Below are 55,492 nucleotides of genomic sequence, written 5' to 3'. Positions count from 1 at the left end.
AGGTTTTCGGCGGCGCCAAGTCCGGCCTGGCCTTGAAAGCCAAAGGCCCCGTGGACATCTTTCTGCCGATAGCCAACCGCGACAAGCTGACCGCCAGGATCGTCTACCAGGGTCCGGTGTCGGCACCGGTCGAGGAGGGGCAACCGGTCGGGGAATTGCGCGTTTGGATAGGCGAGACGCTGAGCCAGCAGACGCCGCTCTATGCCGCAGAATCGGTGAAGGTGGGCACGCTGCCGCAGCGTGCGCTCGATGCGGCAAAGGAACTCGCTGTCGGCTGGCTGCGGCAGAAACATTTGTGATCGGGCAAGTTCGTGGACCTTTTGTCGGACGGGAGCTATGACAGCGGCCAGCGCGAGCAGAGGCAATCTCGATTGGCGAGTGGATTTTTCATCACCTTCGAGGGCGGCGAAGGAGCAGGCAAGTCGACGCAGATCGAGCGGCTGGCGCGGCGCGTGCGCGCCAAGAAATACGAGGTCCTGGTCAGCCGCGAACCGGGTGGATCGCCCGGCGCCGAGGCCGTAAGGCATGTGCTTCTGTCCGGGGCGGCCGAGCCGTTCGGTCCGAAGATGGAGGCGATCCTGTTCGCCGCCGCGCGCTCCGACCATGTCGAGCAGGTCATCCGGCCGGCGGTCGAGCGCGGCTCGATCGTGCTGTGCGACCGTTTCATCGATTCCTCGCGCGTCTACCAGGGCGTCACCGGCGGGCTCGATGCCGATTTCATGAAGGCGCTGGAGGCGGTGGCCATCAACGGCATGATGCCTGACATGACGCTGATCTTCGACATCGATCCCGCTGAAGGCCTGAAGCGGGCCGCCGCGCGGCGCGGCGCCGGTGACGCCGCCGACCGCTTCGAGAAGGAGACCCTGGCCATCCACCGGCGGCGGCGCGAGGCTTTCCTGGCCATCGCCGCGGCGGAGCCGGAGCGCTGCATCGTCATCGACGCTTCCGCCGATCCCGATACGGTGGAGAACGTGGTCACCGCCGCCGTCTTCGCGGCGCTGGAAGAGCGGATGCCGGCGCAAAGGATTGAGACGGCGCCGGCATGATCTTCGAACGCATCGCCCCTGAACAGCACGACACGCTGGACGGCGTGCCCGAGCCTGCCGAAACGCCGCGGCTGATCGGCCACGCGTCGGCGGCAGGGATGCTTGCCAGCGCCTACCGCGCCGGCAAGCTGCCGCATGCGCTGATTTTCGCCGGGCCGCAGGGTATCGGCAAGGCGACGCTGGCGTTCCACATGGCGCACCATCTTCTGAGATATCCGGATTTCAAGACGGCGCCCGACACGCTTGCCGTCTCTGATCCCGTCTCATCGCTGTTTCGCCAGATCGCCACCGGCGCGCATCCTTCGGTGCTGCATCTCACCCGTCCGGCCAACGAAAAGACCAAGAGCTTCAAGACGGTGCTGACCGTCGAGGAGATCCGCAAGGTCAGCCGCTTCCTGTCGATGACCTCGCATGACGGCAGCTACCGGGTCGTCATCGTCGATCCGGCCGACGACATGAACACCAACGCCGCCAATGCCTTGCTCAAGAATCTCGAAGAGCCGCCGGCGCGCACCCTGTTCATTCTGGTGGTGCATGCGCCGGGCAGCCTGTTGCCGACGATCCGCTCGCGCTGCCAGATGGTGCGGCTGGCGCCTTTGACCGCCGACGAGCTGATGGCGGTGCTGGAAAATATCGAGCCGCCGCCGCCGGAGGATCCGGGCGCGCGCGCAGCGCTGGCCGAGCGGGCAGGGGGCAGCGCCCGCAACGCGATCCTGCTCACCCAATATGGCGGGCTGGAGATCGCAGGCGCGCTCGACACGCTGGTGGCGGCCAGGAAGCCCGACATTGCCGACGCCCATCGCCTTGCCGAAGCCGTGGCGGGACGCGACCAGGCAATCCAGTTCGACATCTTCAACCGCCGCGCGCTCGACCTGCTTTCGGCCGCCGCCAGTGACGCCGCGCTTGCCGGCGATCTCGCCCGGGCCAAAACCCTGTCCGAGGCTTGGCACGAGGCGCTGAACACGATATCTGAGGCTGAGACCTACAATCTCGACAAGAAGCAGCACGCCCTGACCATGATCGACCGCCTGAATTCTGCGATGCGAATGTGACGGCTCGTTCGATGCATGCCGTTGGCCCAGTTTTGGGCGGCATGCGTTGGCCTCGGGATGGCAATCGACGTTCCGATGCGATATCCACCGCCACAACTCACATTCAGATATTCATGACGGTTCATTCATGTCACGCGACACATTCTACATCACGACCGCGATCTCCTACCCGAACGGCAAGCCGCATATCGGCCATGCCTATGAGCTGATCGCCACAGACGCGCTTGCCCGCTTCCAGCGGCTGGACGGCAAGGACGTCTACTTCCTGACCGGCACCGACGAGCACGGCATCAAGATGCTGCAAACGGCGCGCAAGGAAGACATCACGGCGCGCGAGCTCGCCGACCGCAACTCGGCCGAGTTCAGGCGCATGGCCACCGCGCTCAACGCTTCCAACGACGATTTCATCCGCACCACCGAGGAGCGGCATTACGCATCGTCCCAGGCGATCTGGAAAGCGATGGCCGCCAATGGCGACATCTACAAGGGCGGCTATGCCGGCTGGTATTCGGTGCGCGACGAGGCCTATTACGGCGAGGAGGAGACCGAGGTTCGCCCCGACAATGTCCGCTACGGGCCGCAGGGAACGCCGGTGGAATGGGTCGAGGAAGAAAGCTACTTCTTTCGGCTGTCGGCCTACCAGGACAGGTTGATCGCGCTTTACGAGAGCCAGCCTGATTTCATCGGTCCGGCCGAGCGCCGCAACGAAGTGATGAGCTTCGTCAAATCGGGGCTGAAGGATCTGTCGGTCTCGCGCACCACTTTCGATTGGGGCGTGCCGGTACCGGGCGACGAAAAGCATGTGATGTATGTGTGGGTCGACGCCTTGACAAATTACATCACCGGCATCGGCTATCCCAATGAAAATGATGAGAAATGGCGCTTTTGGCCAGCGGATGCGCACATCATCGGCAAGGACATCGTGCGCTTCCACGCCGTCTATTGGCCGGCCTTCCTGATGTCGGCGGGAATCCCGTTGCCGAAGCGCGTCTTCGGCCATGGCTTCCTGTTCAACCGGGGCGAGAAGATGTCGAAGTCGGTCGGCAACGTCATCGACCCGTTCACCATGGTCGAGCACTACGGTGTCGACCAGGTGCGCTATTTCTTCCTGCGCGAGGTGCCGTTCGGCCAAGATGGCAACTACAGCCATGAGGCGATCGTCAACCGGACGAATGCCGACCTCGCCAATGGCCTCGGCAATCTGGCGCAGCGCTCGCTGTCGATGATTGCCAAGAACTGCGGCGGCAAGGTGCCGGCGCGCGGCGACCTTACCGAGGCCGACACGGCGATCCTCGACCAGGCGGTCGAAGCGCTGGCCGTTTCTCGTCGGGCGATGGCGGAGCAGGGCATCCATCTGGCGCTGGCGGCGATCTTCGGCGTTGTTGCCGAAGCCGACCGCTATTTCGCCTCTCAGGAGCCGTGGGCGCTGCGCAAGACCAATCCGGAGCGCATGGAAACCGTGCTGTGGACGACGGCCGAGCTGGTGCGCCGGGTGACGCTGCTTTGCCAGCCCTTCATTCCCGGATCGGCGGCCAAGCTGCTCGACCTGTTGGCCGTGCCCGCTGACAGCCGCGCTTTCGAGCACGTCCATGCCGACCACGCGCTGGAGCCAGGCACTGCCTTGCCGACGCCGGAGGGCGTATTTCCGCGCTATGTCGAGCAGGATGGCAATAGCTGATGCTGGTCGACAGCCATTGCCATCTCGACTTCCCGGACTTCGGCGAGGAGCGGACGGCTGTCGTCGCCCGCGCTCTCGCCGCCGGGATCGGCCGCATGGTGACGATCTCGACGCGCGTGAGGCGATTTCAGCAGGTCCTTGAAATCGCTGAATCTTTCAATGAGGTCTATTGCTCTGTCGGCACCCATCCGCACAATGCGGCGGAAGAGCTCGACGTCACCACTGACGAGCTGGTGCGGCTTTCCGGCCATCCCAAAGTGGTGGCGATCGGCGAGGCCGGGCTCGATTATTACTATGACAAGGCTCCGCGCGATGCGCAGGCGCAGGGTTTTCGCACCCATATCGCCGCCGCGCGCCGGACCGGCTTGCCGCTGGTCATCCATGCGCGCGATGCCGACGACGACATGGCGTCGATCCTCGAGGACGAAACAGGGAGGGGCGCCTTCCCCTTCATCCTGCACTGTTTTTCGTCCGGACGCAGGCTGGCTGAAGTCGGCGTGGCGCTGGGCGGCTATGTCTCCTTCTCCGGCATCCTTACCTTCAAGAACTCCGCCGAACTGCGCGCCATCGCCGCCGACGTCCCGCGCGACCGGCTGCTGGTCGAAACCGATGCGCCCTACCTTGCGCCGGTCCCACATCGCGGCAAACGCAACGAACCGGCCTATGTGGCGAACACGGCCAAGGTGCTCGCCGAGACCATCGGCGTCAGCGAGGCCGAGATCGCCGATATCACCACCGGGAACTTCTTCAGGCTGTTCACCAAGATGCCGCGTCCCGAAACGGCTGCGGGCTGAGGCATGAGCGACCGGCTGCGCTTTACCGTTCTTGGCTGCGGCTCATCGCCCGGCACGCCGCGCATCACCGGAGATTGGGGCAATTGCGACCCCAAGAACCCGAAGAACCGGCGCATGCGCACGGCCGCGCTGGTCGAGCGGATTGCCGCCAACGGCGCGCGCACCACGGTCGTCATCGACACCGGGCCGGATTTCCGCGAGCAGATGCTGCTGGCCTCCGTCAAGCGCATCGATGCGGTCGTCTACACGCATCCGCATGCCGACCACATCCACGGCATCGACGATCTGCGCGGCTATGTGCTCGAGCAACGCCATCGCATCGACATCCATGCCGACGAACCGACCATGCTGCGGCTGCGCCAGGCGTTCGGCTATTGCTTCGAGACGCCGCCAGGCAGTTCCTATCCGCCGATCGTCAAGTCGCATCTTATCGACCACGCCAGGCCGGTCGTGATCGAAGGCGAGGGGGGCGCCCTCACCCTCGAGCCGCTGCCGCAGGTCCATGGCGACATCATCTCACTCGGCTTCCGCATCGGCGGGCTTGCCTATTGCCCTGATATCAGCGGCTTCCCGGACGCCACCGTTGAGCGTTTGCGCGGCCTCGACACGCTGGTCATCGATGCGCTGCAGTACAACACCCATCCCAGTCATCTGTCGCTTGGCCAGGCGCTGGAGTGGATCGAAAAGCTGACGCCGGGGAACGCCGTGCTGACCCATATGCATGTGCCGCTCGACTACGCCGTCGTGATGGCCGAGACGCCGGAGCACGTGGCGCCGGCCTATGACGGCATGGCGATCGAAATTCCTTACGAGTCAGAGCGGTAGCTACAGCTGTTCATTCGGCGCCACAGTTCGTCCGTCGAAAGCTTCCGCTGCGATCTCGACGTCGAAGCGCTGCGCGGCGTTTGTTGCCGGCAGCGAAAGCCGCAGCAATTCCTGGACGTGCCCGCCACGCCTCAGTTCCATAATCTATCTTATGCGACTTTCCGATATGGCAACGGAGATGCCGACAGCGTGATGTCACACAGCCCTGCTCGCCAGCCGCACGGAGCTGTTGCGCATTGACGGGTACGCACAGAATTCGTTCCTCGTTGCGGCAGCAAGTGCTCGGAACTCAACCGCCGAACCTCGCGTTGGCCTGATGAGCGGTTTGAGGACCTTTGCATGCGTTCACGGCTTGAGTTGGCGAGCGGCACGGAATTGTCTTTCCTCACGGCTGGAGAGCCCTCCAAACCGGCTCTTCTGCTTCTTCACGGTTTTCCGAGTTCCTCCAGGACCTTTCGCCACGTCATTCCCGCATTGTCGAAGGTGGCTTATGTGGTTGCTCCCGACATGCCTGGGTTCGGCATGTCCGATGCTCTGCCAGAGCCGTCCTTCGATGGTTTTGCCGATGCGATTTCGGATTTGCTCAGCCACCTCTCGGTCAGGCCGCGCTATATCTACCTTCATGACTTTGGCGCGCCGGTCGGGCTGCGGATAGCCATGCAGGCTCCCGATGCGGTATTGGGCTTGATCATCCAGAACGCCAACGCGCATCGGAGCGGAATGGGGCCATCCTGGAAGGCGACGCAGGACTTTTGGGCCAATCCGAACCCAGACAATGAAGCGAAAGCCACCGCGCATCTGACCTTCGAGGGCACGCGAGACCAGTATGTGGCAGGTGTTCCCGACGATGTGGTCGCACAAATTCCGGACGAGAACTGGGAGGAAGACTGGCGCGTGATGCAGCGACCCGGAGGCATGGAGACGCAGCGCGCGCTCATTGCGGACTATGGCAATTACGTCGCTCGCTTCGACGCGATTGCCGACTATCTGCGGCGCAGGCAGCCACGCGCCCTGATGCTGTGGGGCCGGCATGACGCGTTCTTCGACCTGGCAGAGACGCTGTCATGGATGCAGGCCCTGCCGAGGATGGAAGCACACATTCTCGACGGGCCTCATTTCCTGCTGGAAACGCATGCCAACCAAGCTGCGTCGTTGATGGTCGACTTCCTGAAACGGCAATAGAACAGTCCTTGAGGTTTGGCCGACCAGAACGCGGCCGACCCTGAGGACTACATTGTCCGGCATCAAAGTTCTGGCCGCTGCCCTGTCGGTCCATTTCCGCTCGGCGTCGTCTCTCGCTTGCCTGGCGCAGGCCAGGTTGGATAATTTATTTCATGGCTGCCGGAATCTCAGATCGGATATCCGCCTTCGTCGAAGCGCTTCCGTTGAAGCCGGGACTTCGCGTCCTGGAGATCGGATGCGGTCCCGGCGTTGCCGCTCGCAAGGTCGCTCGCCGCATCGACGGCGGCCTCATTCTGGCCATCGACCGCTCGGAGAAGGCAATCCGATTGGCGCGGGCGCGATCGGCTGATGAGATGGCTTGGGGCTGCCTTGATTTCAGGCATGCGGCAATCGAAGACTTCGCATTGAGTGCTGACGAGGCTCTTTTTGACATCGCCTTCGCCATGCGGGTCGGCGCGCTCGACGGGCGTCACCCCGAGGCCCACCGTGCGGCCCTGACGCGGATCAAGGCGGCGCTGCAGCCGCATGGCAGGCTTTTCATCGACGGCGGCGATCCGCTGAAAGAGATTGATTTGGTGCGTGGCTTGATGTTGCGCGAGGCGCCGCAAAACTCCAGGCCGAAGCAATTACCCTGCCCCAAGCTGCCATAGCGCCGCGGCGCAACAAAGAAAGCATCCAGAAAATGACCGCCTCGCCTTCCTTTCTCGGCTTTCCCGATCGCCTCGCCGACGGCCGCGTGCCCCGCGCCGTGATTTTTGGAACCGGTCATGGGACCACCTATCCGGGCCAGGACAGCAGCGGCCAGGCCTTGGCCGCCGATGCCATCCGCGCCGCGAGCCAGGGCGATGCACCGCTCCTCGATCGCTGGGATTTCGATCTGGACGGGCCGCTGTTCGACAACAAACCGGCCTGCTGCATAGACGCCGGCAACATTACCACCACCATGCATGACAATGCCGGCAACCGGGCCCGTATCGAGGCGAAGACGCGCGAGGTGCTGGTACTGCCGGCGGTGCCGATCCTGCTTGGCGGTGACGATTCCGTCGTCATTCCCTTCCTCGCCGGCTTTGCCGATCACGGACCGGTCTGGATCCTGCAGATCGATGCCCATATCGACTGGCGCGGAGAGGTGCATGGCGAACGCTACGGCTATTCGAGCCCGATGCGGCGGGCGAGCGAGATGCTGCATGTTGCCGGCATCGTGCAGGTCGGGCTGCGCAGCGTCGGCAGCGCCCACCTCGCCGAAATCGAAGCGGCGCGGCGCTACGGCAGCCGCTTCGTAACCGCGCGCGAGGTACATGCCCTGGGCGTGGAAGCTGCTCTCAAGCATATACCTGACGGAGCGCGGGTTGTCGTCACCCTTGACTGCGATGGCCTCGATCCCGGCATCATGCCGGGCGTGGCCGCGCGCACGCCCGGCGGCCTCACCTACACGCAGGCGATCGACCTGATCGCAGGCCTCGGCAAGCGGGCGAGGATTGCGGGATTCGACCTTGTCGAGCTTTATCCTCCCGCCGACATTGACGGTCTGTCGGCCATCACCGCGTCGCGTCTTGTTGTCAACGCGATCGGCGCCATTGTCCGGCAGACCGGCTGAGATCCGATCGGGTGGTCTAGAAAAAGCTGTTCAGAAACGCCGCCGTCACGTCCGAGATGCCGACGATCTTGTTGGTCGCCTGGCGGTAGAATTTGAAGTTGAGCTCGGTCTCGGGCCGGCCGTCCTGCCAATCCTTGAAGCGCTTGAGCTCATTGCGACCCAAATGTCTCGTCGCCAAGGCGGTGCGGCGGACGGCAACGTTGATGCGCGGCGTCTGCCGTTCGAGATCCGAACGTCTGGGGGTGGCCTCGGAGGATGTCACGACGCCGCGCGCGACGAGCCCCTGCCCGCCTTCGTTCTCGCTGGCGAACAGGTAGATGACGTCGCCCTCGGCGATGCGCTTGCCGCCATACATGGTTTTCTGGGCGGCGAACACGAATCTCTCCGCCGCCGGGTCCTGAATCTGGGTCTTGATGGCATATGCCATGCCCTACGGTTCCCGGCTGAGGCCGATTCGGTAACTCAGCACGCGCCGGCCGGCCGGCTCGATCAGCATCACGCCCGGCTTGTCGCCGAACTCGCCATCGAAATCGATAGGACTGGCGATGCCGTGCCAGGGCTCGATGCACAGGAAGGGCGCGCCGCCAGGCTTGGACCAGATGCCCAGCTCATTGAATCCCTGCCACGACATCTCGATCGCCGGCCCGCGCCCGGCGGCGTAGCGCACGCTCTTGCTCACCGGCTTGTCGAGGATGACGGCATCGTCGTCGAACAGTCTTTCGGATAGCGGCAGCGTCCTGCCCTCGATGGGCGTCGGCTGCGGCGCCGGCAACAACAGGCCGTCCTTCAGGCGGCGGATCGGCGCCGGCTCATTTTCGGCGAAGGTCACCCGATAGGCTTCCTTCGGCAGCTCCGGGAGCAGCGGCCAGTTGAACGCCGGATGCGCGCCGATCGAGGCCGGCAGAGGCTCGTCGCCGGTATTGGCGATCTCGAAGGTCACGCCGAGTTGCCGTGGTTTCAACTCGTAGCTGATGGCGAGACGAAAGGCGAAGGGATAGTGCGTTCGCGTCTCGGCGTCGTCCGTCAGGACCAATGTGCAGGAGGCCGGCCCCTGCTCCGCCCAGGCAAAGCGCCGGTCGCGGGCAAAGCCGTGCTGCGTCATCGGATAGGTTTGGCCGCGATGCCGCAGCTGATCGCCTTTGAGCCGGCCGACGATCGGGAACAGCACGGGCGAATGACGACGCCAGGCGGGGCCTGCCTGCCACAGAAGCTCGGTGTCTTCGCCATCGCGCAGCGAGACCAGTTCGGCCCCCTGCCCGACGATAGTCGCCGAAATGCCGTCAGCGTGAAGCGTCAGCTGGTCCATTGCGTCCTCGCGGCTGGCAGGTTTGGCCGGCAGGCTAGCAAAAGGCCGCGCGTGAACTCAAGCGCGGCAGGCAGATCGCCCCTTGGTCGTCAACGCTTGGTGCGCAGTCGACAAAAAAGTGGCCGGAGGTTTCCCTCCGGCCGTTGCGAGGTCAGCAGTGTTGCCTGCTGCGGTCCGGCCTATTCGCGCTCGCCGGTGAAATTCAGCAGCAGCTGGAAGATGTTGATGAAGTTCAGATAGGGCGAGAAGGCGCCGAAGACGGCAAGCTTCTGCTGCGATTCCGCATCGAAGTTCTCGGCATATTGCTCCTTGATCGTCTGCGTGTCCCAGGCGGTCAGGCCGATGAACACGGCGATGCCGATCACCGAGATGGCGAACTGCAGCGCGGTCGAGCCGAGGAATAGGTTGACCAGGCTGGCGATGACCACGCCGATCAGGCCCATGATCAGGAAGGACGAGAACTGCGTCAGGTCGCGCCTGGTCGTGTAGCCGTAGAGGCTGGTGGCGCCGAACATCGTGGCGGCGATGAAGAAGGTGCGCGCGATGCTGGTCGAGGTGAAGACCAGGAACACCGAGGCGAGCGACAGGCCCATGACGGCGCAGAAGGCCCAGAACATCGCCTGCGCGCTCGCGGCCGACATGGTCTGCATCCTGAACGAGAACAGCATGACGAAGGCGAGCGGCGCCAGCATCACCACCCATTTCAGCGGGCTGGAGAAGATCGGTACATAAAGCGCCGGCGTCGAGGCCACGAAGAAGGCGACGAGGCCGGTAACGACGAGACCGAGGCCCATATAATTGTAGACGCGCAGCATGTGCTTGCGCAGGCCCTCGTCATAGACGGCTCCGGCCTGGACGCCGGTGCCCATTCGGTATCCCAGATTGGGGCTGTTCATTCGGTTTCTCCTTGGTTCTCGGTAGAGGGTTTGTTTTCAGTAGAGAGTTCTGGCGAGTTTCTCGGCGGCACGGTCGAGGCTGCCGGCGTCGCCGCGTCCGACCACCGCATAGGCGACCTCGCCGATCTGGAAATACGCGGTTGAGATGTCGTCGGAGGGCGCGATCGTCGGCTTCACCACATCGAACCTGCCCGGCCTGATGGCGAACAACGAGACAAGACCGAGGTCCTTGGTGTCGACCGCTACCTCGACGCTCGGCCCGAATTGCGAGGGATAGACCTGGACGTCGCGAATCTTCCAGTCGTCAGGCAGCGACGGCATGACGATCGCGGTGGCGGCGCGAATCTCGTCGGGATCGTAGCCCGGAGCCTCTTGCTGCGACGGCATCGTCTCGCGCACCAAGGTCGTCCTGTGCGCCCGGACCGCATCCTCGACATAGGCCGGCGGCTGCGTCGAGGCGACCACCTTGGTCACGGCGATCGGCCCGAAGGCGCCGTTGGCAAGCCAGCCTGCCGCGACCAGGACGGCCGCGGCCGCCGCACGCTGCAGCACGGCAAGCATGCGTCCCCTGGCAAGGCCTCTTTCCAGCCGGCGCGCCGCTTCTGTCGTGGCCGGACGCGCCCTGCCGACAGGGCCGGCAAGCGCGACGCGCAGTTCGTCGCGCGTCCTCAGATCGGACATCACGCGCGCGGCCACTTCCGGGCGCGCGGCGAGGTGCGCCTCGACCTCGATGCGGCGGGCGACATCCAGCTGATCGTCGACATAGGCGTCGAGATCGGCATCGGTCACGGGGTCGACAATAGCGGTCATTGATCGTCTCCCACGATCCTGAGATGAGGCCTGGCTTTTGGCGCCGCGCCCTCTTCCATCTCGCGCAGCGCGGCACGCGCGCGGCCGATGCGTGACATCAGCGTTCCGAGCGGCACGCCGATGACTTCGGCGGCCTCCTGATAGGAAAGCCCTTCGATGGCGACGAGATGGAGCGCGGAGCGCTGTTCCTCCGGCAGCGAAAGAAACGCTTCCCGGACCTGCGACAGGCGAACCGAATGGTCCTGCGACGCCGGCACGCTCTGGTCGGCGACAAGGCCGGCCTGTTCGATGCGCGCCGCCTCGGAGCGGCGCGAGCGCATGCGGTCGATGAAGACGTTGTGCACGATCGCCAGCAGCCAGGCGCGCAGATTGCCGCTTGACCGAAAGGTCGCGCGCCGCTCATAGGCGCGCACCAGCGCGTCATGGACGAGATCCTCGGCCTCAGTGCTGTCGCGCGTCAGCGAGCGCGCATAGCGCCGCAGCGAACCCAACTGCCCGACGATATCGAAGCGTGCCATCGACCGTTTCATGCCCTGTTTACGGAGCATGTAGGGATTTTAATCCCCTGCCCGGCATTTCTTTTCGTGTCGCCGCCACAGCGGAAACCGCTGGCGCGACGGGATCGATTTGCGTATCACTCCGCCGCCATTGGAGTCCTTTTCGATGTTCGAGACCCTGCAGCCCGCGCCGGCCGACAAAATCCTTGCCCTGATCGGCCTCTATCGCAACGATCCACGGCCCGGCAAAGTCGACCTCGGCGTCGGCGTCTACAAGGACATCGACGGCAAGACGCCGGTGATGCGCGCCGTGGGCGAGGCCGAGAAGCGGCTGCTGGCGAGCCAGGACACCAAAACCTATCTCGGCCTTGCCGGCGACACCGGCTTCAACGCCGCCATGATCAAGCTCGCCTTTGGCGAGAAGGCCGACCATTCGCGTATCCGCGCGGCACAGGCGCCGGGCGGATCGGGCGCGCTCAGGCTGGTGGCCGAGCTTGTGCAGCGCACGCGCCCCGGCGCGACGGTTTGGCTGTCCGATCCGACCTGGCCGAACCATCTGCCGGTGATGCGCGCCGCTGGTCTGCAGGTTCGCGACTATCCCTATTTCGATGCCGCATCGGGCGCTGTCCGCTTCGGCGAGATGCTGGCGGCGCTAAAAGTTGCCAACAGCGGCGATGTCGTGCTCCTGCATGGCTGCTGTCACAACCCGACCGGCGCCAATCTCGATATCGCGCAGTGGGCCAAGGTCGCCGACGTGCTGCTGGATCGCGGCTTGCTGCCTTTCGTCGACATTGCCTATCAGGGTTTTGGCGAAGGCCTCGATGCCGACGCCGCCGGCCTGCGGCTGCTTGCCGGCAAGGTGCCGGAAATGGTCGTCGCCTCGAGCTGCTCGAAGAATTTTGCCGTATATCGCGACCGCGTGGGCGCGGCGATGATCATGGCCAAGGATGGCGCCCAGGCCGACGTGGCGATGAGCCAGATGCTGGCGGCCGCGCGCGCGCTTTATTCGATGCCGCCGGATCACGGCGCGGCGGCGGTGCGCATGGTGCTCGAAGACGCCGCCCTGAGGAAGGACTGGGAGACGGAGCTCGAGGAGATGCGGCTGCGCATGCTTCGGCTGCGCGTCGCTTTTGCCGAGGCGTTGCGCCGGCAGTCCAATTCCGACCGCTTCGATTTCGTCGCCAGCCATCGTGGCATGTTTTCGAGGCTTGGGTTGACCGAGGCGCAGGTCGAACGCCTGCGTGCCGAGCACGCCGTCTATATGGTCGGCGACAGCCGCATCAACGTGGCCGGCCTGCCGGAGGACGGCATGGACGATCTCGCCAAGGCGATCGTCTCGGTGCTCGACTGAGGCTGTGGACAACTCGTTTCGGTGTCCGGCCAGGATTGGTCGGACGCTGGCCGCGGGATAGGCTCAAATCATGAAGCCCTCCAAGGACATTTCCCGGCTGATCGAGATCATGGCGGCGCTGCGGGCGCCGAAGACCGGCTGCCCTTGGGATATCGAGCAGAATTTCGCTACCATCGCGCCCTACACGATCGAGGAAGCCTATGAAGTGGCCGATGCGATCGCGCGCGGCGATCTCGACGATCTGCGCGAGGAACTGGGCGATCTGCTGCTGCAGGTCGTCTATCACGCGCAGATGGCTGAGGAGATCGGCGAGTTCGCTTTCGGCGATGTCGTCGAGGCCATCACCACCAAGATGATCCGCCGCCATCCGCACGTCTTCGGCGACGAGAAGGCGCGCAGCGCCGGCATGGCCAAGGGCATGTGGGAGAAGATCAAGGCGGTTGAAAAAACCGAGAAGCGCGACGCCCGCATCGCCCGTGGTCTCGACCCGGAGGATCACGGCAGGGGCTATCTCGACAGCGTGCCGGTCGCGCTCCCTGCCCTGACGCGTGCCCTGAAACTGCAGGAAAAGGCGGCACGCGTCGGCTTCGACTGGAGCGAGGCAGCTCCCATCCTCGACAAGATAGAGGAAGAGATCGGCGAATTGCGCGAGGCGCTCGCCACCGGTGACGCGGCTCCCATCAAGGACGAGTTCGGCGACATGCTGTTTGCCGTCGTCAATCTCGGCCGCCACCTCAAGCTCGATTCCGAAGCCGCGCTCAGCGGTACCAACGAAAAGTTCCGTTCGCGATTCCACTATGTCGAGCAGGCTCTGGAGGCCTCGGGCAAGTCGCTGGAGAAGGCAACGCTCAACGAGATGGAAGCACTCTGGCAGCAGGCCAAAGGCACCAAGTAATCAGCCGGTTAGCCATGGCTCCTGCGATGCAGGCGGTTCTCTATCTCTTGCCTGGCGCTGTGCGTGGCTGTCAGCGATAGCGTGACGCTGCCGTCTTCATTGTCGGTGCGCGAAACGACGTCGCCGTTGCGGTAGAGCCAGTCGACCTGGCCAAGCTGGGCAGGGCTCAATGTCACCGTCATCTTTTCCAGCTCGCCCGACACGCGCGTCTCGATGAGCGCTTTCAGCGCGTCGATTCCTTCGCCGGTGACGGCCGATATAGAGATCGGCGGCGCCTTGCCGCTAGCGCTCTCGGCAAGCAGGCGCTCGCGATTGCCTTCGTCAAGCAGGTCGACCTTGTTCCAGACCTCGATCACGCGGTTCGCATCGGCAGCGTCGACGCCGAGATCGCCGAGGATGCGTTCGACGTCCTCGGCCTGGGCGGCGGTGTCCGGATCGGAGATGTCGCGCAGATGCAGCACCAGATCCGCCTCGACGACTTCTTCCAGCGTTGCCCGGAAGGCCGCCACCAGATGCGTCGGCAGGTCGGAAATAAAGCCCACCGTGTCCGACAGGATAATCGGCGTGCCGTGCGGTAGCCGCACGCGCCGCAGCGTCGGATCGAGCGTTGCGAAGAGCATGTCCTCGGCCAGCACCCCTGCCCCGGTAAGCCGGTTGAACAGCGTCGACTTGCCGGCATTGGTGTAGCCGACGATCGCCACCACCGGGAACGGCACCTTCTTGCGCTTGGCGCGGTGCAGGTCGCGCGTGCGCCGAACCGTCTCCAGCTCGTGCTTTAGCTTGGTGATCTTGTCCTGCAGGATGCGCCTGTCGGATTCGATCTGGGTTTCGCCCGGACCGCCGAGGAAGCCGGCGCCGCCGCGCTGCCGCTCGAGGTGGGTCCAGCTTCGCACCAGACGACCCTTCTGATAGTTGAGATGCGCAAGCTCGACCTGCAGCGTGCCTTCCTTGGTGCGCGCCCGCTCGCCGAATATCTCGAGAATGAGCCCGGTGCGGTCGAGCACCTTGGCGTTCAGTTCCTTTTCGAGATTGCGCTGCTGCACCGGCGTCAGCGGATGGTCGACGATGACCAGCTCCGCCTTGCGCTCCTTCACGATATCTGCGAACTCGGCCACCTTGCCGCTGCCGAGCAGGGTGGCCGGCCGCGGATCGGCAACCGTCACCACCGCGGTGTGAACCGGGTTGAGATCGATGGCGCTGGCAAGCCCGACCGCTTCGTCGTGGCGTGCATCCGGCGAACGGCTCAGGCGCGGACGGCTCGACTCGTCGTCGCCGCGGGGCTGCCGGGTAAGCACCGGCACAATGACAACTGCGCGGGTCGGATCCTTGGATTCCGGCCCGAGTTGATGTCCTTGTTTTCCGCGAACGCTGCGGTCCGCTTCCTTATCACGTGCCAATCAGGCGCCCTGGCTTTCCTCGCCATCGAACATCTGAACCGGCTGGCTCGGCATGATCGTGGAAATAGCGTGCTTGTAGACGAGCTGGGAGTGCCCGTCGCGCCGCAACAACACACAAAAATTGTCGAACGATGTGACGACGCCAGTCAGCTTCACGCCGTTGATGAGGAAGATGGTAAGTGGATTTTTGCTCTTGCGAACTGAATTCAGGAACAGGTCCTGAAGGTTTTGCGATCGTTCCGCCATTTTTCTTGTCTTTCGCCGATCCCCTTCGGTTTACGGGCCAATGCGCCAAATTACGAGGCACCTGTCAAGCGCGCAAACCCCCTCTTGCCGACACAATGGCAAGCAGAATGAGATAGTTGAGGTTACTTCCAGTTGTGCGGTTATCAGGCTGGACTTTTTTCCGCAACGTGAAAAAAGGCCTGCCGCAACGAAAGTGTCATCGAACCGGGATGGCCATTTGCGATCGGCGCCCCGTCGATTTCGACGACCGGCATGGCGATTGTGGTCGCCGAACTGATGAATGCTTCCCTTGCCGCCTTGGCTTCGGCGACCGAAAACCCGCGTTCCTCGATCTTGAGGCCAAGCTTGGCGGCGACATCGAAAAGCGTCGTACGAGTGATGCCGCGCAGGATGCCATGCTCGGCCGGCCGGGTCACAAGGACGCCGTCCCGGGTGACGATCCAGGCGTTGGACGAGCCGCCTTCCTTGACGTTGCCGTCGGTGTCGACGAACCACGCTTCCTGGGCGCCGGCTTCCTTGGCCTTCTGCTTGGCGAGCACATTGGGCAAGAGGCCGGTGCTCTTGATGTCGACGCGGTCCCAGCGATTCTCCGGGACGGTGATGACCTTGATGCCGGTCTCCACCCGCTTCGCGCTCGCGGCCGGATCGGCTTTCCTGGCGGTTATGACCAGGGAAGGCCTTGTGCCCGCGGGCGGAAACACGAACTCGCGGCTGGCGACGCCGCGGGTCACCTGCACATAGACAAGGCCGTCGACCACGCCGTTGCGATTGACCACTTCGCGCAACAGCATCGGCAGGACGCGTTCCGAGACCGGCCAGGCGATGGACAGTTCCTTCAGCGAGCGCTTGAGCCTGGCAAGGTGGCGCGGCATGTCGACGATATGGCCGCGCGCCACCTCGCAAACCTCATAGACCCCGTCCGCGAACTGGTAGCCGCGATCCTCGATGTGGACGCTGGCTTGAGCATGGACGACATAGCGCCCGTTGACATAGGCAATGCGCGGCATGGGAACCCTCAGGGAAATGTCCGGCTTTCTTAGGCGATTCCGCCCCTGCCGTAATGAACAATCGCGTGGGCCAAGGGCTCGCTACACACCCAGCGACTTCAGCTTGCGGTGGAGTGCCGATCGTTCCATGCCGATGAACTCGGCGGTCTTCGAGATATTGCCGCCGAAGCGGTTGATCTGGGCGATCAGGTAGTCCTTCTCGAATTGCTCGCGGGCCTCGCGCAGCGGCAGCGCCATGATGTGCTGGTCCGACTGGTTGGGCGTACGCGGCATGACGTCGCCGATCTCGGACGGCAGAAGGTCGGCGGTGATCGGTGCATCGGCGTCTTCGCCACGCGCCAGGATCATCAGCCGCTCGACATTGTTGCGCAATTGGCGAACGTTGCCCGGCCAGTTGTGCGCCTGCAGCACGGCCAGCGCATCGTCGCCGATGCGGCGCGGCCTTATGCCGGCCTGGCGCGCAATCTGCTTCATGAAGTTGTCGACGAGGTAGGGAATGTCCTCGCGCCGCTCAGCGAGCCCCGGCACTATGACCGGAACCACCGCCAGGCGATGGTAAAGATCCTCGCGGAAGCGGCCGTCGGCGATCATTGCTTCGAGGTTCTGCGAGGTCGAGGAGATGATGCGGACATCGACCTTGACGCGCTTGGTGCCGCCTACCCGCTCGAATTGCTGCTCGACCAGCACGCGCAGGATCTTGTTTTGCGTTTCGCGCGGCATATCGGCGACTTCGTCGATGTAGAGGATGCCGCGATGCGCCTCCTCCAGCGCGCCGACCTTGCGCTCGGTGCCGTTCGATTCGGTACCGAACAGCTCGATCTCCATGCGCTCGGGCGTGATGGTGGCCGCGCTCAGCGTGACGAACGGACCGGACTTGCGCGACGACAGCGTGTGGATGGCCCGCGCCGTCAGTTCCTTGCCTGAGCCGGAGGGGCCGATGATCATGACGCGGCTGTTGGTCGGCGCGACGCGCTCGATGGTCTGCCGCAGCTGGCTCATCGCCGACGACATGCCGATCAGGTCGAAAGTCTCGCCGCTGCGCTGCTTGAGGTCGGAGACCTCGCGTCGCAGCTTGGACGTTTCCAGGGCGCGCTCGGCGATCAGGATGAGGCGATCGGCCTTGAACGGCTTCTCGATGAAATCATACGCGCCGCGCCGGATGGCCGACACTGCCGTTTCGATGTTGCCGTGGCCGGAGATCATGACCACCGGCATGTTCGGATGCATGGTCTTGATCTCGTCGAGCAGCGCCAGGCCATCGAGGCGCGAGCCCTGCAGCCAGATATCGAGGAAAATCAGCCGCGGCGCGCGATCGGCAATCGCTGCAAGCGCGCTGTCGGCATCATGGGCCGTGCGGGTTTCGTGACCCTCGTCGCTCAATATACCGGCGACAAGTTCGCGGATGTCTTCCTCGTCATCGACGATGAGAATGTCAGACGCCATTACCGACCTTTTCAGTTTCTCGTTCGTGTTCGCTTCGACCTTCACCGCGTGGCGGCGCGGCTACGATCGTGGCCGGGGGCAGGATGATCGAGATCATCGCGCCCCGGCCGCCATGGAAATCCGCTGGCGCGTCGTGCAATTCGAGACGGCCGCCATGGTCCTCCACGATCTTTTTGACGATAGCGAGGCCAAGCCCGGTGCCCTTCTCGCGCGTCGTCATATAGGGCTCGAGAAGCCTTTGGCGATTCTCGCGCGGCAGCCCCTTGCCGTTATCGATAACGTCGATTCGTATGGCGCCATCTTGCCGTCCGGCCTGAATCCGGATTGTGCCGCCCGAACGGTCCTGCGCATCAAGTCCGTCGATCGCCTCGGCCGCGTTCTTGATGACGTTGCCGAAAGCCTGAGCCATCAGGCGGCTGTCGAAAGTGCCTTTCAACGGCTCGCTGCCGAAGTCGCGCTGGAAGGCAATGTCCGAGCGGCTGACCTCGACCAGGAAGGACGCCTCGCGCAACGACTCGCGAAGGTCGATCGCCTTCATCTCCGGCTTCGGCATGCGGGCGAAGGCCGAGAATTCGTCGACCATGCGGCCGATGTCCTCGACCTGGCGGATGATGGTGTCGGTGCACTGGTCGAACACCTCGCGATCCTCGGTGATGACCTTGCCGTAGCGGCGCCTGATGCGCTCGGCCGAAAGCTGGATCGGCGTCAGCGGGTTCTTGATCTCATGCGCGATGCGCCGCGCCACATCGGCCCAGGCCGACGAACGCTGCGCCTGGACGAGATCGGTGATGTCGTCGACTGTCACCACATAGGATTTCTCTTCTTCGCCGTCGTCGCCGGATTCGACCGTTACCTGGACATTGAAGGTGCGCTCCAGACCGGTGCGGAAGAAGGTCACCTGCTCGCGATAGACCGGCTTGCCGGACTGTCGTCCGATCTCGAACACACGACCGACAAGCGGCAGGACCGTCGAAAGGTTCTGGCCGAGCGTCGCATTCGCCGAAATCGTCAGCATCGTCTCGGCCGAGCGATTGACGATGGTGATGATGCCGTAGGGGTCGACGCCGATGACGCCGGCAGTGACGCCGGCAAGCACCGCCTCGGAGAAACGCCGGCGCTCGTCGATCAGATCCTTGGCCGAGAGCAGCTCGTTGCGTTGCGACTTGAGCTCCAGGATCATGTTGTTGAAGGTCTCGCCGAGCGAGGCGACGTCGCCATCGGACTGGCGCACTGGAACGGCAACGTCGAGATTGCCGGTCGCCACCTCGTCGGCGGCGCCGATCAGCTGGCGGATCGGCCGCACGATCCGGTCGGCGACCGCGATGCCAGTCCAGATCGCCGAGAGCGTGATGATCAGCGTGAGCGACAGATAAGGCAACGCGAAGGCGACCTGCGAGGTCCGGCGATTGTCCTGCAGATTACGATATTCGTCGGTGTTGCCCCTGACGATCTGGCGCGCCCTGATCACGTCGGGATCAACCAGCCGGATCGTGTAGAGGTAAAGCCCTTCGATCTCGCGCAGCTTGATAATGGCGCCCATGATGTTGCGGGTGCGAGGTTCTATCAGCACCGGCTTGCCCTCGGCCGCGGTGTCGACAGCGCCCGGGGGCGGCTCGGGCATGGGGAAGTCGGCGTCGGTCTTGGCGTTCATGACGAACGAGCCGTCCGGCTTGATAAGGGCCGCATGCGCCAGGCCGCGCCCGACGGCCTCCTTGTTCAACAGATCGAGGAAACCGCCCTTGTCGAGACCATAGAGCGTGCGCGAGGCATCGAGATCGTATGCCATGGACAGTGTTGTGCCCTGGAGGTTGCGCGCATTCTCCTGCACATAAGCGTCGGCAATCGACAGCGACGAGTTGACGATCGTCTTGGTGCGGATTTCGAACCAGCGGTCCAGGCCGATGTCGAGCGTGATCGAGGCGACGATCGCCACCATGATGGCCGGGATGGCGGCAACCAGCGCGAACATGGCGACGATGCGCACATGCAGCCGCGAGGCAGCCCTGCCGTGGCGCCGCGCCAGCACGATGCGTCGTACCTCGCGCGCGATCAAGGCGATGAGGAACAGCACAAAGACGGCATTGGCCGCGATCAGAGCCCAGGTCGCGTCGGCGGTCGGCGCGATCGGCGTTGCGCCGACCAGGATCGCAAACGATATGGCCGCCGTGATCACCGCGCCGGCAATGGCGACCACGCCGGGCAACGCCAGCAACCGTCGCCCGTCACGCGTGCCGGTCTGGTTGAAAAGCGGTTGGGTCAGGGTCGGAGCCTCAGCTGCCATGTCGCGGTACAGAGTCGGTCATCGCGTCGGATGTATGCAACGCATTGTGGCGATTATGCAACAAGTGTGGCCGGGAAGATAATCTTTCCCAGACAAAATTCACCGACGGGACGAGGTGACGTTACGGCTGCCTGGCTGATTTGTAGACGTTGACGCCGAGCTCGCGGATCTTCTTGCGCAGCGTGTTGCGGTTGAGCCCCAAAAGCTCCGCCGCCTTGATCTGGTTGCCGCGCGTCGCCGTCATCGAAGCCAGCACCAGCGGATACTCGACCTCGGCAAGAATGCGCTGGTAGAGCCCGGCCGGCGGCAATTCGCCGGCGAAGGAGGCGAAGTAGCGCTGCAGGAAATGCTCGACAGCCTGGCCGATCGACAGATCGTCGGGGATGAGCGCGCCGCCATCGGGCACGACTGGCCTTTCGCCGGTTTTCAGCTCCGATTCTATGATTTCCGATGAAATCTCGTCCTGCGAGTAGAGGGCGGCCAGCCGGCGCACCAGGTTTTCAAGCTCGCGCACATTGCCCGGCCAGGGATAGCGTTTCATAAGCTCGATGCCGCCGGAGGATATGCGCTTGGTCTGCAGGCCCTCGCTGGCGCCCTGCTTGAAGAAATGCCGCACCAGGTCGGGAATGTCCTCGGAACGCTCGCGCAGCGCCGGCAGCCTGAGCGGCACGACGTTGAGACGATAGAACAGGTCCTCGCGGAACAGGCCCTGGTTGATGAGCGTGCGCAGGTCCTTGTTTGTGGCTGCGACGATACGGACGTCGGTCTTGATCGGAGTGCGGCCGCCGACAGTGGTGTATTCGCCCTGCTGCAGCACGCGCAGCAGCCGGGTCTGCGCTTCCATCGGCATGTCGCCGATCTCGTCGAGGAACAGCGTGCCGCCCTCGGCCTGTTCGAACCGGCCGCTGGAGCGGTTCTGTGCCCCGGTGAAGGCGCCCTTCTCGTGGCCGAACAATTCCGATTCGATCAGGTCGCGCGGGATCGCCGCCATGTTGATGGCCACGAACGGGCCGCCGCGACGGCGGCCATATTCGTGCAGCGCGCGCGCCACCAGCTCCTTGCCGGTGCCGGACTCGCCGCTGATCATGACCGTGAGGTCGGTCTGCATCATGCGCGCCAGCATGCGGTAGATGTCCTGCATGGCGGCGGATCGGCCGACCAGCGGCATTGTCTCCGGCTGGTCTTCCGCGCGGCCATCGAGCTTCGGCCGCTTCGGCTCGGCCAGCGCCCGGCTGACGATGTTGAGCAGCTCCGTCAGGTCGAACGGCTTCGGCAGATATTCGTAGGCGCCGGTCTCGGAGGCGCGGATGGCGGTCATGAACGTGTTCTGGGCGCTCATGACGATGACCGGCAGCTCGGGCCGCGCCTTCTTGATGCGCGGCAGCATGTCGAAGGCGTTTTCGTCGGGCATCACCACATCGGTGATGACGAGATCGCCCTCGCCCGCCGCAACCCAACGCCACAGCGTCGAGGCATTGGAGGTCACGCGCACCTCGTGGCCGACGCGTGACAGCGCCTGGTTGAGCACGGTGCGGATGGCCGCATCGTCATCGGCGACGAGAATATTGCCGCGAGCGGTCATGTGCGGTCTCCTTCAGCTTCATCGCCGGCGCTTGGTGCGGCCTCCTTCCAGGCTGGAAGCAGGATGCGAAACGTCGTCCCGCGCGGCGTCGAATCGCATTCGATGATCCCGCCATGCTCGCCGACGATCTTGGCGACCAGCGCAAGGCCAAGTCCGGAGCCGTTCGGCTTGGTGGTGATGAACGGATCGAACAGGATCGGCAGGATGTCCTCGGAAACGCCGGGACCGTTGTCATGCACGCAGAATTCCAGCGGCAACGACACCCGGTCCTGCGTTCCGGGCACCGAGACGCGGATGCCTGGGCGGAAGGCCGTCGATAGCACGATCTCGCCCTGCGGGTCGGCGCCGATCGCCTCGGCGGCGTTCTTGACCAGGTTGAGGAAGACCTGGATCAGTTGATCGCGGTTGGCGAAGACCGGAGGCAATGATGGATCATATTCCTCCAAGATCTTGATCCGTCTTGCAAAACCGTTCTTGGCAATCGCCTTCACATGGTCGAGCACGACATGGATGTTGACCGGATAGCGTTCGATCGGCCGCTCATCGGAGAACACTTCCATGCGGTCGACCAGTGAGACGATGCGGTCGGTCTCGTCGGTGATCAGGCGGGTCAGCGCGCGGTCTTCATCGGAGGCGGAAAGCTCGAGCAACTGGGCGGCGCCGCGAATGCCGGAGAGCGGGTTCTTAATCTCATGCGCCAGCATCGCGGCAAGACCGGTGACGGAGCGCGCCGCACCGCGATGCGTCATCTGGCGGTCGATCTTGTCGGCCATCGAGCGTTCCTGGAACATGACGACGACCGAGCCCGGAAATTCCGGCACCGGCGCGACGTAGAGATCGACCATCTTTTCGATGCCGAGGCGCGGCGACGAGACGTCGACGCGGTATTCGTTGACCGGCGCGCGGCGTTCGCGCACTTGGTCGACCAGCGTCAGCAACGGGCTGCCGAAGGGCACCAGCTTGGAGAGCGTGTTGCGCGCGAGCATATTCGCGCTGGAGCGGAAGAAGTCCTCGGCATCGGCGTTGGCGAATGTGATGAAGCCGTCGGGATCGACCATGATCACCGGGCGGCGGATGGTGTTGAGCACGATATTGGCGGCATCCGCCATATCGGCCTGCTGTGGCACGTCCGCCTTCATGCCGCGCTCCGCAGGCTGTCCGGGTGCGCGCCATCGGCGAAGACACGGCACAATTCGGCCACGACTTCACCCGGCTTGAAGGACGTGAGAATGGCTTTGCGCTGCTCGGCTGAGACATCGGCAGCGTGACGGTCGAGATACCAGCCGAGATGCTTGCGCGCCTGACGCAGCCCGCTTTCTATGCCGTAGAGCGAGAGCATGTCCTCGTAATGCAAGGTGACGTATTCGGCGAGCGCCTGCGGCGCGTGCGGAATGCCGGGCGCAGATACACCACCGGCAATTGAGGCGATGCTTCCTGCAATCCACGGCGCGCCGTAATGCGCGCGACCGATCATCACCGCGTCGGCGCCGGACTGTTCGAGGATTGTCGCCGCCTCTTCCGGCGAGCCGACATCGCCATTGGCCACGACCGGGATCGAGACGGCTTGCTTGACGCGGGCGATGGCGCGCCAGTCGGCCTTGCCCTGATAGAACTGGCAGCGCGTGCGGCCATGCACGGTCACCATGCTGACGCCGGCCTGTTCGGCGCGGCGCGCCAGCATCGGCGCGTTGAGCGCGCTTTCGTCCCAGCCGAGCCGCATTTTGACGGTCACCGGCACCGAAACGGCGCCGACCACCGCCTCGATTAGCGACAGCGCATGGTCGAGGTCGCGCATCAGCGCCGAGCCGGCATAGCCGCCGGTCACCTTCTTCGCCGGGCAGCCCATATTGATGTCGATGATATCGGCGCCCTCGCCCGTCGCGATTCGCGCGCCCTCAGCCATGTGCGCGGCCTCGCGGCCGGCAAGCTGCACCATATGCACCGGCAGACCGGAATGACGGATGCGAAGGTCGCAGCCTGCCCTGCCCTTGGCCAGTTCGCCGCTCGCCACCATTTCCGAAACGACCAATCCCGCGCCATGCGCGTGCGCGCGCTGCCGGAACGGCTCGTCGGTGATGCCCGACATCGGCGCCAGGAAAACCCGATTACGGATTTTCACGCCGCCGACATCAAGAGGCGATGCCAATGTGGTCAGTTCAGCCATGCACAAAAACCAAGCATGTTCGATCATTGCACATTCTCTAGCCAGAAGTGTGGCATTGTGCAACGCGCAATGACGTCACATTAAGGCGCATTTTGGAAAAAGCTGGCCTTCGGCCATCACCCCGACTAGGACCGATCGGAATGAGCGAGGCAAGTGAAAAGCAAGCGACAGGCCTGAACGGCGGGATCGGGGTGGTGATCGTTGCCGCCGGCCGTGGCGCGCGCGCCGGACAGGCGGACGGTCCGAAGCAATATCAGCGCATCGGCGGCCGTGCCGTTATCGCGCATACGCTGGATATCTTCCTCTCCCATCCGATGATCGGTCCCGTGGTCGTGGCCATCCATGCCGACGATGCCGAACTCTTCGAACGCGCGGCCGAAGCGCATGGCGACCGTCTTGTCGCCGTGATCGGCGGCCCTTCGCGCCAGGCGTCCGTCCGGCTCGGCCTCCTGGCGCTGAGGGACCAGGCACCGGCAAAAGTGCTGGTGCATGACGCCGTGCGACCCTTCGTCGACGCCGGGCTGATCGACCGCACCATCGAAGCCATCGGCGAGCGCCAGGGCGCGTTGCCGGCGCTGCCTGTCGCCGACACGCTGAAGCGGGAATCGGCCGCCGGCATGATCGACGAGACGGTGTCGAGAGCCGGCCTTCATGCCGCGCAGACGCCGCAGGGCTTTCCGTTCTGGCCGCTGCTCGCCGCGCATGAGAAGGCGCATCATCTGGGCAAGACGGAGTTCACCGACGACGCGGCGATCGCCGAATGGGCACAGATACCGGTCAAGATCGTTCCCGGATCGCCGGACAATGTCAAACTCACCTGGGCAAGGGACATCGCATTGGCCGACCAGCGGCTTTCGAGCGCGCAGCAGCGCTTCCCGGATATTCGCACCGGCAACGGCTATGACGTGCACGCGTTCGAGCCCGGCGACCATGTAACGCTCTGCGGCGTCGCCATTCCATATGATCGCAAACTCTCCGGGCATTCGGACGCCGATGTCGGGCTGCATGCGCTGACCGATGCGCTGCTCGCCACCTGCGGCGCCGGCGATATCGGCACGCATTTCCCACCGTTCGATCCGCAATGGAAGGGTGCTGCCTCGAAGATCTTCGTCGAGCACGCGGCGAAGCTGGTGCGCGAGCGCGGCGGCCGTATCGCCAATGCCGACATCACGCTAATCTGCGAGGCGCCGCGCGTCGGGCCGCATCGCGCGGCGATGACGCAAGCGCTCGCAGCCATGCTCGGCATCGCGCCCGAGCGCATTTCGATCAAGGCGACAACCAACGAGAAGCTCGGCTTCGTCGGGCGCGGCGAAGGCATCGCCGCGATCGCCACCGCCAGCGTCGTCTATCCGGGCGAGGTGCCGGCATGAGCAACGCCGAACTCGCAAATGCCCTGCTCCAGGCCTGCCAGCAGCGCGGCATCATGCTGGCGACGGCCGAAAGCTGCACCGGCGGCCTGATCATCGCGGCGCTCACCGATATCGCCGGGTCTTCCGCCGTGGTCGATCGCGGCTTCGTCACCTATTCCAACGAAGCCAAGATGGAGATGCTCGGCGTCTCCGCCGCCACGCTCGACGCACATGGCGCGGTCTCGCGCGAGACGGTGCTGGAGATGGCGGCGGGGGCGCTGACGCACTCGCTAGCGAGCCTGTCGCTCGCCGTCACCGGCATTGCCGGCCCCAGCGGCGGCTCGGCCGACAAGCCGGTCGGCCTTGTCTGGTTCGGGATAGCGCTTGCCGGACAACCGGTAATCGCTGAGCGGCAGCTGTTCGGCCACAAGGGCCGCGAATTCATCCGGCACGAGACGGTGAGGCACGCGCTGCAACTCGGCTTGCGGGTGCTGGGCGAACGTTAGGCGGGCTTTACACCGTAAATGACGTTTGCCCGTTTCTCGAAGGCTTCCGAGAACATGCGGAAGGCGCGGTCGAACATCGTGCCCATCACCGCGCCGAGTATGCGGCTCTTGAACTCGTAGTCGATGAAGAAATGCACCTCGCAGCCGCTGGCCGCGGGATCGAAGCGCCAGATGTTGCTGAGGTATTTGAACGGGCCGTCTATGTATTTGACGTCGATCGCTTTCTCGTCGGGCTTCAGCAGCACCTGGGTCGTAAAGGTCTCGCGGATCGCCTTGTAGCCGATGCTCATGTCGGCAACCAGGATGGTGCGGCCGTCACGCTCCTTGCGCGAGCGCACGGTGAGGGATTCGCAGAGCGGCAGGAATTGCGGGTAAGCCTCGATGTCCGCCACCAGCGCGAACATCTCGTCGGGCGTATGCGCGACGCGGCGTGTCGCCTCGAATTTCGGCATTGAAGGTCAGCTGGCCTTCGCGAGCTGCGCCTCGCGCGCCGCGCGGAGCCTGGCGAAATCCTCGCCGGCATGGTGCGAGGAGCGGGTCAGCGGGCTCGACGCCATGAGGAGAAAACCCTTCGTCTTGCCGATGGTCTCGTAGGACTTGAACTCGTCCGGCGGGATAAAGCGGATCACCGGATGGTGCTTCTTGGAAGGCTGCAGATACTGGCCGATGGTCATGAAGTCGACATTGGCCGAACGCAGATCGTCCATCAACTGCAGCACCTCGTTCCGCTCCTCGCCGAGGCCGACCATGATGCCGGATTTGGTGAAGATCGAGGGGTCGAGTTCCTTGACCCGCTGCAAAAGCCGGATCGAGTGGAAATAACGCGCGCCGGGGCGAACCGTCAGGTAATTCGACGGCACGGTTTCGAGATTGTGGTTGAAGACATCGGGCTTGGCCGCAACGACGATCTCCAGCGCGCCGTCCTTGCGCAAGAAGTCGGGCGTCAGGATCTCGATCGTCGTCGAAGGCGTTGCCTTGCGGATGGTGCGGATGACTTCGGCGAAATGCTGCGCGCCGCCGTCGTCAAGATCGTCGCGGTCGACGGAGGTGATGACGACATGGCTCAATCCCATCTGCTTGACGGCGTGCGCCACGCGCGCCGGCTCATCCGGATCGAGCGCGGTCGGGATGCCGGTCGCGACATTGCAGAAGGCGCAGGCGCGCGTGCAGATCTCGCCCATGATCATGAAGGTGGCGTGCTTCTTGTCCCAGCATTCGCCGATATTCGGGCAACCGGCCTCCTCGCACACCGTCACCAGCTTGTGCGACTTCACGATCTCGCGCGTTTCGGCATAGCCCTTGGAAACCGGCGCCTTGACGCGGATCCAGTCGGGCTTGCGCAGCACCTCCTGGTCGGGCCGGTGCGCCTTCTCGGGATGCCGCGGGCGCGGCCGGTTGGCGATCGTGTCTACGACTGTGACCATCTCAAACCCTTCGCGGCCGCGATTTCGCCAGCCGCCTGTCTTGCGTCATCTAGGACTTTTCGAGACAAAGAAAAAGGCCGCGGCAGCGCATGCCGCCACGGCCATTTTCGCATAACGGTGGCTTTGGGTCAGCGACGCACGAGCCGTCCGACGAAGATCAGCAGGCAGGCGCCGATGAAGCCGGTGATCAGATAGGCGACCCAGCCGACGCCGAACGACTGGATGTTGACGGCCTGCAGGATCGCGTTCAGCACTATCGCGCCGACGATCCCCATGATGATGTTCATGAAGATACCGGTGTTGCTCTTCATGACCATCTCGGCCAGCCAGCCCGCCAGGCCGCCGACGATGATGGCTGCGATCCAGCCGACGCCATTCATATGCATGTGCCAATTCCTCCTCGATCAGGTGAAAATGCATCCGGATACGAACCGCCTTGCCGTCAGCTTTCTCCGGCTGCCGCGTGTGAGTCTCGCCCAACCACGTTAGCACGGATTGGCCATCGATCACCGACTGGTGACTTATCACCGATTGGTGACCTATCATGCGTTCAAAACGCGGCCATAGGCGTCGAGCACGCTCTCCTTCATCATCTCCGACAGTGTCGGATGCGGGAAGATCGTATGCATCAGCTCTTCCTCGGTCGTCTCCAGGTTCATAGCCACGACAAAACCCTGGATGAGCTCAGTCACCTCGGCGCCGACCATGTGCGCGCCGAGCAGCTGGCCGGTCTTCTTGTCGAAGATGGTCTTGACGAAGCCCTGGTCCTCGCCGAGCGCGATGGCCTTGCCGTTGGCGCTGAAAGGGAAGCGGCCGACGCGGATATCCTTGCCTTCCGCCTTGGCCTTCGCCTCGGTCAGGCCGACGGACGCGACCTGCGGGCTACAATAGGTGCAGCCGGGGATCTTCAGCTTGTCGATGGGGTGCACGCCCGGGAAATTGGCTATCTTCTCGACGCAGACAACGCCCTCATGCTCGGCCTTGTGGGCGAGCATAGGCGGGCCGGCGACGTCGCCGATGGCGTAGATGCCGGGCACATTGGTCTTGCCGTAGCCGTCGACGACCACGCAGCCGCGATCCGTCTTCACGCCAAGCGCTTCCAGGCCGAGATTCTCGATGTTGCCCTGCACGCCGACGGCCGAGATCATGCGGTCGGCGGTGATCTTCTCGACCTTGCCGTCCTTCATCTCGACATGCGCGGTGACCGAATTGGCGCCCTTTTCAACCTTGGTCACCTTGGCCTCGAGGAGGATCTTCATGCCCTGCTTCTCGAACTGTTTTTGCGCGAATTTCGAGACCTCGGCGTCCTCGACCGGCATTACCGCCGGCAGCAGCTCGACCACCGTCACATCGGCGCCCATGGTGCGGTAGAAGGAGGCGAATTCGATGCCGATGGCACCCGAACCCATCACCAACAGCGATTTCGGCATTTCCTTCGGCACCATGGCCTCGAAATAGGTCCAGATCAGCTTGCCGTCCGGCTCGATGCCGGGCAGCGCGCGCGGCCTGGCGCCCGTCGCCAGGATGATGTGCTTGGCCGTGTAGGTGCCCTCGCCCTTGACGCCTTTCGGCACCGGCGGCTGCGGCTCCATCGCCTTCTTCGCGGTCTTTGAGACGACGACCTCGCCCGGTTTGTCACCGGCTGGGGCTTTGGAAAGCTTGGCCTCGCCCCAGATGACGTCGACCTTGTTCTTCTTCATCAGGAAGCCGACGCCGGTGTTCAGCCTGAGCGAGACTTTTCGCGAGCGGTCGACCACGGCAGCGGTGTCGGGCATAATTTTACCGCCTTCAAGCTTAAGCCCGTAATCCTTCAGATGATCCGAATAATGCATGATCTCGGCCGAGCGCAGCAGCGCCTTGGTCGGAATGCAGCCCCAATTCAGGCAGATGCCGCCAAGATGCTCGCGCTCGACGATTGCCGTCTTGAAGCCGAGCTGGGCGGAACGCACCGCCGTGACATAGCCGCCGGGGCCTGAGCCGATGATGATGACGTCGTAGGATTCAGCCACGGGTTTTCTCCCTGATCTTTCTGAGGGTTAGAGCGAGAGCATGACGCGCACGAGCGGCGCCAGAGCCTTGCCGATGTTTCGCGTGTTCTCGGCATCGAGATGGACGCCGTCGAGCGGCGTGGTGGTTGCGACCGTGCCGGCGTCGAAGAAGCCGCAGCCGGCCTCGTCGGCCAGCAAGGAATACTGCGGCGCAAGACGCTTGGAAGCGTCGTCGCCGCCGGCGAACATTTCCTTGAACTCGGCATTGTCGGTGCGTGTCACGACAGGCGGCGCGACAACGAGGATCTGCGGCGCCGGCCAGTCGAACGGATAGTCATGGCCGCGCACGATATCGATCAGCCGCTGCACGCCCTGCTTGGCTGCGACCGGATTGCCGTGAATCCAAGGCTTCATGTCGTTGGAGCCGAGCATGACGATAACGAGATCGAGCGGCGCATGGCTGGTCAGGATCGTCGGCAGAATGCGGGCGCCATTGCGATCGGCGCCGGCCAGATGGTCGTCGAAGGCGGTGGTGCGGCCGTTGAGGCCTTCGGCGATGACTTCGACATCGTTGCCGAGTTCAGCCCCAAGCACGCTCGGCCAGCGGTCCTCGAGCGCATGGCGACCGAGATTGGCGGCGTCATAGCCCCAGGTCAGCGAGTCGCCATAACAGAGAATTGTCTTCATGCGATTGCCCCACCCTTGCCGAAAGCTGGCTGCGAGCGCCTGCCGCGCCGGCATGCGAAGAGCTCGCCGTCGGGATTAAAAATAATCAGGGTGAAAAGGCTGGTGACGAATTTCCGCACCGCCTTTTCCCTTCTTACACCAGCATGCCCATCGGGTTTTCGATCAAGCGCTTGAAGGCGCCGAGCAGTTCGGCGCCGAGCGCGCCGTCGACGGCGCGGTGATCGGTCGACAAGGTCACCGACATCACGGTGGCTATTCTGATCTCGCCCTTCTTGACCACCGCCCGTTCCTGGCCTGCGCCGACCGCCAGGATCGTCGCATGCGGCGGGTTGATGACGGCGGCGAAGTCCTTGACGCCGAACATGCCGAGATTGGACACCGCCGTCGTGCCGCCCTGATATTCTTGCGGCTTCAGCTTGCGGCTCCTGGCGCGGCTTGCCAGGTCCTTCATCTCGTTGGAGATGACCGACAGCGTCTTTTCGTCTGCATGCCGGATGATCGGCGTGATCAGGCCGCCGGGGATCGACACGGCGACGCCGACATCGGCGTGCTTGTGCTTGACCATGGCGCTGTCGGTCCAGGAGGCGTTGGCGTCCGGCACCGCCATCAGCGCCATCGCCATGGCCTTGATGACCATGTCGTTGACCGAGAGCTTGTAGGCCGGAACCTCGCCCTTCTCGGTCTTCCGCATCGGGGCTGCGGCATTGAGCTGCGTGCGCAGCGCCAAGAGCGCATCGAGCTCGCAGTCCAGCGTCAAATAGAAATGCGGGATGGTGGACTTCGCCTCGACCAGGCGACGCGCGATGGTCTTGCGCATGTTGTCATGCGGCACGAGCTCGTAGGAGCCTTCGGCGAACAGCTTCAGCACCTGGTCGTCCGACATCGGTTTGGGCGCTGCGGCCGGAGCGGACGGGGCGGCGGCGGGCGCCTTCGCAGCCGGAGCGCCGCCGGAAGCGATCGCCGCCTCGACGTCGACCTTCACCACGCGGCCATGCGGGCCGGAACCGGTCAGCGCCGTCACGTCGACGCCGGCATCCTTGGCGATGCGGCGGGCCAGCGGCGATGCGAAGACGCGATCGCCGGCGGCGTGGCCGTTGGCGAGGGGAGCAGGCTCGGCCTTCGCCGGCGGGGGCGCCGCGGCGGCTGCTGCCGGCTTGGGCGCTTCCTTGGGCGGCTCGCCCTTCTGGGCATCAGCTTTCGGCGCTTCAGCCTTGGGCGCGGCGCCGCCGCCGCTCTTGGCAGCGGCCGCGGCATCCTCGCCTTCACCGGCCAGGATGGCGATCAGCGCGTTGACCTTGACGCCTTCGGTGCCGGCCGGAACCACCAGCTTGGCGACTGTGCCTTCATCGACGGCTTCGACCTCCATCGTCGCCTTGTCGGTCTCGATCTCGGCGATCACGTCACCCGGCGAAACCTTATCGCCTTCCTTGACCAGCCATTTTGACAGATTGCCCTCTTCCATGGTCGGGGAGAGCGCCGGCATGGTGATGTTGATTGGCATGATGTCCTCCCGACCGGCTCAGCGATAAGTGACGGCTTTGACGGCCTCGACGACTTCGCCGACGTTGGGCAGCGCCAGCTTCTCGAGGTTCGCCGCGTAAGGCATGGGAACGTCCTTGCCGGCAATGGTGATCACCGGCGCATCGAGGAAATCGAAGGCGCGCTGCGAGACCTGGTTGGCGATGTGATCGCCGACCGAGTTCTGCGGAAAACCTTCTTCCACCACCACGAGGCGGTTGGTCTTCTTCACCGAGGCGATGATCGTGTCGAAGTCGAGCGGGCGGATGGTTCTCAAATCGATGATCTCGGCGTCGATGCCCATGCCGCGCAACTCGGCTTCCGCCTTGAGCGCATAGGTCATGCCGATGCCGAAGGAGACGAGGGTGACGTCCTTGCCCTGCTTGTGGATACGCGCCTTGCCGATCGGCAGCACGAAGTCGTCGAGCTTCGGCACGTCGAAGGAATGGCCGTAGAGGATCTCGTTCTCCAGGAAGATGACCGGGTTCGGGTCGCGGATCGCGGCCTTGAGCAGGCCCTTGGCGTCGGCAGCCGTATAGGGCATCACCACCTTCAGGCCGGGGATATGGCTGTACCAGGCGGCATAGCATTGCGAGTGCTGGGCGGCGACGCGGGCCGCCGCACCGTTGGGACCACGGAACACGATCGGCGCGCCCATCTGGCCGCCGGACATATAGAGCGTCTTGGCGGCCGAGTTGATGATCTGGTCGATCGCCTGCATGGCGAAGTTGAAGGTCATGAACTCGACGATCGGCTTCAGCCCCGCCATCGCGGCGCCGACGCCGACACCGGCAAAGCCATGCTCGGTGATCGGCGTGTCGACGACGCGCTTCGGCCCGAATTCCTGCAGCAGGCCCTGCGTGATCTTGTAGGCGCCCTGGTACTCGGCGACCTCCTCGCCCATGACGAAGACATCGCCGTCGCGGCGCATCTCCTCGGCCATGGCGTCACGGAGCGCTTCGCGCACCGTGGTGGAAACCATCTCGGTGCCGGCTGGAATATCCGGATCGGCGGCGATCTCCGCCTTCGGCGCGGCGGCGACAGCGGCGGACGCCTCGCTTTTGGCCGAGGCTTGCGCCGGGGCCGGCGCGGCTTTTTCAGCCTTGGCGGGCTCTTCCTCGCCGATGCCTTCGCCGGCCTTGTCGACGTCCTCGCCGTCGACGGCAAGCACGGCGATGACCGCGTTGACCTTGACGCCTTCACTGCCGGCGGGAACCACGATCTTGGCCAGCGTGCCTTCGTCGACAGCTTCGACCTCCATCGTCGCCTTGTCGGTCTCGATCTCGGCGATCACATCACCGGCGACGACCTTGTCGCCTTCGTTCTTCAGCCATTTGGAAAGATTGCCCTCTTCCATCGTCGGCGACAGCGCGGGCATGAGAATTTCGATCGGCATGTCCTTGCCCTCTCCTTAGAGTACGATGTCGGTCCAGAGCTCGGACGGATCCGGCTCGGCGTCGTTCTGGGCGAATTCGGCGGCGTCGGCGACGATGTCGCGGACTTCCTTGTCGATGGCCTTGAGCTCGTCCTCGCTTGCCCACTTCTTGTCGAGCAGCCGCACCCGGACCTGCTCGATCGGGTCATGCTCGGAGCGCATCTTCTGCACTTCCTCCTTGGAGCGGTATTTCGCCGGGTCGGACATCGAATGGCCTCGATAGCGATAGGTCTGCATCTCGAGGATGAGCGGACCGTTGCCGGCACGGCACCATTCGGTCGCGAGATCGGCCGCCGACTTCACGGCGCGGACGTCCATGCCGTCGACCTGGATGCCGGGAATCTTGAAGGAAGCGCCGCGATGCGAGAAGTCGGTCTCGGCCGACGAACGCGACACGGACGTGCCCATGGCGTAGCGGTTGTTCTCGATAATGTAGATCACCGGCAGCTTCCACAGCGAGGCCATGTTGAAGCTTTCATAGACCTGGCCCTGGTTGGCGGCGCCATCGCCGAAATAGGTCAGCGAGACATTCTTGTTGTCGCGGTAGCGGTTGGCGAAGGCGAGACCGGTGCCGAGCGACACCTGCGCGCCGACAATGCCGTGGCCGCCATAGAAATGCTTTTCCTTGGAGAACATGTGCATCGAGCCGCCCTTGCCCTTCGAAAGACCGCCACGGCGACCGGTGAGCTCGGCCATGACGCCGCGCGGCGACAGCTCCATCGCCAGCATGTGGCCATGGTCGCGATAGGCGGTGATCATCTGGTCGCCTTCGACCAGCGCCATCTTCATGCCGGTGACGACGGCCTCCTGGCCGATATAGAGGTGGCAGAAGCCGCCAATGAAGCCCATGCCGTAGAGCTGGCCCGCCTTCTCCTCGAAGCGGCGGATCAAAAGCATGTGACGGTAGGCGGAAAGCTCTTCTTCTTTGGTGAAATCCGCCGGTTTGGGCGCTGACAGATTGGGCTGTTTGTCGGATCTGGATTTTGCGGGCGCTTTTTTGGCGGCGGTGGCCATGCGTCACTCCCTGTTGGCGTCTCTTCGCGGACATTCAGGGAGATCGATCGTCTCCCCACCGATTGCGGAAAGCTAACATGCAAGGATGCATTGCGCCATGCTGAAAAACGCATGGCTGGCATGCATCTAAGCGATTAGAATCATTGAAAATAAAGGCGATTAACCGAAATTCGGTTATTTCCTCGAGGTAGGCAGCATAATGGTGATTTCGTCCGGATGGGACAGATTGAGCGCCTTTCGGGCCTGCTCGTCAAGCATATCCTTCTCCAGCGTACCCTCATGCATCAGCTGGACACGGCGCTCGAAGTCGATCCGGCGCGCCTTCACGGCGTCAAGCTGGGCCTTCAATTCAACCGCACGGGCCTGCAGCCGATATTTGGAATAGATGCCGAATTCGCCGTGATAGGCATGGAAGCCGAAATAGGCCAGGAAGAGCACGCAAAGCGAGGGGATGATCAGCCTGCCGGTGTTTCTCTGCTTGTGCTGACGTGTCCACATGACCCGAACCCTCGCGGCCGCGAACGCAAGCGGCCATGAGTCGTATTTCGCCCGATTGTGCTTAATGGACGGTTACGGACGACCCTTATCGAGGATCGCCGGAACGAAAAAGGGCGGGAATGACCCGCCCTTTCCAGACTGTCCGAACAGGCTGGATCAGCCCTTGACCACGGACTTGCCTGCGTAGCGCGCTTGCTTGCCGAGCTCTTCCTCGATGCGGATGAGCTGGTTGTATTTGGCCATGCGGTCCGAACGCGACAGCGAGCCGGTCTTGATCTGCCCGCAATTGGTGGCGACGGCGAGGTCGGCGATGGTCGAATCCTCGGTCTCGCCCGAGCGATGCGACATGACGGCGGTGTAGCCGGCCTTGTGCGCGGTCTCGACGGCGTCGAGCGTCTCGGTCAGCGAGCCGATCTGGTTGACCTTGACCAGGATCGAATTGGCGACGCCCATGCGGATACCGTCGCGCAGCCGCGCCGTGTTGGTGACGAAGAGATCGTCGCCGACGAGCTGGGTCTTCTTGCCGATCAGATCGGTCAGGATCTTCCAGCCTTCCCAATCGTCCTCGGCAAGGCCGTCCTCGATGGTGATGATCGGATAATCGGCAGCGAGCTTGGCAAGGTACTTGGCCTGCGCCTTCGGATCGCGGGTCTTCTTCTCGCCCTCATAGACGTAATTGCCGTCCTTGAAGAACTCGGTCGCCGCGCAATCGAGACCGAGGGCCACGTCCTCGCCGGGCCTGAAGCCTGCCTTCTCGATCGATTCCATGATGAAATCGAGCGCCGAAGGCGCGCTCTTCAGGTTGGGGGCGAAGCCGCCCTCGTCGCCGACATTGGTGTTGTGGCCGGCGTCCTTCAGCTTCTTCCTGAGCGTGTGGAAAATCTCCGAGCCCCAGCGCACGCCGTCGCGCAGGGTCGGCGCGCCGATAGGCAGGATCATGAACTCCTGGAAGTCGATCGGGTTGTCGGCATGCGCGCCGCCGTTGATGATGTTCATCATCGGCACCGGCAAGATGTGCGCCTTAGTGCCGCCGACATAGCGGTAGAGCGGCAGGCCCGCGGCTTCCGCCGCGGCCTTGGCGACCGCCAGCGATACGCCCAGGATGGCGTTGGCGCCAAGGCGGCTCTTGTTCGGCGTGCCGTCGAGCTCGATCATCGTCTGGTCGATATGGATCTGGTTCTCGGCTTCCATGCCGCCGATCGCCTCGAATAGCTCGCCGTTCACCGCTTCGACGGCGCGCTGCACGCCCTTGCCGAGATAGCGCGGCCCGCCGTCCCGGACTTCGACCGCCTCATGCGCGCCGGTCGATGCGCCCGACGGCACAGCGGCGCGGCCCATGGAGCCGTCCTCCAGCACCACGTCGACCTCGACGGTCGGATTGCCACGGCTGTCCAGGATTTCACGCCCGACAATGTCGATGATGGCGGTCATTTGCGATGTCCCCGATTGATCGATTGAAGCGTCGCGCCCCTCTTAGCCAAAGCAGAGCAAAAGGCAATCGGCGGGCCCGCATTTATTGCCGCGGGCGTGATTCACGAAGCGCAATTTTCTGTCATCATAAGTCATGCGCGCTGTGTGACCATCTCATCTATGGTCGCGTTCGCGCGGGGCGAAACAGGAGGAGTTTCGCCATGTCCCAGTTGAGCGGTATCGTGAGTTTGTTCCTGATCGCGGCAGCGTTCCTGACGTCATGCGACGATCAGAAACCCCAGCAGAGCTCGGTGGAGCTATCGACTCTCAACGCAGCGGAGTAGTCAAACGTCAAAGGCCCCCGGGCTTTGTGTCGGGGGCCTTTCGATTCCCAGCTTGCCGATCTGCGATCAATGCCAATAGGGCTTCACATGGTAATACTGGAATGAAGCATCGCGGGCGGCTTCGCCGTCAGCGCCGGTCAGCTCGTCGATCGAATAGGCGGGCGCGGCCTGAAGCTGTTCCTTGGTGAACGGCACGACGTAGCCGCCTCTGTCCTCGTCATAGTCGAGCGTCGCCCACGGAACGGCGTGGTATTTCTCGCCCATACCGAGAAAGCCGCCGAAGCCGATCACGGCGAACATGATGCCATTCGACATCTTGTCAAGCATCACGTCCTCGATGCTGCCGATGCTCTTACCTTCGGTGTTATAGACCGACGTGCCGATGACGCGCGAGGCGGCAATGGCTTCGGTATGCCCGGACGGAGTGGTCATGATGGTGCTCCTCTCGTTGAATGCCTGCACCGACAATGAGAGGAGCGCGCTAAGGTTCCCGACGATTTGCTCGGCTGTCGGTGAGGCAGCCCCCGCTCACCACAAGCCGGCGCCGGATCGAGGTCCGCCGCTGCAATCAGTGGCCCTTGGCAATCCGATCAAAGGCCATGAGCTTTTCCAGCAACGCCGGCATGTCCTTGAGAGGCACCATGTTGGGGCCATCCGAAGACATCGAATTGTCCGGGTCCTGATGGGTTTCAATGAAGACGCCGGCGACACCGACGGCAACGGCCGCGCGCGCGAGCGTCGCGACAAAGCGCCGTTCGCCGCCGGAGGAGCCGCCCTGCCCGCCCGGCTGCTGCACGGAATGGGTGGCATCGAAGATCACCGGGGCGCCGATCTCAGCCATGACCGGCAGAGCGCGCATGTCCGAGACCAGCGTGTTGTAGCCGAACGAGACGCCGCGCTCGGTGGTGAGCACATTCGGGTTGCCGGAGCCGGTGATCTTGGCGACGACGTTCTTCATGTCCCACGGCGCGAGGAACTGCCCCTTCTTCACGTTGATGACCTTGCCGGTCCTGGCGGCGGCGACCAGCATGTCAGTCTGGCGCGACAGGAAGGCGGGGATCTGCAGGACATCGACATGGGGTGCTACGATCGCGCATTGCTCCTCGTTGTGGACGTCAGTCAGCACAGGAAGGCCAAACTCCTTGCGCAGATCGTCGAAGATCGGCATCGCCGCATCGAGTCCCGCGCCGCGGGTCGCCGACAGCGAGGTGCGGTTGGCCTTGTCGTAACTGGTCTTGTAGACGAGGCCGATTCCCAGCCGTTCCGTCAGTTCCTTCAGCGCGCCGGCCATGTCGAAAGCGTGCTGGCGCGATTCAAGCTGGCACGGGCCGGCGATCAGCGACAGCGGCGCATTGTTGGCGAAGACGACCTTGCCGACGGTTACCGATGAATTGGGCGCCAGGGGCTTGCTCATGGGATCTCCCGGAAGATGAAGGCGGCGCCCTGCCCGCGCGCCGGTGGAACGACGATGTCATTGCCGCTCATGTCGTGATCGACGGCCCCGGCCGCAAGCGCGTGCGCCGCTGTAGCTTTGTCGCGGATCGAGAAAACAATCGCCTCAAACCGTAAATGCGGTGAGGCTTCGGCCGCCAGGCCGAAGCGCTGCGCGTAGCTCTCGGGCGTGACTACGCTCAAGATTGCATTCGGCAACCGCACCATGTCGCCGTCTGCCTCTGACCCGGCGGCGATCGAGATCAATGCGATCTGTGCGGAAGGCACATCGCTCACGGCGATCACCTCGACGATGCCGGTCACGCCATTGGCATGGGCCTGCAACGCCGCGCGATCGATCTTCGGCGGGTTAACGCGCTCGCAGGCGAAGAGGAAGGCGTCCGTCGCTCCCTTGCCGACCGCGAAGGCCAGCTTGAAGGACGCAGTGTCGCTCTTTCCGTTCGCATCTGTGAACGCGCGCGAGAAACGCAGCGTATCGCCGGCTGACAGACCGGCTTCGACAAAACGCATATGGTCGGCATCGGCATTGCCGGTTCCAAGCACGACGGCGGAAAAACCTTCCTCGCCCAGCCGCTCGCGATAAAGGCGGTCGCGCGTAATGAAAACATTGCCGGCCGCAATCGCTTGTCTTGCCGCCTGTTCATTTCCCACCGCCAGCGGCTCGAGATAGGTGCCGTCGGCGAAAAAAACGCAGGCATTCTCCGTGCCGAACGGGTGGATGCCCGTGGGGGCGACGACAAAGCCGAGCGAGGCCAGACGCGACCGCGCGGCATCGAGGCTCGGTGTCGGCAGCACGAGATGGTCAAGCGGATGGGCGGAGCTTTCGATCATGCCGGCGCGGTGTGCCCCATTCCGGCCGGCTGTTCAAGTGCACCGAACGGTCGGCCGCGGCTTTGCCGCTCAGGCAGCGGCCACTACATCCGCAGAATAGCGCAGTTCGCGCAGCGGCTTCACTTTGCTGGTCGTATCCGCATAGATCGGATGCGCCTTGTAAGCGGCAAGCGCCGCCTCGTCCTCGAACTCGGCATAGACGACGACATCGATCGCATTGGAGAACTGATCGACCTTGGTATTGAGCGTCACCTCGAAATGCTTCGAGTGCGGAATCTTGCCGAGCGCCAGCAGGCCCGAGCGCACAGTCTCGACATCTTCCTTGCGCCGCACGCTGAAGAAAACGATGTGCCGGATCAAGCCAGCCTCCCTGGTCTTCGCTTCAGCGGCGTTTTTGTGGGAGCAATGCCCAGGCGTCAACCGGCAACGATGTCGCGCCCGCGATGCGAAACCGGCGAGACCTTACCCGGTAACATAGCGCACGATGCGCGACACTTCCCGCACGGTCACATCGAGGTAGTGGCCGCGATTGTAGAGTCCGTCCCAGAACAGGAAGAAGGTGATGGAGGCGATGACGATCACATAACGCATGGCTAAAACTATCCCATGCGGACGGCCTGAGCCAGAGGGGGGAGCGACGGCAGTCGTTCCAGTTAACCGCTTTTTGCCTGGCGCTTTCGGCCAACGGCGCCTGCGCAAGAGGGCCTAGCCGCAGAGTGCGAAGCCACCCTCTTGAGGCGACGGAATGAAACCGCGATCGGCCATCAAGCATCTCCGCTGCCCGCAGGCGGCGGCCTGGGAATCAGCTTTTGTCGTCGTCGCCTTGCGTGATCAGGCGCGCGCTGCGCTGGCCCGTAAAGTATATCCATAGCCAGCTAAGCGAGACCGCCAGGCGGTTGCGGAAATCGATCAGGAAATAGATGTGCGCTATGCCCCAGAGCCACCAGGCGAGCCAGCCGGTGAGCTTGATCCAGCCGAAATCGATTGCCGCGGCGCGCTTGCCGATCGTCGCCAGATCGCCGTCATGACGGTATTGGAAAGGACGCATCGCCGTGTCGCCTGCGAGCCGCGCCTTGATCGTCGCGGCAACATGCTTGCCCTCCTGCTTGGCGGAGGGCGCCACACCCGGCACCGGCTTCCCATCCGGCCGCAGCACATGCGCGGTGTCGCCGATGACGAAAATGTCGGCACTGCCCGGCACCGTGAGGTCGGGTTCGACGACTACCCTGCCCGCCCGGTCGGCCGGCGCTCCCAGCCATTCGGCCGCCGGCGAAGCGGCAACGCCAGCCGCCCAGATGATCGTCCTTGCCGGCAAGCGCGTGTCGCCGAAGACGACACCTTCGGCATCGAGGTGCGTGACCGGACGCCCGAGCTCGACGGTGACGCCCAGCCGTTCCAGCGCCTTGCGGGCATAGTCGGAAAGCTGCGGCGCGAAATTGGCCAGGATCCGGTCGCCGGCTTCGATCAGCACGACGCGCGCCTGGCTTGGGTCGATGTTGCGGAACTCGCCGCGCAACGTGTCATGCGCGAGCTCGACAATGGTACCGGCGAGCTCGACACCGGTCGGCCCGCCGCCGACGATGGCCAGAGTCAGCAGCGCCTGGCGCTTGGCCGGATCGGTTTCGCGCTCGGCCTGCTCGAAAGCGAGCAGGATACGGCGCCGGATCGTCGTGGCATCCTCAAGCGTCTTCAGACCCGGCGCGAACGGCTCCCATTCGTCATGGCCGAAATAGGCGTGGCGGGCGCCGGTGGCGAGCACCAGCGTGTCATAGGGGATCGAACTGCCGTCCTCGAGCAGCACGCGCTTGCCGGCGCGGTCGACGCCGGTGACATTGCCGAGAAGCGTTGTCACGTCCTTGCGCCTGCGCAGAAGATGGCGGATCGGCCAGGCGACTTCCGAGGTCGCCAGCGACGTCGTCGCCACCTGGTAAAGCAGCGGTTGGAAGAGATGGTGGTTGCGCTTGTCGATCATGGTGATGCGCACCGGAGCTCCCGCCAGCGCGCGCGTGAGTTCGAGACCGCCGAAGCCGGCGCCGACGACAACGACTTTATGCTCGGTTTCGCTCATTTCATTCCACCTCGCCAAAGTGCAATCCTACCGATGATGTAAGTATTTTTGTGCACTGCAACAATATTGCGCATGGCAACGGTCATGCCCGGGAGTCGTCGTGCGGCGTCGTGAATGCACATGCGGTCGCACAGGTGCGAGTATAGCGTGAAACAAAACGACAGGAGCCAAGCATGGCTGACAAACACGACGACGAAGGCCCGGCCCAATACGCCTCACCGCCCTGTTTCATGCACGAACTCGACCCGGAATACCGGGAACCGCTCTCCGACTGGACGGATGTTCGGAGATGGCGCAAGGCCGAGCGTGAGCGACTCATCACCGGGCGCCTCGCCGTTTCAGCCGATGCGCGCGCCGCGATGTCGGCACGCATCGCGGAAGGCCTCGACGCGCTGATCGGCGACATAGCCGGCCGGATGGTAAGCCTCTACTGGCCATTTCGCGGCGAGCCGGATCTGCGTGGCTGGATGGCCTCGATCAACGAGCGCGGTGGGCGCACCGCGCTGCCCGTCGTCATCGAGAAGGGGCAGCCGCTGGTGTTTCGCGCCTACAAACAGGGCGACCGGCTGGAAAAGGGCGTGTGGAACATTCCGATCCCGGCCGAGGGCGACCCGGTGCTGCCCGACATCGTGATCTCGCCGATTGTCGGCATCGATCCAGGTAACTATCGGCTGGGTTATGGCGGCGGGTTTTACGATCGCACGCTTGCCGCAATGCCGTTCAGGCCGCTAGTCATCGGCGTCGGCTACGAATTGCAGCGCATCCCGACCATCTACCCGCAGCCGCACGATATCCCAATGACTACTGTGGTGACCGAAGCCGCAGCGGTTTAAGCCATCTCAGGCCGCAGCCCGACCGCCGTGCGATCGACGATCTCGCGCAGCGCGAAGGACGAGTTGATCTTGGTGACGTGCGGCATGGCTGACAGCCATTCCTTGTGGATGCGCTCATAGTCGACGAGATCCTTCGCCGCGATGCGCAGGATGTAGTCGTATTCGCCCGACATCAGATGGCAGGAGAGCACGTTCGGGCAGCGCTTGATCGCCGCCTCGAAATCCGACAGCGTCTTTTCGAATTGCCCCGACAGCGATATGTGCACGATCGCCGTCATCTGGTGGCCGAGCGCGGAATTGGACAGCCGCGCGTGGTAACCGCGGATGGTTCCGGACTTCTCCAGATTGTCGAGCCGGCGCGAACAGGCCGATTGGGAAAGGCCGACCTTCTCCGCGAGCGCCGCATTGGGGATCCGGCCATCCTTCTGCAAAGCCTCCAGAATGGCGATATCAATCCTGTCGAGCCGCATTTTTCGTGGTTCCTGCGAATTTCAAGTCGTTTTGCGCAACGATTATCGAAGAGCGACCGTTGCCGCAAGTGCATTCGCAAACACATACGGAGCGATTCGTGGTTGACTGCGGTTACTGCGTGTCCACCCTCCGCATTTTCGACCCGGTGACATGCACGAGCGACAGTGAGAGCGCCCCCTGAAGGGCGCGGACAGGGAGAAGAAAAATGCGTGTCGGCTGCCCCAAGGAAATCAAGAACCATGAATATCGCGTCGGCCTGACGCCGGGCTCGGTCCGCGAATATGTCGCGCATGGCCATGAAGTGCTGGTCGAGACCGGTGCTGGCGCCGGCATCGGCGCCGACGACAACGCCTATCGCGCCGCCGGCGCCACTATCGCCAAGATGGCCGCCGACGTGTTCGCCAAGTCCGACATGATCGTCAAGGTCAAGGAACCGCAGCCAAACGAATGGGTCCAGCTGCGCGACGGCCAAATCCTCTACACCTATCTCCATCTGGCTCCGGATCCGGAGCAGACCAAGGGTCTTCTTGGCTCGGGCGTCACCGCGATCGCCTATGAGACCGTGACCGACGACCGCGGCGGCCTGCCGCTGCTCGCGCCGATGTCGGAAGTCGCCGGCCGCCTGTCGATCCAGGCCGGCGCGACTGCGCTGCAGAAGGCCAATGGCGGCCGCGGCGTGCTGCTCGGCGGTGTGCCCGGCGTGCTGCCCGGCAAGGTCACCGTGCTCGGCGGCGGCGTCGTCGGCCTGCATGCGGCCAAGATGGCTGTCGGCCTCGGCGCCGACGTCACCATTATCGACCGCTCGATCCCGCGTCTGCGCCAGCTCGACGACATCTTCGGCGGCCGCGTCCATACGCGCTACTCGACCGTCGAAGCGCTGGAGGAAGAATGCTTCTCGGCCGACATCGTCATCGGCGCCGTGCTGATCCCGGGCGCCGCGGCGCCCAAGCTCGTCACCCGCGAAATGCTTTCCGGCATGAAGAAGGGCTCGGTGCTGGTCGACGTCGCGATCGACCAGGGCGGTTGCTTCGAGACCTCGCATGCCACGACGCACGCCGATCCGACCTATGAGGTCGACGGCGTGATCCACTATTGCGTCGCAAACATGCCTGGCGCCGTGCCGGTCACTTCGGCGCACGCGCTCAACAACGCGACGCTGCACTATGGCCTGCAGCTCGCTGACAAGGGCCTCAAGGCGCTGGTCGACGACCACCATTTGCGCAACGGCCTCAATGTTCATAAGGGCAAGATCACCAACCGCGCCGTCGCTGAGGCGCTCGGCTACGAAATGGTCGAACCGAAGGCGGTCCTTGCCGCCTGACATTCGCAACGATTTCCTTCAGTCGCCCGCCGGGTCATTCCGGCGGGCTTTTTTCTTGCGCGGAAACTGCGCTTCCGTCGAAAAATCCGGTCAACAAAAAAGCGGAGCAAAAAGCCCCGCTTCCTCGACTGTCGCGATCTGCCGCCGGTCCATCCGCGGTCGACACATCGCAACCGCTGCGTTTTAGCGCAGTAGTACGACGAGAATACGACGGCCTTGCAAATGCGCTTCTTTTCGTTCTTCCGCCCTTATGCGGTCTTGTGTGAAATGCTTCACATTCGCTCGACGAGAAAGCTGCCTAGAGACGGACCGTTACTGGCGGTCTGAGCTGCTTGCCGGGTCGGGCAAGTCCGGCCCGGACGGCACTGGCCCGACAGCTTCTGTCAGACCCTCCAACGGCCCGCCCGACCATCGGCGGGCTTCTTTTTTGGTCATGCCCGCTCGATGCGGCATTGATAGCAATTGTTGCGGGCCGAGCGGACATGGATGTAGGCGATGTCGTCGCGCCCAAACAGCGTCCGCGCGCGGGCGGCAATCTCGCTGGTCGGCGTGACGGCGCCGCTGCCATAAACGATGCGATCGTCCCTGCCGTAACCCCTGACGATATAGTCGCTGCTTTCGAGCATCTCCGGCAGCGCATCCCCTTCGGCTGCGCGCTCGCATTCCTCCGCATGCAGGAAGATTGGGCCGGTTTCGGCATAGGGCTGCAGTTCCGGAAACGGGCGGTAGGCAACGATCAGATAGCCGTCACCCTCGGCGACGTTCCTGAGGCAATGTCTGCAAGGCACGCCGTCGCCGTCGGAGATGCCGTGCTCCGGGGTGCGGCCGTAGGCATCGGGCCCTCCCCGCTGCAGAGCGCGCACGGCTTCGGTCGGCAAGGCTTTGAACTGGATGCTCATGGCGAAATCTCCGTGTCGATGTTCGGAAATTATGCCTTGGCGACAATGCCTCCCACCCGATTCCTGACTGGCGGAACCGTTCTCACCAGTCCTGGAATTGCTCTAGTCTCGCATGACGCTGGCCGACCGCTCGGCGAAGGTCAGCGGATGCACGACCTCCCTCTTCTGCGCCACGGGCGTGAAGCCCAGCTTCTGATAAAGCGGAAGAGCTGCCGGATGATCGAGCGTGCAGGTCTGCACAGTGACGCGCCTTGGCCCGTGCGCCCAGGCCGCCGAGATCGCGGCGCCAAGGAACCAGCGGCCGATGCCCTGGCCATGCGCATGCTCCATCATGCCGAAATAGGCGAGCTCCACTTCGTCCGGAAGATGCGGCTTAAGGTCGAAGAAGCCGGCGGGAGCGCCGTCGAGATAGAGCACGCGGATGTCGCGGTCCTCGCGGTGCAAGCCGGCGGCAAGCTCCTCGTCGCTCAGCCTCAGCACGTTGACCCAATGCCATTTGCGACCGACGCGATCCATCAGATAGCGGTAAAAATGAAGCGGGATATCTTTCGTCTTCAGCAGCGCGATCTGGCGATTGTAGGGGATCGGCGGCGAAACCGCCGGAGCCGCGTGCATCTCCAGGAATGTGACCGTGACTTCGATATCCTGCAGCGCGCCGTGTTCCATCATTCTTTCCCCGTCACAACTGGTGTGTCGCTGAGACCGCCCCACTCAGTCCAGGATCCATCGTAAAGCCGGTTGTCGGTGTGGCCGAGCGTCTCGAGCGCCAGCGTGATCGCCGCCGCCGTGATGCCCGAGCCGCAGGACGTCACGACCGGTTTCGACAGGTCGATGCCGGCATCCTCGATCACCTTGCGCAGACGGTCCTTGGGCAGTAATTCGCCATTCTCGGCAAGCGCCGTGACAGGAACGTTGTGCGCACCCGGCATATGGCCCGAACGGATGCCCGGACGCGGCTCCGGATCGGTCCCGGCAAAGCGGCCGGCCGAGCGCGCGTCGGCGATCTGGCTCTCTTGGCTGCCGACGATCCTGCGCATCTCGTCGAGGCCGACAACCCGGCCGGCATCGAAATCGGCATAAAAGACGCTCGGCGCGATCTTTGTCGGCTCGGCCGTCACGGGTCGCCCCTCGGCCTTCCAGCGATCGATGCCGCCGTTCAGGATGTAGACCTGGAACACGCCCATGACGCGGAACATCCACCAGGCGCGCGGTGCCGAGAACAGGCCGGGCCCGTCATAGACGACGATGGTGTCGTCAGCCGAAACGCCCATGGCGCCGACATATTGGGCGAAGTGCTGCGGCGATGCCAATGTGTGCGGCAGTTTCGAATCCGGATCGGAAACTGCGTCCTGGTCGAGGAAGCGCGCTCCGGGAATGTGGGCGGCATCGTATTCGGCGCGGGCGTCGCGCTTTTGCGCCGGCAGGTACCAGGAGGCGTCGATGATGGTGAGACCCGGCTCGCCAAGTCGCTTTTCCAGCCAATCGGCGTCGACGATGAAGGGACTGTCCTGCGCCATGTTATTCTCCTGCCCCGCCTAGCTTTAACGTCAGTTCGCCGGCATCGGTCCGAATCGGATGCGGAAGCGCCGGTTCTCGCGGCCTTTCTTCTCGATTTTGCCGATATGAATCTCGCCAACCTCGCCGGTCGACCTCACATGCGTTCCGCCGCATGGCTGGCTGTCGATCGAGCCGTTGTCGCCGATGCAGACCAGGCGGATCTTGCCGGTGCCGACCGGTGGGCGGACGTTCTTCGATTTGACCAAGCCGGGATTGGCGGCGAGTTCCTCGTCGGTGATCAGCCGGGTGAAGATCGGATGGTCGGCGCGCACCAGCTCCATCAGCCTCGCCGTCACATCCTCCTTGGTGAAGCCGGCGTCGGGAATGTCGAAGTCGACGCGGCTGTCGTCCTCTGCGACCGCTGCCCCGGTGATTGGGAAAGGGCAAACGACAGTCAGCAGGTGACAGGCGGAGTGCATGCGCATCAGGAGATGCCGCCGCTCCCAGTCGATCAGGAGTTTCAGCTTTTCGCCGACCGCTGGCAGCGCCTGCTCCGGCGCCGGCACATGGACGATCTCGTCCTTAGTCTCGCCGGTGATGGTGGCGGCGATCGCGATGCGGCCGCCATCGGCGCGTTCAAATATCCCGGTGTCGCCCGGCTGCCCACCGGACGTTGCATAAAAGACTGTCCGATCGAGAAGGATGCCGCCACGATCGTTGATCGCGACGACCTCGGCCTCCGCCGTCTTCTGATAGGCGTCGTCGCGAAACTGCGCCTCGGTTTTGTACGCCATCATGCCACCTTTTCGAACGGCACTGAAATATCGGCTTTTTCTTCCATCCAGCCCGGCACCGGAAGATTCTTGCCGCGCAGGAACTCCGGATTGAAGAGCTTGGCCTGGTAACGCGTGCCGTAGTCGGCCAGGATCGTCACGATGGTGTGGCCGGGTCCGAGCTCGCGCGCCAGCCGGACGGCGCCGGCGATGTTGATGCCCGTCGAGCCGCCGACGCAGAGCCCCTCTTCCTGGATCAGGTCGAAAATGATGGGCAACGCTTCCTCGTCCGGGATCTGGTAGGAGAAATCCGGCGTGAAGTCTTCCAGATTGGCGGTGATGCGGCCCTGGCCGATACCTTCGGTGATCGAGCTGCCATCGGATTTCAGCTCGCCGCTGGTGTAGAAACTGTAGAGGGCGGCACCCAGCGGGTCGGCGAGCGCGATCTTGACGTCCTTGCTCTTGGCCTTGAGCCCGAGCGCGACACCCGCAAGCGTGCCGCCGGAGCCGACGGCCGAGACGAAGCCATCGATCTTGCCGCCGGTCTGGGCCCATATCTCCTGGGCAGTCGTACGGACATGGCCGTCGCGGTTGGCGACATTGTCGAACTGGTTGGCCCAGATCGCGCCGTTCGGCTCCGAGCGCGCCAGTTGCTCGGCAAGGCGGCCGGACAGTTTTATGTAATTGTTGGCGTTTTTGTAGGGCACCGCCGGCACTTCGATCAGCTCCGCGCCCAGGATCTTGATCGTGTCCTTCTTTTCCTGGCTCTGCGTGTCGGGGATGACGATGACGGTGCGGTAGCCAAGCGCCTTGGCGACCAACGTCAACCCGATGCCGGTGTTGCCGGCAGTACCTTCGACGATCAGCCCCCCGGGCTTGAGCAGGCCGCGCTGCTCGGCATCGCGGATGATGAACAGGCCGGCCCGATCCTTCACCGACTGCCCCGGATTCATGAACTCGGCCTTGCCGAGGATCTCACAGCCGGTCGCTTCCGAAGCCTTGTTGAGCCGGATCAGGGGCGTGTTGCCGATCGCTTCGATCACAGAACGGGGCATGCGGGATTCCTTTATGTGTGCGGCGAGACCCTAAAAACCGGACGCCCCGGTTTCAAGGTAAGATTTTGTCTGGTCCAGTCGCATTCTGGACGCTGCAATGCTTGCGATCATTTCAACGCCAAGCGCAAAAGCGCTCTTTTCATTCGATTTCTTCGCCGCTACAGCAAGCCCGAACATTCGCAGGACATCGCATGACACTCTACCGGGCCAATCCGAAGGACGGTGTCGCCTGGATCACGGGCGGCAGCAGCGGGCTTGGCCGCGCGTTGGCCAAGGATCTTGCCAATCAAGGCTATGCCGTCGCGGTGACCTCTCTGCCCGAAGATCCGGCCGACACGCTGGTCGTCGAAACGGCGCAGATGTCCGGACATGTGAAATCCTTTCCCTGCGACGTTACCGACGAGCAGGGCATGGCGCGTACGGCCGCCGCAATCGAGGAGCAGATGGGGCCCATCGTGCTTGCCGTCTTCAACGCCGGCAACTACATCGCCACCCCCGGCGAGAATCTGGTTGTGCGCGATTTCCACCGCTCCTTCGCCGTGAACTATTTCGGCATCGTCAACGGCGTGGTGCCTGTCGTCGAGCATATGCGCGTGCGCGGACGCGGCCATATCGTTCTGGTGGGATCGGTCACCGCTTATTCGGGCTGGCCGACCACGGCGGCCTATGGCGGCACCAAGGCCGCGATCAACATCCTGGCGGAGTCGCTGAAATACGATTTCGACAAGATGAATATCCGCATCCAGGTCATCAACCCGGGCTTCGTCGACACGCCGCTGACGGAAAAGAACAGGCTGCCGATGCCGGGCCTCATGCCTGTGCATCGCGCGTCGCGCCGCATGGCTCGCGGCATCCGGAAGGGCGGCTTCGAAGTCACCTTCCCGTACCACATAAGCTTGCCGTTGAAGGTGCTCGGCCTGTTGCCGCGGCCGATCGGCCGCTTCGTCATCGGGCTCACCACCCACTGGTGGGGACGGCCATTGCATTTCGATCGCAGGCTGCCTGGCGACAAGAACCCATCCCGCGACAAGGCGGCATAAACCGGCGAAACGGCGATTGCCTGCCGGCGGGTACGGCCATAGGTTGAGAATCATTGCTTGGAGACTGTAATGGGGCGGCGGATCGTGCTGACGGTGCTTGGCCTTGCAGTCGTCCTGATAGCCGTTTTCTTCCTCGGTCCACGCGTGCCGGTCGACACCACAATCCGGTTCAATCCGTCGGCGATCGGCGACGATCCGCAGGCCTATCTGGCGCGCGAAGAGGCTGCCGTGCCCAACATCCGCGACGGCCTCGACAAGGAGATCATCTGGGCGAACCCGATGGTCCATGCCAAGACGCCCTTGGCCATCGTCTATATCCATGGCTTTTCCGCCTCGAAGGGCGAGGTCCGCCCCTTGCCGGACGACATTGCGAATGAATTGGAGGCCAACCTCTTCTACACGCGCCTGACCGGCCACGGCCAGGACGGCGGGGCCATGGCGCAAGGCAGCGTCAATGCCTGGATCAACGACTATGAGGAAGCTTTGGCCATCGGCCGTGCCATCGGTGACAAGGTGATCGTCATCGGGACTTCGACCGGCGGCTCGCTGGCGGCATGGGCCGCAACCCGGCCTGGAGCATCTGACGGCGTCGCTGCTATCGCATTCATATCGCCGAATTTCGGCGTCAAGGCCTCCGGCGCCGAGGTTCTCACCATGCCCTGGGGCGAACAAATCGCCGAGCTTGTCGGCGGTAAGGGGCGCAGCTTTCCCGCCCGCAACGCGCTGCACGAGAAATTCTGGACCACCAAATATCCCATGAGGTCGGTGCTGCCGATGGCGGCGCTCACCAATCTCGCCTATGAGGCGCCGGTCGAGAAGGCGAAAATCCCTGCCCTGTTCATCTTCTCGGATTCCGACAAGGTGGTGCGGCCCGACCGGACGCGCGAGATAGCTGGGCGCTGGGGTGCGCCGCATGAGCTGGTGCCGGTCGACGACACCGGCGATCCGGACAATCACGTCATCGCCGGCGATGTGCTGTCGCCGCAGACCACAGCCTTCCTCACCCAGCGTATCGTGGTGTGGGTGAAGGCGTTGATGCAGCAGCAATCAGGCCAGTGAAATCAGGCCAGTGAAATGGAAAACGGGCCGAAGCATCGCTCCGGCCGTTCCTGTTCGCGTGGTTCTGCTAGAGCATGATGCCGAAAAGTGTGGAGCGGTTTTCGGACGACATCATGCTCTATGTCTTTGATTTAGAGCCGGATTCAGATTTCAGCTCGACTCGACTTGAAATCATCCGGCTCTAGGCTCAGGCGGCCCGGTTCGCCGGACGCTTGCCGCCAAAGCGGCGCTTGTTGTTGCCCTTGAAGCGCTTGAAGCCGTCGGGCTTGCTCGAGCCATTCGGCTTGGCCGCGGCCAGGCGTTCGTCCTGCGGCTTCGGAGCGCGCTCGCCATGAGGCTTGCCGCCGAAACGCTTGTTGTCGCCACCGTTGCCCGGGCGGCGGCCATCGCGACGGGCGCCGTGATGCTCGCGGTCATTGGCCGGTTCGAAATGACGCTCGGTCTTTTCCCTGGGGTCGCGCTGCGGATCCGGGCTGCCGAGATGGTCGGCCACGACCGGCAGCTTCATGCGGATGATGCGCTCGACCTGCCGCAGCTTGGCGTTTTCCGAAGGATCGCACAACGTGATCGCAATACCGTCCCTGCCGTTGCGGCCGGTGCGGCCGATACGATGGACATAGCTCTCCGCCTCGTCGGGCAAGTCGAAATTCACGACATGGCTGATGCCGGGCACGTCGATGCCGCGCGCCGCGATATCGGTCGCGACCAGGATGCGAACCGAGCCGTCGCGGAAATCGTTGAGCGCCTTCTGGCGCGCGTTCTGCGACTTGTTGCCGTGGATCACGGCCGCCTCGAAACCGTCACGGGCAAGGTCCTTGGTGACGCGGTCGGCACCATGCTTGGTGCGCGAGAACACGATCACCGAACGCATCGCCTCGTCGGCCAGCATCTTTGACAGCACCTGGCGCTTCTGCTTGGTCCGGGCGAGCACCAAGCTCTGCACGATCTCGACCGCGGCGGTGCTTTGCGGCGAGACTTCGATACGGACGGGGTTCTTCAGCAAGCCCTTGGCAAGCTCCGCGATTTCATCGGGCATGGTGGCCGAGAACAGTGCGGTCTGGCGGTCCGGCGCAGTCGCCTTGGCGATACGCTTGACGTCGTTGATGAAGCCCATGTCGAGCATGCGGTCGCCCTCGTCGAGCACTAGCCATTTGGTGTCGGCAAGGATGAGGTCGCCCTCACGCACCAGGTCGGTCAGGCGGCCGGGCGTGGCGATCAGAATGTCGACGCCGGGCGCAACCTTCTTCACCTGGCTGAAACGCGAGACGCCGCCCAGCACCAGCGCGGTCGAGACATGCGCGCCCTTGGCGAGGATCTTGATGGTGTCCTCGATCTGCACGGCTAGCTCTCGCGTCGGCGCCAGGATGAGCGCCCGCGTCGTCTTCGGCCGGCGCTTGGTGCCGAGGCCGATGATCTTCGAGAGAATCGGCAGCGCAAAGGCCGCCGTCTTGCCCGAACCGGTCTGGGCGATACCGAAAATATCGCGCCCCTCGAGCTGCGGCGGGATCGCCTGCATCTGGATCGGCTTCGGATCGGTGAAGCCGGCGGCATGGGTCGCCTTGAGCAGCGCGCCGGAAATCCCAAGTGCTGCGAAACCGTTCAGTTCCGCTGTGTTTTCGTTGGTCAAAATAATCTTCTTTCACGCGGCCTTGTGGCCGCAAACATCAATGGCGGCAAGGCGCAACCTGCCGTCGGATAAATTGTCATGGAACGACAAGGCGGCGGACGGGTCCGTCCGCGCGGCTGCGCTGTCGTGCCCGCAAGCATCATGCCTCGGGGCTTTTTCGCCAGCTTGCCGATCGACCAGGGTCGATTTGCCGGAAAGAGGGAAAACAGACGCAACCAGTCTCATTCGTCGAGAAGGCCGGATATCCCGGCCCAAGCGCCTATGCCGCTGCATATGGCTGAGTTCGCCCCGAAATGCAAGGGCCCCATGTTGCAATGCAGCAAAACAGAGGTTCTTGCGCTCCCCTGCCGGCGCGACTACCACAAATTACCTATTGGTTTTGAGGACTAGCGATGAAAGACGTGCTGAAGGAACTCGAGCGTCGCCGCGAGATTGCCCGCATGGGCGGCGGCAAGGACCGCATCGAGGCGCAGCACAAGAAGGGCAAGCTCACCGCGCGCGAGCGTATCGAGATATTCCTCGACGAGGGCTCGTTCGAGGAGTTCGACATGTATGTCGAGCATCGTTCGACCGATTTCGGCATGGAGAAGACCAAGATCGCCGGCGATGGCGTCGTCACCGGCTGGGGCACCGTCAATGGGCGCCCGGTCTATATCTTCGCCAAGGATTTCACCGTGTTCGGCGGCTCGCTGTCGGAAGCGCATGCCGAAAAAGTCATCAAGGTCCAGGAGATGGCGCTGCGCAACCGCGCGCCGATCATCGGCCTCTACGACGCCGGCGGCGCGCGTATCCAGGAGGGCGTGGCGGCGCTTGGCGGCTATGCCGAGATATTCCAGCGCAATGTGCTCGCCTCCGGCGTCATCCCGCAAATCTCGCTGATCATGGGTCCCTGCGCCGGCGGCGACGTCTACTCGCCCGCCATGACCGATTTCATCTTCATGGTGCGCGACACCTCCTACATGTTCGTCACCGGACCGGACGTGGTGAAGACCGTGACCAACGAGACGGTGACCGCGGAAAGCCTCGGCGGCGCAAGCGTGCACACCACCAAATCCTCCATCGCCGATGGCGCCTATGACAATGATGTCGAGGCGCTGCTGCAGATGCGCCGGCTGGTCGATCTTCTGCCGGCGTCGAACACAGCCGAGATTCCCGAGATCGAGTGCTACCAGTCGGTGACGGACCATGACCTGTCGCTCGACCGGCTCATCCCCGACAATGCCAACAAGCCCTACGACATCAAGGAACTGATCCTGAAGGTCGCGGACGAAGGCGATTTCTTCGAGATCCAGCAGAGTTTCGCCAAGAACATCGTCACCGGCTTCGGCCGCGTCGAGGGCCGCACGGTCGGTTTCGTCGCCAACCAGCCGATGGTGCTGGCCGGCGTGCTCGATTCCGACGCCAGCCGCAAGGCCGCGCGCTTCGTGCGCTTCTGCGATTGTTTTTCAATTCCCATCGTCACCTTCGTCGACGTGCCAGGCTTCCTGCCGGGCACCGCGCAGGAATATGGCGGGCTAATCAAGCATGGCGCTAAACTGCTCTTCGCCTATGCCGAGGCGACCGTGCCGAAGATCACCGTCATTACCCGCAAGGCTTATGGCGGCGCCTATGACGTGATGGCCTCGAAGCATCTGCGCGGCGACATGAATTATGCCTGGCCGACGGCGCAGATCGCGGTGATGGGCGCCAGGGGCGCGGTCGAGATCATCTATCGCAAGGACATCGGCGACCCCGAGAAAATCGCCGCCCATACAAAGACTTACGAGGACCGCTTCCTGTCGCCCTTCGTTGCAGCCGAACGCGGCTATGTCGACGAGGTGATCATGCCACACTCGACCCGGCGCCGCGTCGCGCGGGCGCTGCGCATGCTGCGCAACAAGGATATGCAGAACCCCTGGAAGAAGCACGACAACATCCCGCTGTGAAAGACCTCCCGCCAGCCGAAGGGACAACCGCTAACATGAGCGCGGAGACGAAATGCGAATAACACTTGCGGCTCAGGGCCTTATTCCGTGCAAGGGCTATGGCGGCATCCAGCGGCAGGTCGAATGGCTGACTACGGAAATGGTCAAGATGGGGCATCAGGTGACATTGATCGCTGGCCCGGGATCGTCGCATCCGATGTGCGAGGTCCGCCACGCGGTGACCAATGACGAATGCCGCGCGGCTGTTCCCAAGGATACCGACATCGTCCATCTCCATGCCTGGAAGGTCGAAGTTCCCTTCCCGACGCTCAATACCGAGCGCGGCCATCTGCCGGATTACCCCAGGCCGCAGCCGAACTGGAGCTTCATCAGCGCCCGCCATGCCGAGCTGCATGGGCGCAAGACCTTCGTTTACAATGGCTTTCCGGTGGATGCCTATCGCCTGGCAGCGACGAAGAACGACCATCTATTCTTCATGGCGGCCATCGCGCGGGCCGGAAAGGGCCTCAATCGGGCGGTGGACCTGGCGAAAAAGTACGATTTCAAGCTCGATATCGCCGGCGGCTCGCGCTGGAAGCTGCTTGGCCGCAGCAAGACGCGACGCGAGGGCGTGTTCTTCAAGAGCCTGTCGCTGCGCTTCCGCTATCACGGCATGGTCGATGGTGAACCGAAGGTGCGATTGCTGGGCGAGACCAAAGCCTTTCTGAATCCGATTTCCTGGGAGGAGCCTTTCGGCAATGCGCCGGTCGAATCCATGCTGTGCGGCACGCCGGTCTTGACCACGGCATGCGGCGCGCTGCCCGAAACCGTCGATGCCGATACCGGCCGTTTCTTCGACACGGATGAGGAGTTCGCGCGCGGTTTCGGTGAAATCGACGGTTTGTCGGCGCAAAGATGCCGCGAATCCGCGGCAGACCGGTTCCCGATCCAAAAGGCCGCAAAAGCCTATATCGAGCTCTACCACCGTATTCTTGATGGCGAAGCGCTTCCATGAGACATAACGCAGGTGTTTCTTAGCAGCACTGACCGTTCCGGATCGAAAGAGTATCGCGCATTGCGCCCCATACTGATCTTCTGCCTGCCGGCGATCGGTGATTTCATCCGCTGCCACTCGGCCATCCGGATCATCGCCGAGAGATTCCCGGGGCAGCCGATCGACATCATCACTTCAAGGGTCGCCGCGCCGCTGGCGCGGCTGATGCCGCATGTTCGCAAGGTCTGGATAGCCGAGAAGCACTGGAAGCCGGGGCTGAAAGAGCGGGCTGGTCTGGCACGCGAAATCCGCGAGGAGAATTACCAGGCGGCCTATATGCTCACCAGCAGCACCAAAGCTTGCCTGGTACCATGGCTGGCCGGAATACCGGAGCGCATCGGCTATCCGCGCGAGTTCCAGTTCGGTATCGTCAATCGACTGCCCGCCGGTTGGCTGAAATCGATGCTTGCATTCGGCCCGCGCAAGACGCGGGTGGCGGACCAGGTTTGCGCAATCGCGCGCCTCGGCAAAAGGCCTGCCGAGGACGGACCATTGCCGGCTCCGCAGCTGGTTGTTTCCGCCGAAGAGCTTGCCGGTTGGCGTCGGCGCAACGGGATCGATCCGGCGAAGCCGGCGATTGCCCTCTACACGTCGGACTTTGCCAACAAGCGCTCATGGCCGATGGAGCGCTTCGTCTCGATCGCGCGCGACCATGTTGCCCGCGGCTGGTCGGTTTGGCTGATCGGCGGGCCGCGCGAGCGGCAGGCTGCGGCGGAAATGAGGGCTTGTTTGCCCGAGGCGCTGGATTTTACCTCGACGCCCGATATTGCAGAAGCCATGTGCCAGATCGCGGCCTCGACCATTTTTCTCGGAGTCGATGGCGGCATCTCCCACGCTGCTGGGGCGCTGGGCGGCCCTTGTGTGCTCATATACGGTTTGAACCGAGCCTATATGCACGGTCCGGTGAACGAACAGGTGATTTTTCTCGAGCCGCCGATTTCGACGCCAGGCTGGGTGGAGAACACGCGCGCGGTGTCCGAGGACAGGGTTCGCGAGGCGCTTGCGGCGGCAATCCGAAAAAACGCGCCGCAATTCACCTGACCTATTCCTCGGCTGCCGTCCCGAAACCCGCGCCCATGCTCGCGCGCGCCGTGGTCGCCCAAGGCGTGGCGTGATTGTCGATGCGCATCTGGAAGATGAAATAGGTCGGCGAGCAGAAGCCGATGCCCTTGACCCTGGCGGCGCCCGGTGTGTCCGGCGGCAGCGACTGGCACATATAATCCTCGCGGCAGAAATGGTCAGCCGAGCAGGCTGGGCGGTTGCCGCGGTTGACCGAGCCGCCGAGACACTGGTCGAAATTGTTGGTGGCCACGCAGGTGTCGAACTTCTTGCCGCCGACCAAGCCGCAGATCTCGCTCGGCATCGGCTTGCCGGGCTTGAAAGCGG

The 55,492-nt window shown here is 63.6% G+C and carries 58 protein-coding genes (2 of these 58 running past the window's edge); 20 read left to right on the top strand and 38 right to left on the bottom strand.

Features of this window, described 5'->3' with window-relative positions; translation table 11 throughout:
* The 6 genes from LB552_RS24780 to LB552_RS24755 form a co-directional block, all read left to right on the top strand.
* Nucleotides 1-299, top strand: the 3' end of a protein-coding gene (locus LB552_RS24780) for a D-alanyl-D-alanine carboxypeptidase family protein (RefSeq protein ID WP_224610776.1). The gene continues 880 nt to the left of window position 1, outside the view; the window shows 299 of its 1,179 coding nt (coding positions 881-1,179); its start codon lies beyond the left edge, outside the window; it ends in the stop codon at nt 297-299.
* Between the two features lie 72 nt (nt 300-371).
* Nucleotides 372-1,046, top strand: a complete 675-nt coding sequence (gene tmk / locus LB552_RS24775) for a dTMP kinase (RefSeq protein ID WP_224610774.1) — start codon at nt 372-374, stop codon at nt 1,044-1,046.
* Nucleotides 1,043-2,098 carry a DNA polymerase III subunit delta' gene (locus tag LB552_RS24770; RefSeq protein WP_224610772.1) on the top strand — a complete coding sequence of 352 codons (1,056 nt, stop codon included), beginning with the start codon at nt 1,043-1,045 and terminating at the stop codon, nt 2,096-2,098. The genes tmk and LB552_RS24770 overlap by 4 nt, the downstream gene beginning before the upstream one ends.
* A 127-nt stretch (nt 2,099-2,225) precedes the next feature.
* Entirely contained in the window at nt 2,226-3,776 is a 1,551-nt protein-coding gene (metG, locus tag LB552_RS24765) for a methionine--tRNA ligase (RefSeq protein WP_224610771.1), read from the top strand.
* Entirely contained in the window at nt 3,776-4,570 is a 795-nt protein-coding gene (locus tag LB552_RS24760) for a TatD family hydrolase (protein ID WP_224610769.1), read from the top strand. The genes metG and LB552_RS24760 overlap by 1 nt, the downstream gene beginning before the upstream one ends.
* A gap of 3 nt (nt 4,571-4,573) precedes the next feature.
* The gene (locus LB552_RS24755; RefSeq protein WP_224610767.1) at nt 4,574-5,395 is read left to right on the top strand and encodes an MBL fold metallo-hydrolase; all 822 of its coding nucleotides are present in this window, start codon (nt 4,574-4,576) and stop codon (nt 5,393-5,395) included.
* Here the strand turns inward: LB552_RS24755 and LB552_RS24750 are convergent, their stop codons facing one another.
* Nucleotides 5,396-5,536 carry a hypothetical protein gene (locus LB552_RS24750; RefSeq protein WP_224610765.1) on the bottom strand — a complete coding sequence of 47 codons (141 nt, stop codon included), beginning with the start codon at nt 5,534-5,536 and terminating at the stop codon, nt 5,396-5,398. It abuts the gene before it with no gap.
* Nucleotides 5,537-5,734: 198 nt separating this feature from the next.
* Between LB552_RS24750 and LB552_RS24745 the strand changes: the two genes are divergently transcribed.
* The 3 genes from LB552_RS24745 (at nt 5,735) to LB552_RS24735 (ending at nt 8,174) form a co-directional block, all read left to right on the top strand.
* Entirely contained in the window at nt 5,735-6,577 is an 843-nt protein-coding gene (locus LB552_RS24745; protein ID WP_224610762.1) for an alpha/beta fold hydrolase, read from the top strand.
* Between the two features lie 152 nt (nt 6,578-6,729).
* A complete protein-coding gene (locus LB552_RS24740; RefSeq protein ID WP_224610760.1) occupies nt 6,730-7,227 on the top strand; it encodes a class I SAM-dependent methyltransferase in 498 nt (165 codons plus the stop codon).
* Between the two features lie 32 nt (nt 7,228-7,259).
* Nucleotides 7,260-8,174, top strand: a complete 915-nt coding sequence (locus LB552_RS24735; protein ID WP_224610758.1) for an agmatinase — start codon at nt 7,260-7,262, stop codon at nt 8,172-8,174.
* A gap of 16 nt (nt 8,175-8,190) precedes the next feature.
* Here the strand turns inward: LB552_RS24735 and LB552_RS24730 are convergent, their stop codons facing one another.
* The 5 genes from LB552_RS24730 to LB552_RS24710 all read right to left on the bottom strand — a co-directional run bounded on the left by LB552_RS24730 (nt 8,191) and on the right by LB552_RS24710 (nt 11,716).
* On the bottom strand, nt 8,191-8,601 hold the full coding sequence (locus LB552_RS24730; RefSeq protein WP_224610756.1) for a hypothetical protein: 411 nt from the start codon (nt 8,599-8,601) through the stop codon (nt 8,191-8,193).
* 3 nt (nt 8,602-8,604) lie between these two features.
* The gene (locus LB552_RS24725) at nt 8,605-9,480 is read right to left on the bottom strand and encodes an aldose 1-epimerase family protein (RefSeq protein ID WP_224610753.1); all 876 of its coding nucleotides are present in this window, start codon (nt 9,478-9,480) and stop codon (nt 8,605-8,607) included.
* Between the two features lie 179 nt (nt 9,481-9,659).
* Nucleotides 9,660-10,376, bottom strand: a complete 717-nt coding sequence (locus tag LB552_RS24720) for a Bax inhibitor-1/YccA family protein (protein ID WP_224610751.1) — start codon at nt 10,374-10,376, stop codon at nt 9,660-9,662.
* 36 nt (nt 10,377-10,412) lie between these two features.
* On the bottom strand, nt 10,413-11,186 hold the full coding sequence (locus LB552_RS24715) for an anti-sigma factor family protein (protein ID WP_095765449.1): 774 nt from the start codon (nt 11,184-11,186) through the stop codon (nt 10,413-10,415).
* Nucleotides 11,183-11,716, bottom strand: coding sequence for a sigma-70 family RNA polymerase sigma factor (locus LB552_RS24710; protein WP_411966402.1), 534 nt, complete (start codon nt 11,714-11,716; stop codon nt 11,183-11,185). Before LB552_RS24710 ends, LB552_RS24715 begins: the two co-directional genes overlap by 4 nt.
* 133 nt (nt 11,717-11,849) lie before the next feature.
* On the opposite strand from LB552_RS24710, the gene LB552_RS24705 reads away from it, so the two are divergent.
* A complete protein-coding gene (locus tag LB552_RS24705; RefSeq protein WP_224610749.1) occupies nt 11,850-13,034 on the top strand; it encodes an aromatic amino acid transaminase in 1,185 nt (394 codons plus the stop codon).
* 70 nt (nt 13,035-13,104) lie between these two features.
* Complete coding sequence (gene mazG, locus LB552_RS24700; RefSeq protein ID WP_224610748.1) at nt 13,105-13,929, top strand: nucleoside triphosphate pyrophosphohydrolase; 825 nt, start codon at nt 13,105-13,107, stop codon at nt 13,927-13,929.
* Nucleotides 13,930-13,937: 8 nt separating this feature from the next.
* Here the strand turns inward: mazG and hflX are convergent, their stop codons facing one another.
* From hflX to dusB, 8 genes are all read right to left on the bottom strand, one after another.
* On the bottom strand, nt 13,938-15,326 hold the full coding sequence (gene hflX, locus LB552_RS24695) for a GTPase HflX (protein ID WP_224610747.1): 1,389 nt from the start codon (nt 15,324-15,326) through the stop codon (nt 13,938-13,940).
* Nucleotides 15,327-15,572, bottom strand: a complete 246-nt coding sequence (gene hfq, locus LB552_RS24690) for an RNA chaperone Hfq (RefSeq protein WP_006202172.1) — start codon at nt 15,570-15,572, stop codon at nt 15,327-15,329.
* A gap of 143 nt (nt 15,573-15,715) precedes the next feature.
* Nucleotides 15,716-16,579: a D-amino-acid transaminase gene (locus LB552_RS24685; protein WP_224610746.1), complete on the bottom strand. Its 864-nt coding sequence runs from the start codon at nt 16,577-16,579 to the stop codon at nt 15,716-15,718.
* 81 nt (nt 16,580-16,660) lie between these two features.
* A complete protein-coding gene (locus LB552_RS24680) occupies nt 16,661-18,022 on the bottom strand; it encodes a sigma-54-dependent transcriptional regulator (protein WP_095765455.1) in 1,362 nt (453 codons plus the stop codon).
* On the bottom strand, nt 18,012-20,303 hold the full coding sequence (locus LB552_RS24675; protein ID WP_224610745.1) for a sensor histidine kinase NtrY-like: 2,292 nt from the start codon (nt 20,301-20,303) through the stop codon (nt 18,012-18,014). Before LB552_RS24675 ends, LB552_RS24680 begins: the two co-directional genes overlap by 11 nt.
* Before the next feature lie 121 nt (nt 20,304-20,424).
* Entirely contained in the window at nt 20,425-21,885 is a 1,461-nt protein-coding gene (ntrC, locus tag LB552_RS24670) for a nitrogen regulation protein NR(I) (RefSeq protein WP_095765457.1), read from the bottom strand.
* Nucleotides 21,882-23,024, bottom strand: a complete 1,143-nt coding sequence (locus tag LB552_RS24665; protein WP_224610744.1) for a two-component system sensor histidine kinase NtrB — start codon at nt 23,022-23,024, stop codon at nt 21,882-21,884. Before LB552_RS24665 ends, ntrC begins: the two co-directional genes overlap by 4 nt.
* Nucleotides 23,021-24,049, bottom strand: coding sequence for a tRNA dihydrouridine synthase DusB (gene dusB, locus LB552_RS24660; protein WP_224610743.1), 1,029 nt, complete (start codon nt 24,047-24,049; stop codon nt 23,021-23,023). Before dusB ends, LB552_RS24665 begins: the two co-directional genes overlap by 4 nt.
* 140 nt (nt 24,050-24,189) lie before the next feature.
* Here dusB and LB552_RS24655 point away from each other — a divergent pair, with 140 nt between their 5' ends.
* Both LB552_RS24655 and LB552_RS24650 read left to right on the top strand, forming a co-directional pair.
* Entirely contained in the window at nt 24,190-25,419 is a 1,230-nt protein-coding gene (locus tag LB552_RS24655; RefSeq protein WP_224610742.1) for a bifunctional 2-C-methyl-D-erythritol 4-phosphate cytidylyltransferase/2-C-methyl-D-erythritol 2,4-cyclodiphosphate synthase, read from the top strand.
* Complete coding sequence (locus LB552_RS24650; protein WP_224610740.1) at nt 25,416-25,904, top strand: CinA family protein; 489 nt, start codon at nt 25,416-25,418, stop codon at nt 25,902-25,904. Before LB552_RS24655 ends, LB552_RS24650 begins: the two co-directional genes overlap by 4 nt.
* Here LB552_RS24650 and LB552_RS24645 read toward each other — a convergent pair.
* The 16 genes from LB552_RS24645 to LB552_RS24575 all read right to left on the bottom strand — a co-directional run bounded on the left by LB552_RS24645 (nt 25,901) and on the right by LB552_RS24575 (nt 40,573).
* Nucleotides 25,901-26,356, bottom strand: coding sequence for a type II toxin-antitoxin system RatA family toxin (locus LB552_RS24645; protein WP_224610738.1), 456 nt, complete (start codon nt 26,354-26,356; stop codon nt 25,901-25,903). The two genes, LB552_RS24650 and LB552_RS24645, sit on opposite strands and share 4 nt — an antisense overlap.
* 6 nt (nt 26,357-26,362) lie before the next feature.
* A complete protein-coding gene (lipA, locus tag LB552_RS24640) occupies nt 26,363-27,328 on the bottom strand; it encodes a lipoyl synthase (protein WP_224610736.1) in 966 nt (321 codons plus the stop codon).
* A 128-nt stretch (nt 27,329-27,456) separates the two neighbouring features.
* On the bottom strand, nt 27,457-27,714 hold the full coding sequence (locus LB552_RS24635; RefSeq protein WP_224610734.1) for a GlsB/YeaQ/YmgE family stress response membrane protein: 258 nt from the start codon (nt 27,712-27,714) through the stop codon (nt 27,457-27,459).
* Nucleotides 27,715-27,870: 156 nt separating this feature from the next.
* Nucleotides 27,871-29,337, bottom strand: coding sequence for a dihydrolipoyl dehydrogenase (gene lpdA / locus LB552_RS24630; protein WP_224610732.1), 1,467 nt, complete (start codon nt 29,335-29,337; stop codon nt 27,871-27,873).
* Nucleotides 29,338-29,364: 27 nt separating this feature from the next.
* Entirely contained in the window at nt 29,365-30,003 is a 639-nt protein-coding gene (locus tag LB552_RS24625; protein ID WP_224610730.1) for an SGNH/GDSL hydrolase family protein, read from the bottom strand.
* Between the two features lie 133 nt (nt 30,004-30,136).
* Complete coding sequence (locus LB552_RS24620; protein WP_224610728.1) at nt 30,137-31,504, bottom strand: pyruvate dehydrogenase complex dihydrolipoamide acetyltransferase; 1,368 nt, start codon at nt 31,502-31,504, stop codon at nt 30,137-30,139.
* 18 nt (nt 31,505-31,522) lie between these two features.
* Nucleotides 31,523-32,917: a pyruvate dehydrogenase complex E1 component subunit beta gene (locus tag LB552_RS24615; protein ID WP_224610727.1), complete on the bottom strand. Its 1,395-nt coding sequence runs from the start codon at nt 32,915-32,917 to the stop codon at nt 31,523-31,525.
* 15 nt (nt 32,918-32,932) lie between these two features.
* Nucleotides 32,933-33,970, bottom strand: coding sequence for a pyruvate dehydrogenase (acetyl-transferring) E1 component subunit alpha (gene pdhA, locus LB552_RS24610; protein WP_095765469.1), 1,038 nt, complete (start codon nt 33,968-33,970; stop codon nt 32,933-32,935).
* Nucleotides 33,971-34,144: 174 nt separating this feature from the next.
* The gene (locus LB552_RS24605; RefSeq protein ID WP_224610726.1) at nt 34,145-34,468 is read right to left on the bottom strand and encodes an FtsB family cell division protein; all 324 of its coding nucleotides are present in this window, start codon (nt 34,466-34,468) and stop codon (nt 34,145-34,147) included.
* A 156-nt stretch (nt 34,469-34,624) separates the two neighbouring features.
* Nucleotides 34,625-35,899 (bottom strand): phosphopyruvate hydratase, encoded by a 1,275-nt coding sequence (eno, locus tag LB552_RS24600; protein WP_140843412.1) that lies wholly within the window; start codon nt 35,897-35,899, stop codon nt 34,625-34,627.
* A gap of 389 nt (nt 35,900-36,288) precedes the next feature.
* Entirely contained in the window at nt 36,289-36,654 is a 366-nt protein-coding gene (locus LB552_RS24595; RefSeq protein ID WP_095765629.1) for a PRC-barrel domain-containing protein, read from the bottom strand.
* Between the two features lie 136 nt (nt 36,655-36,790).
* Complete coding sequence (gene kdsA / locus LB552_RS24590; RefSeq protein ID WP_224530140.1) at nt 36,791-37,636, bottom strand: 3-deoxy-8-phosphooctulonate synthase; 846 nt, start codon at nt 37,634-37,636, stop codon at nt 36,791-36,793.
* A complete protein-coding gene (locus LB552_RS24585; protein ID WP_224610725.1) occupies nt 37,633-38,505 on the bottom strand; it encodes a VOC family protein in 873 nt (290 codons plus the stop codon). The genes kdsA and LB552_RS24585 overlap by 4 nt, the downstream gene beginning before the upstream one ends.
* A gap of 69 nt (nt 38,506-38,574) precedes the next feature.
* A complete protein-coding gene (locus LB552_RS24580) occupies nt 38,575-38,865 on the bottom strand; it encodes a Dabb family protein (protein ID WP_095765474.1) in 291 nt (96 codons plus the stop codon).
* 102 nt (nt 38,866-38,967) lie between these two features.
* Nucleotides 38,968-39,096, bottom strand: a complete 129-nt coding sequence (locus LB552_RS29705) for a hypothetical protein (protein WP_263481783.1) — start codon at nt 39,094-39,096, stop codon at nt 38,968-38,970.
* 211 nt (nt 39,097-39,307) lie between these two features.
* Complete coding sequence (locus tag LB552_RS24575) at nt 39,308-40,573, bottom strand: NAD(P)/FAD-dependent oxidoreductase (protein ID WP_224610724.1); 1,266 nt, start codon at nt 40,571-40,573, stop codon at nt 39,308-39,310.
* Nucleotides 40,574-40,746: 173 nt separating this feature from the next.
* Here LB552_RS24575 and LB552_RS24570 point away from each other — a divergent pair, with 173 nt between their 5' ends.
* Nucleotides 40,747-41,406, top strand: coding sequence for a 5-formyltetrahydrofolate cyclo-ligase (locus tag LB552_RS24570; RefSeq protein WP_095765476.1), 660 nt, complete (start codon nt 40,747-40,749; stop codon nt 41,404-41,406).
* Here the strand turns inward: LB552_RS24570 and LB552_RS24565 are convergent.
* On the bottom strand, nt 41,403-41,876 hold the full coding sequence (locus tag LB552_RS24565) for an Lrp/AsnC family transcriptional regulator (RefSeq protein ID WP_224610723.1): 474 nt from the start codon (nt 41,874-41,876) through the stop codon (nt 41,403-41,405). The two genes, LB552_RS24570 and LB552_RS24565, sit on opposite strands and share 4 nt — an antisense overlap.
* A gap of 206 nt (nt 41,877-42,082) precedes the next feature.
* Here LB552_RS24565 and ald point away from each other — a divergent pair, with 206 nt between their 5' ends.
* Nucleotides 42,083-43,198 carry an alanine dehydrogenase gene (gene ald / locus LB552_RS24560; RefSeq protein WP_224610722.1) on the top strand — a complete coding sequence of 372 codons (1,116 nt, stop codon included), beginning with the start codon at nt 42,083-42,085 and terminating at the stop codon, nt 43,196-43,198.
* Nucleotides 43,199-43,629: 431 nt separating this feature from the next.
* Here ald and LB552_RS24555 read toward each other — a convergent pair whose 3' ends face one another.
* The 5 genes from LB552_RS24555 to LB552_RS24535 all read right to left on the bottom strand — a co-directional run bounded on the left by LB552_RS24555 (nt 43,630) and on the right by LB552_RS24535 (nt 47,422).
* Nucleotides 43,630-44,097 (bottom strand): DUF1203 domain-containing protein, encoded by a 468-nt coding sequence (locus LB552_RS24555; protein ID WP_224610721.1) that lies wholly within the window; start codon nt 44,095-44,097, stop codon nt 43,630-43,632.
* A 102-nt stretch (nt 44,098-44,199) separates the two neighbouring features.
* The gene (locus tag LB552_RS24550) at nt 44,200-44,763 is read right to left on the bottom strand and encodes a GNAT family N-acetyltransferase (protein ID WP_224608828.1); all 564 of its coding nucleotides are present in this window, start codon (nt 44,761-44,763) and stop codon (nt 44,200-44,202) included.
* The gene (gene sseA, locus LB552_RS24545; RefSeq protein ID WP_224610720.1) at nt 44,763-45,614 is read right to left on the bottom strand and encodes a 3-mercaptopyruvate sulfurtransferase; all 852 of its coding nucleotides are present in this window, start codon (nt 45,612-45,614) and stop codon (nt 44,763-44,765) included. Before sseA ends, LB552_RS24550 begins: the two co-directional genes overlap by 1 nt.
* A 30-nt stretch (nt 45,615-45,644) precedes the next feature.
* Nucleotides 45,645-46,388, bottom strand: coding sequence for an alanyl-tRNA editing protein (locus LB552_RS24540; RefSeq protein WP_224610795.1), 744 nt, complete (start codon nt 46,386-46,388; stop codon nt 45,645-45,647).
* A complete protein-coding gene (locus LB552_RS24535; RefSeq protein ID WP_224610718.1) occupies nt 46,388-47,422 on the bottom strand; it encodes a cysteine synthase A in 1,035 nt (344 codons plus the stop codon). Before LB552_RS24535 ends, LB552_RS24540 begins: the two co-directional genes overlap by 1 nt.
* Before the next feature lie 191 nt (nt 47,423-47,613).
* On the opposite strand from LB552_RS24535, the gene LB552_RS24530 reads away from it, so the two are divergent.
* On the top strand, nt 47,614-48,462 hold the full coding sequence (locus tag LB552_RS24530; RefSeq protein ID WP_140843434.1) for an SDR family NAD(P)-dependent oxidoreductase: 849 nt from the start codon (nt 47,614-47,616) through the stop codon (nt 48,460-48,462).
* A 69-nt stretch (nt 48,463-48,531) separates the two neighbouring features.
* Nucleotides 48,532-49,521 carry an alpha/beta hydrolase gene (locus tag LB552_RS24525; RefSeq protein WP_224610716.1) on the top strand — a complete coding sequence of 330 codons (990 nt, stop codon included), beginning with the start codon at nt 48,532-48,534 and terminating at the stop codon, nt 49,519-49,521.
* Between the two features lie 187 nt (nt 49,522-49,708).
* On the opposite strand, the gene LB552_RS24520 is transcribed toward LB552_RS24525, so the two are convergent.
* Nucleotides 49,709-51,148, bottom strand: a complete 1,440-nt coding sequence (locus tag LB552_RS24520) for a DEAD/DEAH box helicase (RefSeq protein WP_224610714.1) — start codon at nt 51,146-51,148, stop codon at nt 49,709-49,711.
* A gap of 392 nt (nt 51,149-51,540) precedes the next feature.
* Here LB552_RS24520 and LB552_RS24515 point away from each other — a divergent pair, with 392 nt between their 5' ends.
* Genes LB552_RS24515 through waaF form a run of 3 tightly spaced genes read left to right on the top strand, consistent with a single transcriptional unit; the run spans nt 51,541 to nt 55,147 of the window.
* Complete coding sequence (locus LB552_RS24515; RefSeq protein WP_140542881.1) at nt 51,541-53,073, top strand: acyl-CoA carboxylase subunit beta; 1,533 nt, start codon at nt 51,541-51,543, stop codon at nt 53,071-53,073.
* Between the two features lie 52 nt (nt 53,074-53,125).
* Complete coding sequence (locus LB552_RS24510; RefSeq protein ID WP_224610712.1) at nt 53,126-54,067, top strand: glycosyltransferase; 942 nt, start codon at nt 53,126-53,128, stop codon at nt 54,065-54,067.
* A gap of 60 nt (nt 54,068-54,127) precedes the next feature.
* Entirely contained in the window at nt 54,128-55,147 is a 1,020-nt protein-coding gene (gene waaF, locus LB552_RS24505; RefSeq protein WP_224610710.1) for a lipopolysaccharide heptosyltransferase II, read from the top strand.
* 1 nt (nt 55,148) lies between these two features.
* On the opposite strand, the gene LB552_RS24500 is transcribed toward waaF, so the two are convergent.
* Nucleotides 55,149-55,492, bottom strand: the 3' end of a protein-coding gene (locus LB552_RS24500) for a hypothetical protein (protein ID WP_224610708.1). Its footprint extends 1,657 nt past the window's final position; 344 of the gene's 2,001 nt are visible here — the last part of the coding sequence; its start codon lies beyond the right edge, outside the window; it ends in the stop codon at nt 55,149-55,151.

The organism is Mesorhizobium sp. CA7 (assembly GCF_020165015.1).
Taxonomy (GTDB): Bacteria; Pseudomonadota; Alphaproteobacteria; order Rhizobiales; family Rhizobiaceae; genus Mesorhizobium.
The sequence above is the reverse complement of the archived record's forward strand: the minus strand, read 5'-3'. Positions and strand labels throughout refer to the sequence as shown.

What these genes read in the sequence shown, in the direction of transcription:
- LB552_RS24715 (WP_095765449.1), bottom strand. Translation starts at nt 11,186, where the DNA reads ATGACCGCTATTGTCGACCCCGTGACCGATGCCGATCTCGACGCCTAT.
- LB552_RS24720 (WP_224610751.1), bottom strand. Translation starts at nt 10,376, where the DNA reads ATGAACAGCCCCAATCTGGGATACCGAATGGGCACCGGCGTCCAGGCC.
- LB552_RS24595 (WP_095765629.1), bottom strand. Translation starts at nt 36,654, where the DNA reads ATGACCACTCCGTCCGGGCATACCGAAGCCATTGCCGCCTCGCGCGTC.
- LB552_RS24745 (WP_224610762.1), top strand. Translation starts at nt 5,735, where the DNA reads ATGCGTTCACGGCTTGAGTTGGCGAGCGGCACGGAATTGTCTTTCCTC.
- LB552_RS24530 (WP_140843434.1), top strand. Translation starts at nt 47,614, where the DNA reads ATGACACTCTACCGGGCCAATCCGAAGGACGGTGTCGCCTGGATCACG.
- LB552_RS24540 (WP_224610795.1), bottom strand. Translation starts at nt 46,388, where the DNA reads ATGGCGTACAAAACCGAGGCGCAGTTTCGCGACGACGCCTATCAGAAG.
- LB552_RS24515 (WP_140542881.1), top strand. Translation starts at nt 51,541, where the DNA reads ATGAAAGACGTGCTGAAGGAACTCGAGCGTCGCCGCGAGATTGCCCGC.
- metG (WP_224610771.1), top strand. Translation starts at nt 2,226, where the DNA reads ATGTCACGCGACACATTCTACATCACGACCGCGATCTCCTACCCGAAC.
- LB552_RS24725 (WP_224610753.1), bottom strand. Translation starts at nt 9,480, where the DNA reads ATGGACCAGCTGACGCTTCACGCTGACGGCATTTCGGCGACTATCGTC.
- LB552_RS24705 (WP_224610749.1), top strand. Translation starts at nt 11,850, where the DNA reads ATGTTCGAGACCCTGCAGCCCGCGCCGGCCGACAAAATCCTTGCCCTG.
- LB552_RS29705 (WP_263481783.1), bottom strand. Translation starts at nt 39,096, where the DNA reads ATGCGTTATGTGATCGTCATCGCCTCCATCACCTTCTTCCTGTTCTGG.
- LB552_RS24650 (WP_224610740.1), top strand. Translation starts at nt 25,416, where the DNA reads ATGAGCAACGCCGAACTCGCAAATGCCCTGCTCCAGGCCTGCCAGCAG.
- LB552_RS24605 (WP_224610726.1), bottom strand. Translation starts at nt 34,468, where the DNA reads ATGTGGACACGTCAGCACAAGCAGAGAAACACCGGCAGGCTGATCATC.
- sseA (WP_224610720.1), bottom strand. Translation starts at nt 45,614, where the DNA reads ATGGCGCAGGACAGTCCCTTCATCGTCGACGCCGATTGGCTGGAAAAG.
- LB552_RS24675 (WP_224610745.1), bottom strand. Translation starts at nt 20,303, where the DNA reads ATGGCAGCTGAGGCTCCGACCCTGACCCAACCGCTTTTCAACCAGACC.
- pdhA (WP_095765469.1), bottom strand. Translation starts at nt 33,970, where the DNA reads ATGGCCACCGCCGCCAAAAAAGCGCCCGCAAAATCCAGATCCGACAAA.
- LB552_RS24770 (WP_224610772.1), top strand. Translation starts at nt 1,043, where the DNA reads ATGATCTTCGAACGCATCGCCCCTGAACAGCACGACACGCTGGACGGC.
- kdsA (WP_224530140.1), bottom strand. Translation starts at nt 37,636, where the DNA reads ATGAGCAAGCCCCTGGCGCCCAATTCATCGGTAACCGTCGGCAAGGTC.
- LB552_RS24550 (WP_224608828.1), bottom strand. Translation starts at nt 44,763, where the DNA reads ATGGAACACGGCGCGCTGCAGGATATCGAAGTCACGGTCACATTCCTG.
- LB552_RS24735 (WP_224610758.1), top strand. Translation starts at nt 7,260, where the DNA reads ATGACCGCCTCGCCTTCCTTTCTCGGCTTTCCCGATCGCCTCGCCGAC.
- ntrC (WP_095765457.1), bottom strand. Translation starts at nt 21,885, where the DNA reads ATGACCGCTCGCGGCAATATTCTCGTCGCCGATGACGATGCGGCCATC.
- LB552_RS24665 (WP_224610744.1), bottom strand. Translation starts at nt 23,024, where the DNA reads ATGAAGGCGGACGTGCCACAGCAGGCCGATATGGCGGATGCCGCCAAT.
- LB552_RS24620 (WP_224610728.1), bottom strand. Translation starts at nt 31,504, where the DNA reads ATGCCAATCAACATCACCATGCCGGCGCTCTCCCCGACCATGGAAGAG.
- dusB (WP_224610743.1), bottom strand. Translation starts at nt 24,049, where the DNA reads ATGGCTGAACTGACCACATTGGCATCGCCTCTTGATGTCGGCGGCGTG.
- LB552_RS24730 (WP_224610756.1), bottom strand. Translation starts at nt 8,601, where the DNA reads ATGGCATATGCCATCAAGACCCAGATTCAGGACCCGGCGGCGGAGAGA.
- LB552_RS24510 (WP_224610712.1), top strand. Translation starts at nt 53,126, where the DNA reads ATGCGAATAACACTTGCGGCTCAGGGCCTTATTCCGTGCAAGGGCTAT.
- eno (WP_140843412.1), bottom strand. Translation starts at nt 35,899, where the DNA reads ATGACCGCCATCATCGACATTGTCGGGCGTGAAATCCTGGACAGCCGT.
- LB552_RS24645 (WP_224610738.1), bottom strand. Translation starts at nt 26,356, where the DNA reads ATGCCGAAATTCGAGGCGACACGCCGCGTCGCGCATACGCCCGACGAG.
- LB552_RS24565 (WP_224610723.1), bottom strand. Translation starts at nt 41,876, where the DNA reads ATGCGGCTCGACAGGATTGATATCGCCATTCTGGAGGCTTTGCAGAAG.
- LB552_RS24635 (WP_224610734.1), bottom strand. Translation starts at nt 27,714, where the DNA reads ATGCATATGAATGGCGTCGGCTGGATCGCAGCCATCATCGTCGGCGGC.
- LB552_RS24760 (WP_224610769.1), top strand. Translation starts at nt 3,776, where the DNA reads ATGCTGGTCGACAGCCATTGCCATCTCGACTTCCCGGACTTCGGCGAG.
- ald (WP_224610722.1), top strand. Translation starts at nt 42,083, where the DNA reads ATGCGTGTCGGCTGCCCCAAGGAAATCAAGAACCATGAATATCGCGTC.
- LB552_RS24525 (WP_224610716.1), top strand. Translation starts at nt 48,532, where the DNA reads ATGGGGCGGCGGATCGTGCTGACGGTGCTTGGCCTTGCAGTCGTCCTG.
- LB552_RS24615 (WP_224610727.1), bottom strand. Translation starts at nt 32,917, where the DNA reads ATGCCGATCGAAATTCTCATGCCCGCGCTGTCGCCGACGATGGAAGAG.
- LB552_RS24535 (WP_224610718.1), bottom strand. Translation starts at nt 47,422, where the DNA reads ATGCCCCGTTCTGTGATCGAAGCGATCGGCAACACGCCCCTGATCCGG.
- LB552_RS24750 (WP_224610765.1), bottom strand. Translation starts at nt 5,536, where the DNA reads ATGGAACTGAGGCGTGGCGGGCACGTCCAGGAATTGCTGCGGCTTTCG.
- LB552_RS24555 (WP_224610721.1), bottom strand. Translation starts at nt 44,097, where the DNA reads ATGAGCATCCAGTTCAAAGCCTTGCCGACCGAAGCCGTGCGCGCTCTG.
- LB552_RS24685 (WP_224610746.1), bottom strand. Translation starts at nt 16,579, where the DNA reads ATGCCGCGCATTGCCTATGTCAACGGGCGCTATGTCGTCCATGCTCAA.
- LB552_RS24710 (WP_411966402.1), bottom strand. Translation starts at nt 11,716, where the DNA reads ATGAAACGGTCGATGGCACGCTTCGATATCGTCGGGCAGTTGGGTTCG.
- lipA (WP_224610736.1), bottom strand. Translation starts at nt 27,328, where the DNA reads ATGGTCACAGTCGTAGACACGATCGCCAACCGGCCGCGCCCGCGGCAT.
- LB552_RS24575 (WP_224610724.1), bottom strand. Translation starts at nt 40,573, where the DNA reads ATGAGCGAAACCGAGCATAAAGTCGTTGTCGTCGGCGCCGGCTTCGGC.
- hfq (WP_006202172.1), bottom strand. Translation starts at nt 15,572, where the DNA reads ATGGCGGAACGATCGCAAAACCTTCAGGACCTGTTCCTGAATTCAGTT.
- LB552_RS24655 (WP_224610742.1), top strand. Translation starts at nt 24,190, where the DNA reads ATGAGCGAGGCAAGTGAAAAGCAAGCGACAGGCCTGAACGGCGGGATC.
- LB552_RS24570 (WP_095765476.1), top strand. Translation starts at nt 40,747, where the DNA reads ATGGCTGACAAACACGACGACGAAGGCCCGGCCCAATACGCCTCACCG.
- mazG (WP_224610748.1), top strand. Translation starts at nt 13,105, where the DNA reads ATGAAGCCCTCCAAGGACATTTCCCGGCTGATCGAGATCATGGCGGCG.
- LB552_RS24625 (WP_224610730.1), bottom strand. Translation starts at nt 30,003, where the DNA reads ATGAAGACAATTCTCTGTTATGGCGACTCGCTGACCTGGGGCTATGAC.
- LB552_RS24740 (WP_224610760.1), top strand. Translation starts at nt 6,730, where the DNA reads ATGGCTGCCGGAATCTCAGATCGGATATCCGCCTTCGTCGAAGCGCTT.
- LB552_RS24585 (WP_224610725.1), bottom strand. Translation starts at nt 38,505, where the DNA reads ATGATCGAAAGCTCCGCCCATCCGCTTGACCATCTCGTGCTGCCGACA.
- LB552_RS24680 (WP_095765455.1), bottom strand. Translation starts at nt 18,022, where the DNA reads ATGGCGTCTGACATTCTCATCGTCGATGACGAGGAAGACATCCGCGAA.
- LB552_RS24755 (WP_224610767.1), top strand. Translation starts at nt 4,574, where the DNA reads ATGAGCGACCGGCTGCGCTTTACCGTTCTTGGCTGCGGCTCATCGCCC.